Annotated in this window: 56 protein-coding genes and 6 tRNA genes (2 of these 62 only partly in view); 14 read left to right on the forward strand and 48 right to left on the reverse strand. The window is 59.8% G+C overall.

The annotated features are described in order from the left end of the window. The 15 genes from PspS49_RS21495 to PspS49_RS21565 form a co-directional block, all read right to left on the reverse strand. Positions 1-138, reverse strand: partial view of a radical SAM protein gene (locus PspS49_RS21495; RefSeq protein WP_034155348.1) — the 5' portion only. The gene continues 831 nt to the left of window position 1, outside the view; the window shows 138 of its 969 coding nt (coding positions 1-138); its start codon is at positions 136-138; the stop codon falls past the left edge of the window. A gap of 137 nt (positions 139-275) precedes the next feature. After that, positions 276-914 carry a TetR/AcrR family transcriptional regulator gene (locus tag PspS49_RS21500; protein WP_007908276.1) on the reverse strand — a complete coding sequence of 213 codons (639 nt, stop codon included), beginning with the start codon at positions 912-914 and terminating at the stop codon, positions 276-278. Positions 915-1,265: 351 nt separating this feature from the next. Beyond that, complete coding sequence (locus PspS49_RS21505) at positions 1,266-2,057, reverse strand: TatD family hydrolase (RefSeq protein ID WP_008086260.1); 792 nt, start codon at positions 2,055-2,057, stop codon at positions 1,266-1,268. Between the two features lie 14 nt (positions 2,058-2,071). Next, entirely contained in the window at positions 2,072-2,428 is a 357-nt protein-coding gene (locus PspS49_RS21510) for a PilZ domain-containing protein (protein WP_064120368.1), read from the reverse strand. Positions 2,429-2,470: 42 nt separating this feature from the next. Then, on the reverse strand, positions 2,471-3,454 hold the full coding sequence (locus PspS49_RS21515; protein WP_150775182.1) for a DNA polymerase III subunit delta': 984 nt from the start codon (positions 3,452-3,454) through the stop codon (positions 2,471-2,473). Further along, the gene (gene tmk / locus PspS49_RS21520; RefSeq protein WP_127929331.1) at positions 3,447-4,079 is read right to left on the reverse strand and encodes a dTMP kinase; all 633 of its coding nucleotides are present in this window, start codon (positions 4,077-4,079) and stop codon (positions 3,447-3,449) included. The genes PspS49_RS21515 and tmk overlap by 8 nt, the downstream gene beginning before the upstream one ends. Before the next feature lie 19 nt (positions 4,080-4,098). Beyond that, entirely contained in the window at positions 4,099-5,280 is a 1,182-nt protein-coding gene (gene mltG, locus PspS49_RS21525) for an endolytic transglycosylase MltG (protein ID WP_127929332.1), read from the reverse strand. 2 nt (positions 5,281-5,282) lie between these two features. After that, entirely contained in the window at positions 5,283-6,098 is an 816-nt protein-coding gene (gene pabC, locus PspS49_RS21530) for an aminodeoxychorismate lyase (RefSeq protein ID WP_127929333.1), read from the reverse strand. Beyond that, complete coding sequence (gene fabF / locus PspS49_RS21535) at positions 6,098-7,342, reverse strand: beta-ketoacyl-ACP synthase II (protein ID WP_064120373.1); 1,245 nt, start codon at positions 7,340-7,342, stop codon at positions 6,098-6,100. Before fabF ends, pabC begins: the two co-directional genes overlap by 1 nt. 108 nt (positions 7,343-7,450) lie before the next feature. Next, on the reverse strand, positions 7,451-7,687 hold the full coding sequence (gene acpP / locus PspS49_RS21540; protein WP_003175607.1) for an acyl carrier protein: 237 nt from the start codon (positions 7,685-7,687) through the stop codon (positions 7,451-7,453). A 196-nt stretch (positions 7,688-7,883) separates the two neighbouring features. Further along, entirely contained in the window at positions 7,884-8,627 is a 744-nt protein-coding gene (gene fabG / locus PspS49_RS21545; RefSeq protein WP_034155354.1) for a 3-oxoacyl-ACP reductase FabG, read from the reverse strand. A gap of 16 nt (positions 8,628-8,643) precedes the next feature. After that, positions 8,644-9,582 (reverse strand): ACP S-malonyltransferase, encoded by a 939-nt coding sequence (gene fabD, locus PspS49_RS21550; RefSeq protein WP_160041413.1) that lies wholly within the window; start codon positions 9,580-9,582, stop codon positions 8,644-8,646. Between the two features lie 123 nt (positions 9,583-9,705). After that, a complete protein-coding gene (gene plsX, locus PspS49_RS21555) occupies positions 9,706-10,716 on the reverse strand; it encodes a phosphate acyltransferase PlsX (RefSeq protein ID WP_150775179.1) in 1,011 nt (336 codons plus the stop codon). A 4-nt stretch (positions 10,717-10,720) separates the two neighbouring features. After that, positions 10,721-10,903 carry a 50S ribosomal protein L32 gene (gene rpmF, locus PspS49_RS21560; RefSeq protein ID WP_003179396.1) on the reverse strand — a complete coding sequence of 61 codons (183 nt, stop codon included), beginning with the start codon at positions 10,901-10,903 and terminating at the stop codon, positions 10,721-10,723. Between the two features lie 13 nt (positions 10,904-10,916). Beyond that, positions 10,917-11,444: a YceD family protein gene (locus PspS49_RS21565; RefSeq protein ID WP_038364482.1), complete on the reverse strand. Its 528-nt coding sequence runs from the start codon at positions 11,442-11,444 to the stop codon at positions 10,917-10,919. Between the two features lie 105 nt (positions 11,445-11,549). Between PspS49_RS21565 and PspS49_RS21570 the strand changes: the two genes are divergently transcribed. Next, on the forward strand, positions 11,550-12,128 hold the full coding sequence (locus PspS49_RS21570) for a nucleoside triphosphate pyrophosphatase (RefSeq protein WP_127929335.1): 579 nt from the start codon (positions 11,550-11,552) through the stop codon (positions 12,126-12,128). A gap of 86 nt (positions 12,129-12,214) precedes the next feature. On the opposite strand, the gene sppA is transcribed toward PspS49_RS21570, so the two are convergent. From sppA to rluC, 3 genes are read right to left on the reverse strand one after another with little or no spacing between them, the layout of a single operon-like run. Beyond that, positions 12,215-13,204: a signal peptide peptidase SppA gene (sppA, locus tag PspS49_RS21575; RefSeq protein ID WP_034155357.1), complete on the reverse strand. Its 990-nt coding sequence runs from the start codon at positions 13,202-13,204 to the stop codon at positions 12,215-12,217. A gap of 24 nt (positions 13,205-13,228) precedes the next feature. Continuing rightward, a complete protein-coding gene (locus PspS49_RS21580) occupies positions 13,229-13,891 on the reverse strand; it encodes an HAD-IA family hydrolase (protein WP_095120585.1) in 663 nt (220 codons plus the stop codon). Beyond that, on the reverse strand, positions 13,878-14,837 hold the full coding sequence (gene rluC, locus PspS49_RS21585; RefSeq protein WP_102900029.1) for a 23S rRNA pseudouridine(955/2504/2580) synthase RluC: 960 nt from the start codon (positions 14,835-14,837) through the stop codon (positions 13,878-13,880). Before rluC ends, PspS49_RS21580 begins: the two co-directional genes overlap by 14 nt. 699 nt (positions 14,838-15,536) lie before the next feature. Here rluC and rne point away from each other — a divergent pair. Next, positions 15,537-18,776 (forward strand): ribonuclease E, encoded by a 3,240-nt coding sequence (gene rne / locus PspS49_RS21590; RefSeq protein ID WP_160041415.1) that lies wholly within the window; start codon positions 15,537-15,539, stop codon positions 18,774-18,776. A 270-nt stretch (positions 18,777-19,046) separates the two neighbouring features. On the opposite strand, the gene PspS49_RS21595 is transcribed toward rne, so the two are convergent. The 12 genes from PspS49_RS21595 to PspS49_RS21650 form a co-directional block, all read right to left on the reverse strand. Further along, complete coding sequence (locus PspS49_RS21595; protein WP_127929338.1) at positions 19,047-19,643, reverse strand: nucleotidyltransferase family protein; 597 nt, start codon at positions 19,641-19,643, stop codon at positions 19,047-19,049. After that, complete coding sequence (locus PspS49_RS21600) at positions 19,640-20,620, reverse strand: XdhC family protein (RefSeq protein WP_127929339.1); 981 nt, start codon at positions 20,618-20,620, stop codon at positions 19,640-19,642. The genes PspS49_RS21595 and PspS49_RS21600 overlap by 4 nt, the downstream gene beginning before the upstream one ends. Beyond that, positions 20,620-22,941 (reverse strand): xanthine dehydrogenase family protein molybdopterin-binding subunit, encoded by a 2,322-nt coding sequence (locus PspS49_RS21605; RefSeq protein ID WP_160041418.1) that lies wholly within the window; start codon positions 22,939-22,941, stop codon positions 20,620-20,622. The genes PspS49_RS21600 and PspS49_RS21605 overlap by 1 nt, the downstream gene beginning before the upstream one ends. Further along, entirely contained in the window at positions 22,938-23,408 is a 471-nt protein-coding gene (locus PspS49_RS21610; protein WP_160041420.1) for a (2Fe-2S)-binding protein, read from the reverse strand. Before PspS49_RS21610 ends, PspS49_RS21605 begins: the two co-directional genes overlap by 4 nt. A gap of 312 nt (positions 23,409-23,720) precedes the next feature. Then, positions 23,721-24,740, reverse strand: a complete 1,020-nt coding sequence (gene murB, locus PspS49_RS21615) for a UDP-N-acetylmuramate dehydrogenase (protein WP_127929341.1) — start codon at positions 24,738-24,740, stop codon at positions 23,721-23,723. Continuing rightward, the gene (locus PspS49_RS21620; protein ID WP_127929342.1) at positions 24,737-25,201 is read right to left on the reverse strand and encodes a low molecular weight protein-tyrosine-phosphatase; all 465 of its coding nucleotides are present in this window, start codon (positions 25,199-25,201) and stop codon (positions 24,737-24,739) included. The genes murB and PspS49_RS21620 overlap by 4 nt, the downstream gene beginning before the upstream one ends. Then, positions 25,201-25,965: a 3-deoxy-manno-octulosonate cytidylyltransferase gene (gene kdsB / locus PspS49_RS21625; protein WP_127929343.1), complete on the reverse strand. Its 765-nt coding sequence runs from the start codon at positions 25,963-25,965 to the stop codon at positions 25,201-25,203. Before kdsB ends, PspS49_RS21620 begins: the two co-directional genes overlap by 1 nt. Next, a complete protein-coding gene (locus tag PspS49_RS21630; protein ID WP_003174668.1) occupies positions 25,962-26,147 on the reverse strand; it encodes a Trm112 family protein in 186 nt (61 codons plus the stop codon). The genes kdsB and PspS49_RS21630 overlap by 4 nt, the downstream gene beginning before the upstream one ends. 21 nt (positions 26,148-26,168) lie before the next feature. After that, positions 26,169-27,179: a tetraacyldisaccharide 4'-kinase gene (gene lpxK / locus PspS49_RS21635; protein ID WP_150750552.1), complete on the reverse strand. Its 1,011-nt coding sequence runs from the start codon at positions 27,177-27,179 to the stop codon at positions 26,169-26,171. Then, a complete protein-coding gene (locus PspS49_RS21640) occupies positions 27,179-27,607 on the reverse strand; it encodes a biopolymer transporter ExbD (protein WP_127929345.1) in 429 nt (142 codons plus the stop codon). Before PspS49_RS21640 ends, lpxK begins: the two co-directional genes overlap by 1 nt. Beyond that, positions 27,604-28,239, reverse strand: coding sequence for a MotA/TolQ/ExbB proton channel family protein (locus PspS49_RS21645; protein ID WP_007908216.1), 636 nt, complete (start codon positions 28,237-28,239; stop codon positions 27,604-27,606). The genes PspS49_RS21640 and PspS49_RS21645 overlap by 4 nt, the downstream gene beginning before the upstream one ends. Positions 28,240-28,339: 100 nt before the next feature. Next, entirely contained in the window at positions 28,340-30,574 is a 2,235-nt protein-coding gene (locus tag PspS49_RS21650) for a DNA internalization-related competence protein ComEC/Rec2 (RefSeq protein ID WP_160041422.1), read from the reverse strand. 136 nt (positions 30,575-30,710) lie between these two features. Here PspS49_RS21650 and PspS49_RS21655 point away from each other — a divergent pair, with 136 nt between their 5' ends. Beyond that, positions 30,711-31,229 (forward strand): DUF2062 domain-containing protein, encoded by a 519-nt coding sequence (locus tag PspS49_RS21655; RefSeq protein ID WP_007908202.1) that lies wholly within the window; start codon positions 30,711-30,713, stop codon positions 31,227-31,229. A 135-nt stretch (positions 31,230-31,364) separates the two neighbouring features. Here PspS49_RS21655 and PspS49_RS21660 read toward each other — a convergent pair whose 3' ends face one another. The 4 genes from PspS49_RS21660 to PspS49_RS21675 form a co-directional block, all read right to left on the reverse strand. Next, the gene (locus PspS49_RS21660; protein WP_008087860.1) at positions 31,365-32,144 is read right to left on the reverse strand and encodes an ABC transporter permease; all 780 of its coding nucleotides are present in this window, start codon (positions 32,142-32,144) and stop codon (positions 31,365-31,367) included. Further along, positions 32,141-33,073 carry an ABC transporter ATP-binding protein gene (locus tag PspS49_RS21665; RefSeq protein WP_127929347.1) on the reverse strand — a complete coding sequence of 311 codons (933 nt, stop codon included), beginning with the start codon at positions 33,071-33,073 and terminating at the stop codon, positions 32,141-32,143. The genes PspS49_RS21660 and PspS49_RS21665 overlap by 4 nt, the downstream gene beginning before the upstream one ends. Before the next feature lie 123 nt (positions 33,074-33,196). Further along, positions 33,197-33,820, reverse strand: a complete 624-nt coding sequence (locus tag PspS49_RS21670) for a glutathione S-transferase (protein WP_127929348.1) — start codon at positions 33,818-33,820, stop codon at positions 33,197-33,199. 43 nt (positions 33,821-33,863) lie between these two features. Next, positions 33,864-34,523 carry a transglutaminase family protein gene (locus tag PspS49_RS21675; RefSeq protein WP_127929349.1) on the reverse strand — a complete coding sequence of 220 codons (660 nt, stop codon included), beginning with the start codon at positions 34,521-34,523 and terminating at the stop codon, positions 33,864-33,866. A gap of 248 nt (positions 34,524-34,771) precedes the next feature. On the opposite strand from PspS49_RS21675, the gene PspS49_RS21680 reads away from it, so the two are divergent. Next, on the forward strand, positions 34,772-37,219 hold the full coding sequence (locus tag PspS49_RS21680; RefSeq protein ID WP_160041424.1) for an acyl-CoA dehydrogenase: 2,448 nt from the start codon (positions 34,772-34,774) through the stop codon (positions 37,217-37,219). A gap of 74 nt (positions 37,220-37,293) precedes the next feature. Next, positions 37,294-37,701 (forward strand): PA2817 family protein, encoded by a 408-nt coding sequence (locus tag PspS49_RS21685; protein WP_103307272.1) that lies wholly within the window; start codon positions 37,294-37,296, stop codon positions 37,699-37,701. Positions 37,702-37,764: 63 nt separating this feature from the next. Here PspS49_RS21685 and PspS49_RS21690 read toward each other — a convergent pair whose 3' ends face one another. Continuing rightward, a complete protein-coding gene (locus PspS49_RS21690) occupies positions 37,765-38,763 on the reverse strand; it encodes a LysR family transcriptional regulator (RefSeq protein ID WP_127929351.1) in 999 nt (332 codons plus the stop codon). A gap of 90 nt (positions 38,764-38,853) precedes the next feature. On the opposite strand from PspS49_RS21690, the gene PspS49_RS21695 reads away from it, so the two are divergent. The 3 genes from PspS49_RS21695 (at position 38,854) to PspS49_RS21705 (ending at position 40,979) form a co-directional block, all read left to right on the forward strand. Then, the gene (locus PspS49_RS21695) at positions 38,854-39,480 is read left to right on the forward strand and encodes an alanyl-tRNA editing protein (protein ID WP_127929352.1); all 627 of its coding nucleotides are present in this window, start codon (positions 38,854-38,856) and stop codon (positions 39,478-39,480) included. A gap of 88 nt (positions 39,481-39,568) precedes the next feature. Next, positions 39,569-40,339: a 2OG-Fe(II) oxygenase gene (locus tag PspS49_RS21700; protein ID WP_127929353.1), complete on the forward strand. Its 771-nt coding sequence runs from the start codon at positions 39,569-39,571 to the stop codon at positions 40,337-40,339. A 1-nt stretch (position 40,340) separates the two neighbouring features. Further along, positions 40,341-40,979 (forward strand): LysE family translocator, encoded by a 639-nt coding sequence (locus tag PspS49_RS21705; protein WP_150775169.1) that lies wholly within the window; start codon positions 40,341-40,343, stop codon positions 40,977-40,979. Positions 40,980-41,106: 127 nt separating this feature from the next. Here PspS49_RS21705 and PspS49_RS21710 read toward each other — a convergent pair. The 6 genes from PspS49_RS21710 to PspS49_RS21735 all read right to left on the reverse strand — a co-directional run bounded on the left by PspS49_RS21710 (position 41,107) and on the right by PspS49_RS21735 (position 41,730). Next, a tRNA-Gly gene (locus PspS49_RS21710) sits at positions 41,107-41,182 on the reverse strand. 2 nt (positions 41,183-41,184) lie between these two features. Next, positions 41,185-41,260: transfer RNA gene (locus tag PspS49_RS21715), tRNA-Glu, on the reverse strand. A 57-nt stretch (positions 41,261-41,317) separates the two neighbouring features. Then, a tRNA-Gly gene (locus PspS49_RS21720) sits at positions 41,318-41,393 on the reverse strand. A 3-nt stretch (positions 41,394-41,396) separates the two neighbouring features. Further along, a tRNA-Glu gene (locus PspS49_RS21725) sits at positions 41,397-41,472 on the reverse strand. 104 nt (positions 41,473-41,576) lie between these two features. Continuing rightward, positions 41,577-41,652 (reverse strand) — tRNA-Gly (locus PspS49_RS21730). A gap of 2 nt (positions 41,653-41,654) precedes the next feature. Further along, positions 41,655-41,730: transfer RNA gene (locus PspS49_RS21735), tRNA-Glu, on the reverse strand. Between the two features lie 383 nt (positions 41,731-42,113). On the opposite strand from PspS49_RS21735, the gene PspS49_RS21740 reads away from it, so the two are divergent. Further along, positions 42,114-42,872: a hypothetical protein gene (locus PspS49_RS21740; RefSeq protein WP_174245077.1), complete on the forward strand. Its 759-nt coding sequence runs from the start codon at positions 42,114-42,116 to the stop codon at positions 42,870-42,872. A 914-nt stretch (positions 42,873-43,786) separates the two neighbouring features. On the opposite strand, the gene PspS49_RS21745 is transcribed toward PspS49_RS21740, so the two are convergent. The 3 genes from PspS49_RS21745 to PspS49_RS21755 all read right to left on the reverse strand — a co-directional run bounded on the left by PspS49_RS21745 (position 43,787) and on the right by PspS49_RS21755 (position 48,216). Further along, positions 43,787-45,754, reverse strand: a complete 1,968-nt coding sequence (locus tag PspS49_RS21745) for a methyl-accepting chemotaxis protein (RefSeq protein ID WP_160041426.1) — start codon at positions 45,752-45,754, stop codon at positions 43,787-43,789. 109 nt (positions 45,755-45,863) lie between these two features. Further along, on the reverse strand, positions 45,864-47,264 hold the full coding sequence (locus PspS49_RS21750; protein ID WP_160041428.1) for a PLP-dependent aminotransferase family protein: 1,401 nt from the start codon (positions 47,262-47,264) through the stop codon (positions 45,864-45,866). A gap of 190 nt (positions 47,265-47,454) precedes the next feature. Then, positions 47,455-48,216, reverse strand: a complete 762-nt coding sequence (locus PspS49_RS21755) for an SDR family oxidoreductase (protein WP_016983635.1) — start codon at positions 48,214-48,216, stop codon at positions 47,455-47,457. Between the two features lie 85 nt (positions 48,217-48,301). Here PspS49_RS21755 and PspS49_RS21760 point away from each other — a divergent pair, with 85 nt between their 5' ends. Both PspS49_RS21760 and PspS49_RS21765 read left to right on the forward strand, forming a co-directional pair. Further along, complete coding sequence (locus PspS49_RS21760) at positions 48,302-48,457, forward strand: hypothetical protein (protein ID WP_160041430.1); 156 nt, start codon at positions 48,302-48,304, stop codon at positions 48,455-48,457. Further along, the gene (locus PspS49_RS21765; RefSeq protein ID WP_095120604.1) at positions 48,454-49,458 is read left to right on the forward strand and encodes an NADP-dependent oxidoreductase; all 1,005 of its coding nucleotides are present in this window, start codon (positions 48,454-48,456) and stop codon (positions 49,456-49,458) included. The genes PspS49_RS21760 and PspS49_RS21765 overlap by 4 nt, the downstream gene beginning before the upstream one ends. 127 nt (positions 49,459-49,585) lie before the next feature. Here PspS49_RS21765 and pyrF read toward each other — a convergent pair whose 3' ends face one another. Further along, on the reverse strand, positions 49,586-50,284 hold the full coding sequence (gene pyrF / locus PspS49_RS21770; protein ID WP_162483045.1) for an orotidine-5'-phosphate decarboxylase: 699 nt from the start codon (positions 50,282-50,284) through the stop codon (positions 49,586-49,588). A gap of 284 nt (positions 50,285-50,568) precedes the next feature. Here pyrF and PspS49_RS21775 point away from each other — a divergent pair, with 284 nt between their 5' ends. The 3 genes from PspS49_RS21775 (at position 50,569) to xopAW (ending at position 53,475) form a co-directional block, all read left to right on the forward strand. Next, positions 50,569-51,330, forward strand: coding sequence for a response regulator (locus PspS49_RS21775; protein ID WP_127929358.1), 762 nt, complete (start codon positions 50,569-50,571; stop codon positions 51,328-51,330). Beyond that, positions 51,330-52,388, forward strand: coding sequence for an ATP-binding protein (locus PspS49_RS21780; RefSeq protein WP_160041432.1), 1,059 nt, complete (start codon positions 51,330-51,332; stop codon positions 52,386-52,388). The genes PspS49_RS21775 and PspS49_RS21780 overlap by 1 nt, the downstream gene beginning before the upstream one ends. 235 nt (positions 52,389-52,623) lie before the next feature. Beyond that, entirely contained in the window at positions 52,624-53,475 is an 852-nt protein-coding gene (gene xopAW, locus PspS49_RS21785) for a XopAW family type III secretion system calcium-binding effector (protein ID WP_160041434.1), read from the forward strand. A 540-nt stretch (positions 53,476-54,015) separates the two neighbouring features. On the opposite strand, the gene PspS49_RS21790 is transcribed toward xopAW, so the two are convergent. The 3 genes from PspS49_RS21790 to PspS49_RS21800 form a co-directional block, all read right to left on the reverse strand. Further along, positions 54,016-55,068: an AI-2E family transporter gene (locus PspS49_RS21790; RefSeq protein WP_160041436.1), complete on the reverse strand. Its 1,053-nt coding sequence runs from the start codon at positions 55,066-55,068 to the stop codon at positions 54,016-54,018. Positions 55,069-55,137: 69 nt separating this feature from the next. After that, on the reverse strand, positions 55,138-55,944 hold the full coding sequence (locus PspS49_RS21795) for a DUF4892 domain-containing protein (protein WP_095120607.1): 807 nt from the start codon (positions 55,942-55,944) through the stop codon (positions 55,138-55,140). A 115-nt stretch (positions 55,945-56,059) separates the two neighbouring features. Then, on the reverse strand, positions 56,060-56,790 hold the 3' portion of the coding sequence (locus PspS49_RS21800) for an alpha/beta hydrolase (protein ID WP_160041438.1). The gene runs 124 nt beyond the window's last position; 731 of the gene's 855 nt are visible here — the last part of the coding sequence; the start codon falls outside the window, past its right edge; the stop codon is at positions 56,060-56,062.

Consider the following 56,790-nt stretch of genomic DNA (forward strand, 5'->3'; position numbering starts at 1 on the left):
GGCTTCGGCCGACAATTCATCCTGCGCAGCCACCAACCGCTTGCCGTTGGGCACGCAGTAGGTACACGCGTAATTGCAGGCTGAAGTCAGACTGATCCGCAAATTGCGAAAACGCCTGCCTTGACGGTCAACGATCATGATCACTCCGGCGAAAGAATTTCGAGCCGCTAAAACTTGACTCACAAATCAAGTTTTAGCAAGCCCTATGCCTGAGTATATTCCTGCGGTACTGCGTCATGTAGCGAAATCATGGCGCAATAAGGCAACTGAATGGTTCAGCTGCTTGGAGTTTCCGGATCGCGCTTGCGCTTGTTGCCCATACGCACACCGATGTCCATCAGAAACTGGAAGAAACCTTCCTGATCTTCCAGCACATTGCTCCAGAACGGCGAGTGATACAGCGCCACAGCGCCGTGCACCAGCGCCCAGGACGCGCAGTAGTGGAAGTACGGCGGCACGTCTTCGAGCTTGCCTTCGCTGATGCGGCCCTTGATCAGCAGGGTCAGGCGTTCGAAGTTCGAGGCACGGATCTTGTGCAGCTCCTCGACCATTTCCGGCACCTGATTGCCCTTGACCACCTTCTCTTCGAGGCGGTCGAACAGGCGATAACGCTGCGGGTCGCGCATGCGGAATTCGAAGTAGGCGCGGGACAACGCTTCCTTGTCCTTGTCGACATCGGCCGAATGCAGCAGCTCGTTCAAATCGCGCTCGTAATCGAGCATCAGGCGCAGATAGATCTCGGCCTTGGATTTGAAGTGCTTATAGATCGTGCCTTTGCCGATACCCACGGCATCAGCAATCATCTCGACGGTGACACTGTCTTCACCTTGGTCGAGGAACAGCTTGAGCGCGGTATCGAGAATTTCTTGCTCGCGGCGACGAAACTCACGGACCTTACGAGGTTCTTTGTGCATAAGAAAAGGTCTGAAGGGTCAAAATTCGAAGCCGCGTATTATGCCTAACTTGCGCAAAAATGCACGGATCATCCGACCATATCTGTGTTTCTTGTTCATTTTGAGAACGTTTTGGGCGCAATGAGAACTCAACTGAAGCGAACGTATTCCAAATTTGTTTAAAAACCCCGACCGGCTAACTGGACTGCACGCCAGACTGATCAATACTTGAACTGTCGGGCGACATCTCCCCCAAGTGTCGCGCCGATAAAGGTACCAAGGGACCGCGTGCCTTTGTTTTACTCCTAATGGTCTTAACCCGGATTCACCCCCCAGAACCCGGGTTTTTTTTGCCTGCGATTTGGCTAGCGCTTACAGGGCAGATTTAACACTCGCCAGCGGGAACAGCCGCTTGAAGTTCTCGGTGGTCTGTTCGGCAAAACGCTCGTAGTTCTCACCGCGCAGCATCGCCAGGAATTCCGCGACTTCGCGCACGTACTGCGGCAGGTTCGGCTTGCCGCGATAAGGAATCGGCGCCAGATACGGCGAGTCGGTTTCCACCAGCAGGCGATCCGCCGGGACTTTGCTCGCGACATCACGCAACGCATCGGCATTGCGGAAGGTGACGATACCCGACAGGGAAATGTAATAACCCATGTCCAGTGCCGCTTTGGCCATGTCCCAGTCTTCGGTGAAACAATGCAGTACACCGGCCTGAGGCAACGCCGCTTCGCGCAGCAGCTCAAGGGTGTCGGCACGGGCGCCACGGGTGTGGATGATCACCGGTTTGCCGGTCTGCTGCGCCGCTTGCAGGTGCAAGCGGAACGACTCCTGCTGCAATTCGGCGGCTTCGGGCTCGTAGTGATAGTCGAGGCCGGTTTCACCGATCGCCACCACTTTCGGGTGATTGAGTTCATGCAACAGCCAATCCAGCGCAGGCGCAGCGCCCGGCTGTACATCCAGCGGATGCACGCCAACCGAACAATCAACGTCGTCATAACGCTCAGCCAGGGCTTTGACGTCGGCGGCGTTGTCGGCGCTGACGCCGATGCACAGGAAGTGCCCTACTCCGCGCTGCCGGGCTGCATCAAGTGCGGCATCCAGCGAACCGTCATGGGCGGCGAGGTCGAGGCGATCAAGGTGACAATGGGAATCTACGAGCATAAAAAGACGGCTACTTACATCGTATGAGTGGGACGGTCGGACTTGAGGGCTCCGGCCAGATGGGTTTCGATGCGACTGCGCGCGGTGTTGTCACCATCGTTGAACTGCACGCCGACACCGGCGGCGCGGTTGCCTTGCGCACCTTTGGGAGTGATCCAGGTGACTTTGCCGGCAACCGGAATCTTCTCGGCCTCGTCCATCAGGTTGAGCAGCATGAACACCTCGTCTCCCAACTTGTAGCTCTTGTTGGTCGGGATGAACAAGCCACCGTTCTTGATGAACGGCATGTAAGCGGCGTAAAGCACCGACTTGTCTTTGATGGTCAGAGACAAAATACCGTTGCGCGGGCCCGGGCTGACAGATTCATTCATGCTCACCTCCACTGCTGATGCTCAGAGTCTAGGTACACATTCTTATCTTTGACCAGGCAATCCCGCCCATTGCACCAACAATGCTTCAAGCAACAGCGCCGGATTGAGGTTGGCCTTGCTCATGACTTTCTGGCGCTGGGCGAGGATCCAGTCCTGAATCTCGAGGACTTTGCCTTGCGCACTTTTCTGCGCCAGGTACTGCACGACTTTACGCATGTCGGTCAGACCAAGACCCGCTTCATCCTGCGTCAATTGATAACGCAGGATCAGGCTCGACCAATCGCAGAACCAGTCGAACAGGCGCAGCATCGGAATGCTTTTCCATTCTTCGGCCAGTTGCGTCGGCGATTGCTGCTGTTTGAGCAACTTCTTAACGCCTTCGACCACTTGCGCACGCTGCTCGCGCACGCCCTGAGACTGCAGACTGACCGCCATCAGCGGCGATCCGGCGGCCAGCGTCAGCAGTTCGACACGCTCGTCTTCGGAGCAATCCGGCAAAGCCTGAGCCAGCCATTGCAAGCTCATCGCCTCGCCCGGCAATGGACAGGCCTGCTGCACGCAGCGGCTCTTGATCGTCGGCAGCAAACGGCTGGTCTGATGGCTGACCAACAGCAAAACCGTATCGCCGGACGGCTCTTCAAGGCTTTTCAGCAAGGCGTTGGCAGCGTTGATATTCATCGCCTCGACCGGCTCGATCAGCACCACTTTGCGCCCGCCCAGTTGCGCGGTCTGCACCACGAAGCTGACCAGATCGCGCACCTGATCAACCTTGATGGCCTTGTCGGCTTCTTCAGGTTCGAGGACGTAATTATCCGGGTGACTACCGGCCTTGAGCAGCAGGCAGGATTTGCACTCGCCGCACGCGTCCGGCGTCGGCCGCTGACAAAGCAGGCTGGCCATCAACCGTTCGGCCAACGCGCGCTTGCCGATGCCTGCCGGGCCGTGCAGCAGATAGGCGTGCGCGTGCTGCTTACGCCCGGCCAGTTGCTGCCAGAGGCTGTCCTGCCACGGGTAGGCCTCAGCCACGGGCCAGCTCCAGTAAATTCGGAATCAGGGTATCCAGCGATTGTTGAACCTTGACCAATGGCTGACCGGCATCGATGCGCACATAACGCGCAGGATCCGCTTCAGCACGCTTGAGGAAGGCACTACGCACAGCCTCGAAAAACGCCCGACCTTCCAGCTCGAAACGGTCCAGACGTCCACGGGCACTGGCGCGGGCCAGGCCGATTTCCACCGGCAGATCGAAAATCAGCGTCAGGTCCGGGCGCAGGTCACCCTGTACAAAGGTTTCCAGCGTGGCGATACGCTCCAGCGACAAACCGCGACCACCGCCCTGATAGGCATAAGTCGAATCGGTGAAGCGATCGCACAGTACCACCGCACCACGGGCCAGCGCCGGGCGAATCACTTCGGCCAGGTGCTGGGCGCGTGCAGCGAACACCAGCAACAGCTCGGCATCCGGGTTCATGACTTCGTCGGCCGGGGCCAGCAGCACGTCACGGATTCGCTCGGCCAGCGGCGTACCACCGGGCTCACGAGTCAGCACCACTTCGATACCGGCGGCGCGCAGGCGCTCGGCGAGGTATTCGCGGTTGGTGCTTTTGCCGGCGCCTTCCGGGCCTTCCAGCGTAATAAACAAGCCAGTCACAGGCAGTCCTTAATCAAAGTCATTGCGTGTTTTGTGGGGCGGCGGCTTCCGGTGCCGGGGTCGGCGCAGGCTCCTGAGCTGGAACCTGCGGCAACGCTTCCGGCGCCGTATCCGGTGATGCACCTGGAATCGCTTCTTCCGTCGCCGGAGCCGCTTCAGGCGCTACCGCCGGCGCTGGGCTGGAACGGTAATCCGCGCGGCGCTTGAGCTGATACTCACGCACTGCATTGTTATGCGCATCGAGATCATCAGAGAAGACATGGCTGCCGTCGCCACGTGCTACGAAGTACAGGCTGGTACCTTCGACCGGATTCAGCGCTGCGTGAATCGCCTCCCGACCGACCATCGCAATCGGCGTCGGTGGCAAGCCGGGAATCACGTAGGTGTTATACGCCGTCGGCTCCTTCAGGTGTGCGCGGGTCAACTTGCCGGTGTAGCGATCGCCCAGGCCATAGATGACGGTCGGATCGGTCTGCAACTGCATCCCCAAGGCCATGCGACGCACGAAGACACCGGCGATCTGCCCGCGCTCCTGCGGCACACCGGTTTCCTTCTCGACCAGAGAAGCCATGATCAGCGCTTGATAAGGTTCGGTGTACGGCACATCGGAGGAACGACTTTCCCATTCTTTCGCCAGAACTTCATCGAGGCGGTCAAAGGCTTTCTTCAGCAACTCGGCATCAGACATGCCACGCACGAAACGGTAGGTATCGGGGAAGAAACGGCCTTCCGGGAACAACCCTTTATGACCAATCTTCGCCATGACGTCGCTGTCGCTCAAACCGTTCAGGGTCTGCTCGACCTTGTCATCCTTGGCCAACGCCGCGCGCACTTGATGGAAGTTCCAGCCTTCAACCAGGGTCAGGCTGTACTGAACCACATCGCCACGCTTCCACAAGTCGATCAGACCGTTAACGGTCATGCCTGGCTGCATGCGGTATTCACCGCTGTGGATCGGCGTGCCAGCGAGGTTGAAGCGCCAATACACCCGCAGCCAGAACGCGTCCTTGATGACGCCATCCGTTTCGAGTGAAAGGAAAGTCCGGGTTGGTGTAGAGCCTTTCGGCACATCCAGCAGTTCTTCCTGCGTGATGTTCAGAGGCTGTTCCAGTGCACTGTGAATCTTCCAGGCGCTGGCGCCCATCAACAGCCCTGCCAGAACCAGTCCGGTTTCCAGCAGCAGCAAAAGTTTACGTCTCAAAATCAGGCATCCAATAGGGCGCGGGCAATGGTTTGCAGTTTACGGGTGAGCGGGCCAACCGGCCAGCTCAGTGCAGCACAGGCGCGTACCGGCCAGACGCCATACACGCTGTTGCAGACAAACACTTCATCGGCCCATTGCAGCTGTTCGAGGCTGATGTCGGCGATCTGCGTGGGGATGGCCAGTGACTCGGCCTGAAACAATATTTCGGCGCGCATCACACCGGCGACACCGCAGCGTTTCAGATCAGGCGTAATCAACACGCCGTCGCGCACGACGAACAGGTTGCTGAATACCCCTTCAATGACGCGACCGGCCTGATCGAGCATCAAGCCCTCGGCGTGCTCGCTGTCCTGCCATTCGGCACGGGCGAGAACCTGTTCAAGGCGATTGAGGTGTTTGAGTCCAGCAAGTAATGGCTGTTTCGCCAGGCGGGTGCTGCACGGGAACAGGCGAACGCCTTGTTCAGCATGAGCAGCAGGATAAGCCGCAGGAGGATTGCCTTGCAGAATGCGTCGGCCCGGCGCCGCCGGATCGGCAGCATAACCACGCAAACCGTCGCCACGAGTGAGGATGAGTTTGAGCACGCCCTCGCCCATCGCTGCCGCGTAGTTCAGCAGCTCATGGCGGATCAGTTCGATATCCGTCGCGATGGCCAGACGCGAGCAGCCATCGGCCAGGCGCGTCAGGTGTCGATCCAGCAGGATCGGCTGGCCGCCACGCACGGCGATGGTCTCGAACAGACCATCGCCGTAAGCCAGGCCGCGATCTTTCAGCGACAGAGCGTCAGCCGGTTGACCGTCGACCCAGCAGTCCATCAGCCTGCGAACCGACGGAACGCCAGAGTGCCGTTGGTGCCGCCAAACCCGAAGGAGTTGGACAGCACGACATCGATGTCCATGTTGCGCGCAGTGTGCGGCACGAAATCGAGATCGCAGCCTTCGTCCGGCTCATCGAGGTTGATGGTCGGCGGTGCAACCTGACTGTTGATCGCCAGCACGCTGAAGATCGCTTCGACCGCGCCCGCAGCACCCAACAGGTGACCGGTCATCGACTTGGTCGAGCTGACTGCCAGCTTGTAGGCGTGCTCACCGAACACCGACTTGATCGCGTTGGCTTCGGCGAGGTCGCCGGCCGGGGTCGAAGTACCGTGGGCGTTGATGTACTGCACTTGATCGACGTTGATCTTCGCATCGCGCAACGCATTGGTGATGCAGCGTGCAGCACCGGCGCCGTCGGCAGGAGGCGAGGTCATGTGGAACGCATCGCCGCTGGTACCGAAGCCGATCAGCTCGGCGTAGATGGTCGCACCGCGTGCCTTGGCGTGTTCCAGCTCTTCGAGAACCAGTGCGCCGGCACCGTCGGACAAGACGAAACCGTCACGGCCCTTGTCCCACGGACGGCTGGCGCGAGTCGGCTCATCGTTGCGGGTCGACAGCGCACGGGACGCACCGAAGCCGCCCATGCCCAGACCGCACGCGGCCATTTCGGCACCGCCGGCAATCATCACGTCGGCTTCGTCGTACATGATGTTGCGCGCCGCCATGCCGATGCAGTGCGTACCGGTGGTACACGCGGTGGCGATGGCGTAGTTAGGTCCCTGTGCTCCCAGGTGGATGGACAGGAAACCGGAAATCATATTGATGATCGAGCCTGGCACGAAGAATGGCGAAATTCGACGCGGGCCCGTCTCATGCAGGGTACGGCTGGTTTCTTCGATGTTGGTCAGACCGCCGATCCCCGAACCCATGGCCACGCCAATGCGTTCACGGTTGGCGTCGGTGACTTCCAGACCGGCATTGCGCACGGCTTGAAAGCCGGCAGCGAGACCGTACTGAATGAACAGGTCGAGCTTGCGCGCTTCCTTGACCGACAGGTATTCCTCGACATTGAAGCCCTTTACCGAGCCGCCAAAGCGGGTGGAATAGGCAGAAAGGTCGGTGTGTTCGATCAGACCAATGCCACTGCGGCCAGCCAGAATGCCCTGCCAACTGCTCGGCACATCCGTGCCCAGTGGCGACAACATACCCATACCGGTGACTACGACGCGTCTACGCGACACAGCACTCTCCTTTTTCAAATGACGATTTTGCATCAGGCCTAAAGAAAAAACCGCACGCCATGATGGCAGTGCGGTTTTTCCATGACAGCAAACAACGATTACAAACTATTACGCCTGGTGGCTAGTAACGTAGTCGATTGCAGCTTGTACAGTAGTGATCTTCTCAGCTTCTTCGTCAGGGATTTCGGTCTCGAATTCCTCTTCCAGAGCCATCACCAGCTCAACGGTGTCAAGGGAGTCGGCACCCAGGTCTTCTACGAAGGAAGCGGTGTTGACCACTTCTTCTTCTTTAACACCCAGTTGCTCGGCAACGATTTTCTTGACGCGCTCTTCGATGGTGCTCATACCTTGTTTTCACTCCTAATGGACAAATTCAGGCAGCTGGCCAGTGGGTAAGTGTATAGAAAGACTTTTCAGTTTTTCAACTGAAAGCTTCACTCCTCAAACCCTGCAGCCCTCTGCCTATAAATAGATTGCAGCTTTATAACGGATTTTAGACAGCTCGTATGACATTTTTTTGAAGCAATCCGTCACATTTTACTTACATGTACATCCCACCGTTCACCGGGATTGTAGCCCCAGTGACGTATGCCGCACCGTCGGATGCAAGAAAAGCGACCACAGACGCGATCTCTTGAGCTTGTCCCAGACGACCCAGCGGAATCTGCGTCTGCAAGGCTTCACGCTGTGCTTCAGGCAGCTCGCGCGTCATATCGGTGTCGATAAACCCTGGGGTTACCGAGTTGACCGTAATCGAACGCGAACCGACTTCACGCGCCATTGCACGGCTGAAACCTTCCAGACCGGCCTTGGCGGCTGCATAGTTTACTTGGCCTGCGTTGCCCATGGCACCCACCACCGAGCCAATACTGATAATTCGGCCCCAACGCGCCTTGGTCATGCCGCGCAGAACGCCCTTGGACAGGCGATACAGACTGTTCAGGTTGGTATCGATCACGTCGTACCACTCGTCGTCTTTCATGCGCATCATCAGGTTATCGCGGGTGATGCCGGCATTATTGACCAGGATCGCCACTGGCGCACCGAACTGTTCCTGAATGCCCGCCAGCACGGCGCTGACCGATTCATCGCTGGTGACGTTGAGTTCGAAACCGGCGCCCTGAATACCATTCTCCTTCAGGGTCGCGGCAATGCGCTCAGCGCCCGAAGCGGAAGTCGCGGTGCCAATAACGATGGCGCCCTGACGACCCAGTTCCAGTGCGATGGCCTGGCCGATACCGCGGCTTGCACCGGTGACCAGTGCAACTTTACCTTGCAGACTCATGCAAGTTTCTCCTGATTCAGGCTTGCGCTGCACGGGCGGCAGCGAAAGCGTCTGGGGTATTGAGGTTGGAAGTCGCCACGCCTTCGGCGCAACGCTTGTTCAGACCGGCCAGGACTTTACCCGGGCCGCATTCGACCAGATTGGTCGCGCCCCTGGCAGCCAGAGTCTGTACCGACTCGACCCAGCGCACGGGCTTGTAGAGTTGTTCGAGCAGATCACGCTTGAGGGTTTCCAGATCAGCCGGCACTTGCGCGCTGACGTTCTGTACGACCGGGATCTGCGGCGCCTGCCATTCGATGGCAGCAATGGATTCGGCGAAGCGCTCAGCGGCCGGACGCATCAGCTCGCAATGCGACGGCACGCTCACCGGCAACGGCATGGCACGCTTGGCACCACGCGCCTTGCAGCCTTCGATGGCGCGCTCGACCGCAGCCTTGGCACCGGCAATCACCACCTGGCCAGGCGAGTTGAAGTTAACGGCGCTGACCACTTCACCTTGTGCAGCTTCAGCGCAAGCTGCCAGCACGTCGGCATCTTCCAGACCGAGAATGGCAGCCATGCCGCCCTGCCCGGCCGGAACCGCTTCCTGCATCAACTGACCGCGGCGCTCAACGAGCTTGACTGCGTCAGCCAGCGTCAGGCTGCCGGCAGCGACCAGCGCGCTGTATTCACCCAGGCTGTGACCGGCAACAAAGGCCGGACGCGCACCGCCTTCAGCCAGCCACAGACGCCACAGGGCGATCGAAGCGGTCAGAATGGCCGGTTGGGTTTTATCGGTTTGATTAAGCTGCTCTTCCGGGCCCTGCTGGGTCAGTGCCCACAGGTCATAACCCAGAGCCTCAGAGGCTTCTTTGAAAGTTTCGAGGATCAACGGATATTCCGCGCCCAGCTCGGCCAGCATGCCGAGGGACTGCGAACCTTGTCCTGGAAAGACGAATGCGAGGGAAGCAGACATGTAACAAGCCCCTAATGATCTTGTCGTCGGAAAATGACGCCCCACTGGGGGACGCAAGAAACTGACAGTTGGATGGCCCTTTGAACCGGGCGGTCACATTTAAGCATTGTCCGACGAAAACGCCTAAGACAACAAATCCTCCAGACGACCGTGGAGGCGCTCAGGAAGATTTTCCTGAATCTCGATCAGCGCACGCGAAATAGCACTCTGAAAGCCCTGAACCCCAGCCGAACCGTGACTTTTCACGACGATGCCCTGCAAACCGAGGAAGCTTGCGCCGTTATGTCGCGCCGGCGCCAGATCCGCCTGCAAACGCTTCATCAAAGGCAACGCCAAAGCCCCCACTGCACGGGAGGCCAGATTCTTTTTGAACAGCGCCTCAATGCGCGCAGCAATCATCGTCGCCAGGCCTTCGCTGGACTTGAGCAGGATGTTGCCGACGAAACCGTCACACACCACGACATCGGCCTCGCCACGATACAAACCGTCGCCTTCGATGAAGCCGATGTAGTTGATGCCACGCGCAGCCTGCAAAAGCGTCGCGGCCAGTTTGACCTGCTGATTACCCTTGATGTCTTCGGTGCCGATGTTCAACAGCGCCACGCGCGGGCGATGGATGCCCAGCGTCTGCGCCGCCACCGAACCCATCACCGCAAACTGCAGCAGATGCTCGGCGCTGCAATCGACATTGGCGCCCAGATCGAGCAACTGACAAAAACCCTTTTGCGTCGGAATCGCCGCCACCATCGCCGGGCGATCGATACCCGGCAACGTCTTCAGCACAAACCGCGACAGCGCCATCAACGCACCGGTATTGCCGGCACTGACGCACGCTTGCGCCTTGCCATCACGCACCAGCTCCAGGGCGACACGCATCGACGAGTCCGGCTTGCCGCGCAAGGCCTGGGTCGGCTTTTCGTCCATGGTGATGACTTCGCTGGCCGCAACAATCGTCAGGCGCGCGCGATCGGCAGCCGATTGGCCGTTGATCAATTCTTCAAGAAGGGAGGGTTGACCGACGAGGGTCAGATGCAGCGAGGGTGTAGCAGACAGGCAAGCAAGGCTGGCCTGAACAATGCTGCGGGGACCGAAGTCCCCGCCCATTGCGTCAATCGCGATGACTTGAGCGGACAAGTGATTACTCGTCAGCGCCCTTGTCGATCACTTTACGGCCACGGTATACGCCTTCTGGCGATACGTGGTGACGCAGGTGAACTTCACCAGTGGTTTTTTCTACAGACAGGGTGCTAGCCTCGAGAGCGTCGTGCGAACGGCGCATGTCACGGGCAGAGCGGGATTTTTTGTTCTGCTGAACAGCCATAATTGATTAACTCCTAAACGTTTGGGTCACGCTTTAACTGCGCCAATACACTGAACGGGTTGGACCGCGTTACCTCGTCCTCGCTCGGTTCGGGCTCATCTGCTCCCGCCGGCTGCTGGCATTCTTCCGGATGATGAGCAGGCACAATAGGCAAAGCGAGCAAAAGCTCTTCTTCGACCAGTGACTGCAGATCCAATGGATCTTCGCCCAGTTCCAGCACGTCATAACCTTTCGGTAACGACTGGGTATTCGCACCCTCCTTCACTACAGCGTAACTGCATTCGCTGTGGATCGGCAGGGTGACCAGCTCAAGACAACGCTGGCAAACCATTTTGACCTCGGTGTCGATAAAGCTGTGGATCACCACAGATTTACGTTCATCTCGTTCAAAAACGAATTTCGCCTGCACCGTACCGACATCGTCGGAAAGCGGGTCGCAGAGTCTCTTCAAATCGGCCAGCAGCAGTTCACCTTGAAGGGTGGTGCCACGGTCAGCCAATTTGCGCGGGTCAACGTGAGGTGGAATCGGGTCATTCAACATAGGCGCAGCATTATAGGGATGCACCCACCCATGTCAAAGGAAATTGTGCCCTGTCCGTCACTTGCGTGCCTCCGCTAGAATTCGCACCTGCCTCAGGAGACGCGAATGCTGCCTTTATTACTCGCTTCAAGCTCGACCTATCGTCGCGAATTGCTTGCCCGCCTGCACCTGCCGTTCGTCTGCAGCTCGCCGGATATCGATGAAAGTCATCGCCCGGGCGAGCCTGCCATCGAACTGGTGAAACGCCTTGCCGAGCAAAAAGCCCGGGCGCTGGCTGACAGCCATCCCGCTCATCTGATTATCGGCTCGGATCAGGTAGCCGTCCTCGGCGAACAGATCATCGGCAAGCCGCATACCTTCGAGAAGGCTCGCGAGCAACTGATGGCCGCCAGTGGCGCCAGCGTGACCTTCCTGACCGGCCTTGCGCTGCTTAACAGTCAGACCGGTCAGTGCCAGGTCGATTGCGTGCCGTTCACGGTCCACATGCGCACACTGGATCAGGCAAGCATCGAACGCTATTTGCGCATTGAACAGCCTTACGACTGCGCAGGCAGCTTCAAGGCGGAAGGCCTCGGTGTGAGCCTGTTTCAATCTACCGAAGGCCCTGATGCCACAAGCCTGATCGGCCTGCCGCTGATTCGCCTGATCGACATGCTACTGGTTGAAGGCGTGCAGATCCCTTAAAGCAAAAGATCGCGGCCTGCGGCAACTCCTACACCGATCTCTGTAGGCGCTGCCGCAGGCTGCGATCTTTTGATCTTTACAACGAACTAACGCAACGAAGGTCCGTGGAAACCCATCCACATCGCCAATTGCTCTGCCACGCTGGCACCGAGCTTCTTCGAGAAGCGATCGAACGGCGATTCTTGAACGGTAAAATCCACCAACTCTTTCTCGCCAATCACGTCCCGCGCCACCGAACTGGCATTACCCAGCCCGTCGATCAGACCCAGCGGCAGCGCCTGCTCGCCCGACCAGACCAACCCGGAGAACAGCTCTGGATGATCCTTGTCTTTCAGACGATCGCCACGACCCTGCTTGACGCTGTTGATGAACTGCTTGTGCGTGGTATCGAGCACACTCTGCCAGAACGCGGTTTCTTCAGGTTTCTGCGGCTGGAACGGATCCAGGAACGATTTGTGCTCGCCCGAGGTATATGTACGACGCTCGACACCCAGCTTTTCCATGGTACCGACAAAACCGTAACCGGCCGCCGTCACACCAATCGAACCAACCAGACTCGCCTTGTCGGCGTAGATCTGATCCGCCGCGCTGGCGATGTAATAGGCACCGGACGCACCGAGATCGGAAATGACCGCATACACCTTGATCTCCGGATGCAGGCCGCGCAGGCGCTTGATCTCGTCATACACGTAACCCGACTGCACCGGACTGCCGCCCGGGCTGTTGATCCGCAGGATCACACCCTTGACCTTCTTGTCCTCGAACGCCGCTCGCAGACTGCCGACAATATTGTCGGCGCTGGCCGGCTCCTTGTCGGCGATCATGCCGGTGACGTCGATCAACGCGGTGTAGTTCGGTCCGCGCGTGGCGCTTTTTTCCATGTCCATCAGCGGCGTGAACAAAATCAGCGCCACAAACAGATAAACAAATGTCAGCAGCTTGAAGAAAATCCCCCAACGCCGTGAACGACGCTGCTCCTGAACACCAGCCAGCAGCGTCTTTTCCAATAGCTTCCAGCTTTTCTGATCACCGTCGTCGGCACTTGCCTTGGCCGGTGCTTTCCATTCGTCGGTCATGCCATCCACCCCAGCAAAAACGTATTAAGCCTGCTTCTCCAGCCAGGCATGCAATTCGGAAAAACGGTCGATCGACAGCCGCGGCTCGAACTGCTGCAGCGATTCGATCGATTGCGCGCCATAACTGACCGCCACCGAATCCATCCCCGCGTTACGCGCCATCAGCAGATCAAAGGACGAATCGCCGACCATCAGCGCCTGCTCCGCACGCACACCGCAATGCGCGAGGATCTGCTCCAGCATCAGAGGGTGCGGCTTGCTGGCAGTTTCATCGGCCGCACGGGTGATATCGAAATAATCTTCCCAGCCATTGGCCTTGAGCACCCGATCCAGCCCGCGACGATTCTTGCCAGTGGCGACGGCCAGGTGATAACCCTGCTCGCGAAACGACGCCATCGACTCGACTACGCCTTCGAACAACGGCGAAGGCACGGCTTCTGCGGCGATGTAGTGATCGGCGTAATACTCGCGAAACAAGGTCATTTCGGCGTCGCTGATTTCGGGATACAGCGTACGGATCGCCTCAGGCAAACCCAGACCGATGATGCCTTTGACGGCGAAATCATCGCGCAACTCGAAACCGGAACGCCCGGATGCCGAGTGCATCGCCTCGACGATCCGATGGATGGAATCGGCCAGCGTGCCGTCCCAATCAAAAATCAAAAGCTTGTAATCAGATGGGCGCACTCAATCGCTCCACGGTCTTGGCCCACATTTCATCGACCGGCGCCTGAAGGGTCAGCTTGCCGCCATCGGGCAGCGGCACGGTCAGCATGTAAGCGTGCAGAAACAGCCGCTTGCCGCCCAGATCGCGGATTTCCTTGGTGAAATCCTCGTCGCCATACTTGCTGTCACCAGCAATGCAATGGCCAGCATGCAAGGTGTGCACGCGAATCTGGTGGGTGCGACCGGTAACCGGTTTAGCCTCGACCATGGTGGCAAAATCACCGAAGCGGCGCAGCACTTTGAACAGAGTCAGGGCTTCTTTGCCCTCGTCATTGACTTCGACCATGCGCTCGCCGGAACGCAGATTGCTCTTGAGCAATGGCGCACTGACTTTCTTGATTGAGGTCGCCCAGTTGCCGCGCACCAGCGCCATGTAGCGCTTGTCGACGCCATCACCACGCAATTGCTCGTGGAGGTGACGCAACATGCTGCGCTTTTTGGCGATCATCAGCAGGCCGGAGGTGTCACGGTCGAGACGGTGAACCAGTTCCAACTCTTTGGCATCGGGACGCAACTGACGAAAGGCTTCGATCACGCCAAAATTCAAGCCGCTGCCGCCGTGAACCGCAATGCCAGCGGGCTTGTTGATCACGATCAGGGCTTTGTCTTCGAAGACAATCGAGGCTTCCAGACGCTGCAGCAAACCCTGTGCAAGTGGCACCGGTTCGTCGCGCTCAGGCACGCGAACGGGCGGCACGCGCACGATATCACCGGCCTGCAGCTTGTATTCTGGCTTGATCCGACCTTTGTTCACGCGCACTTCGCCTTTACGCAAAATGCGGTAAATCAAGGTCTTGGGCACGCCTTTGAGCCGGGCGAGGAGGAAATTGTCGATTCGTTGGCCGGCATACTCCGGCGAGACTTCAAGCAATTGAACGCCTGGAGTCGAAGGGGCAGTAGTTGTCATGCCGCGGATGATAACAATTTTTATGGAATTGAAGCACTTAATCATTGCTGCTATAGTCGCGAACGCCGCCAAAAGCGGCCTGGACAGAGGAACCACGGTCAAAAACCGGCCCTGACCAACGCAATTCACCAGGACGCGAGGCCGTCCTACGGGGCTTTCGCTACGTAACGGTGGAGTTTTCAGTTGTAACGAGCGCAGGTGACATGAGGCCTGAATTACACCGCCGAGCAGAGTTTTAACTCGCCTGGCAGGCACACATTCAAGGCCAGTTCACAAAGTGCAGTCAGCTGCAGATGACCCCGAGCGAATGCTTCGGAAACAACGCCTGAATTAGCCATGATGCGTGACCTCCCCTTTCGGAGCTCACGGTAAATGCCAACCCGCTGCGGATTCTGCGCGCGGCAGCACCCGAATTATCAGGGATACGTGTAGGGTGGAGATGCACAACCGCTGGACTGTGTAGCAATAGGCTTTATCAAGACGCTTCATCTCGTCCACAGCCGCTGGTTGATTCCTCCTCCTGACTGAGTGCTTAAGTAGCCACAGCAAGCAGGACGCGTACGTCGCTGTATCGGCCCAATTGGCCGCATATCGCTGGACACGGGAATGGCCAACCACTCCCGACGCACCTGACACCGACCGTGAGAAGTCGTGTGTGCCGAACGCCGTTTCCGGCAGCCCGGAAACCGACGGTACTACATGAAAAGAATGCTGATTAACGCAACTCAACCCGAAGAGTTGCGTGTTGCACTGGTAGATGGCCAACGCCTCTACGACCTGGACATCGAATCCGGTGCACGCGAGCAGAAGAAGGCCAACATCTATAAAGGCCGCATCACTCGCATCGAACCAAGCCTTGAGGCTGCCTTTGTCGATTTCGGCTCCGAGCGCCACGGCTTCCTGCCCCTCAAAGAAATCTCCCGCGAATACTTCAAGAAAGCCCCTGAAGGCCGCGTCAACATCAAGGACGTCCTGAGCGAAGGCCAGGAAGTCATCGTTCAGGTCGAAAAAGAAGAACGTGGCAACAAGGGCGCAGCCCTGACCACCTTCATCAGCCTGGCCGGTCGTTACCTCGTGCTGATGCCGAACAACCCGCGTGCCGGCGGCATTTCCCGTCGCATCGAAGGCGAAGAGCGCAACGAACTGCGTGAAGCGCTGAACGGCCTGGTTGCACCGGCCGACATGGGTCTGATCGTGCGCACTGCCGGCCTTGGCCGCAGCAGCGAAGAAATGCAGTGGGACCTCGATTACCTGCTGCAACTGTGGACCGCCATCAAAGAAGCCTCGCTGGATCGCTCCGCGCCGTTCCTGATCTATCAGGAAAGCAACGTGATCATCCGCGCCATCCGCGATTACCTGCGCCAGGACATCGGCGAAGTGCTGATCGACAGCGTTGAAGCCCAGGACGAAGCCCTGACCTTCATCCGCCAGGTAATGCCGCAGTACGCCAGCAAGATCAAGCTGTACGAAGACAGCGTGCCGCTGTTCAACCGTTTCCAGATCGAAAGCCAGATCGAGACCGCTTTCCAGCGCGTCGTTGAACTGCCTTCCGGCGGCTCCATCGTCATCGATCCGACCGAAGCCCTGGTGTCCATCGACATCAACTCGGCGCGCGCCACCAAAGGCAGCGATATCGAAGAAACCGCTCTGCAGACCAACCTTGAAGCCGCCGAAGAAATCGCCCGTCAGTTGCGCCTGCGCGACATCGGCGGCCTGATCGTCATCGACTTCATCGACATGACCCCTGCCAAGAACCAGCGCGCCGTGGAAGAGAAAGTCCGCGAATGCCTGGAAGCCGACCGCGCCCGCGTGCAGATCGGCCGCATCTCGCGCTTCGGCCTGCTGGAAATGTCCCGTCAGCGCCTGCGTCCATCCCTGGGCGAAAGCAGCGGCATCGTCTGCCCGCGTTGCAACGGCACCGGCATCATCCGTGACGTTGAATCGCTGTCGCTGGCGATCCTGCGCCTGATCGAAGAAGAAGCCCTGAAAGACCGTACTGCCGAAGTGCGCGCTCAGGTGCCGATCCCGGTCGCCGCGTTCCTGCTCAACGAAAAACGCAACTCGATCACCAAGATCGAACTGCGCACCCGTGCCCGCATCATCATTCTGCCGAACGATCACCTCGAAACGCCGCACTTCGAAGTTCAGCGTCTGCGTGATGACAGCCCGGAAGCCGCGACCAACCAGTCCAGCTACGAAATCGCTGCTGCCGCTGCCGAAGTCGAAGAAGTCCAGCCAGCCGCCGCGACCCGCACCCTGGTTCGCCAGGAAGCCGCGGTCAAGACTGCTCCGGCCCGTGCCAACGCTCCGGTTCCGACCGAAGTCGCCGCACCTGCCGCTCCGGCACCGGCTCCAGTTGCCGCGCCAGAGCCAAGCCTGTTCAAAGGCCTGGTGAAATCGCTGGTCAGCCTGTTCGCCACCAAAGAAGAGCCAGCCGCTCCGGTTGTGGTTGAAAAACCAGCCAGCGAACGTCCGGCCCGTAACGAAGAGCGTCGCAACGGTCGTCAGCAGAGCCGCAACCGTAACGGTCGCCGCGATGAAGAACGCAAGCCACGCGAAGAACGTGCGCCACGTGAAGAACGCGCCCCGCGTGAGCCGCGCGAAGAGCGTGCTCCACGTGAAGCCCGTGAAGTCCGCGAGCCTCGTGAAGCCCGTACCGAAGCTGCACCGGCCGCTCGTGAAGAACGCGCGCCACGTGCACCGCGTGAAGAACGTGCACCGCGTGCTCCGCGTGAAGATCGCAAGCCACGTGGCGAGCGTGAAGAGCGTGTACGTGAACTGCGCGAGCCTCTGGACGCCGCTCCAGTTGCTCCAGTTGCTGCAGCCACCGCAGCCGTTGCCGCTGAAGAGCGTCCGGCCCGTCAGCCACGTGAAGAGCGCGCACCGCGTCCGCCGCGTGAAGAGCGTCAACCACGCGCCGAGCAGGCCGCTGCTGCCGTCGCTGAAGAAGAAGTGAACATCAACGAAGAGCAACTGCCGGAAGACGGTTCGGAGAACGCCGAGGGCGATCGCCCACGTCGTCGCTCGCGCGGTCAGCGTCGTCGCAGCAACCGTCGTGAGCGTCAGCGTGATGCCAACGGCAACGTGATCGAAGGTTCGGAAGAATCCGAAGCCGGCGAAAACGCTGAAGAGCCAAGCACTGCCGATCTGGCTGCCGGCCTGGCGGTGACTGCTGCTGTTGCCAGCAGCGTGATCAGCGCTCCGGCTGAAGCACAAGCTCACGAGCAAGCAGAGCGCGCCACTGCCGCCGTTCAGGAAACTGCTGCTGTGGAAGCGCCGGTTGTTGAAGCGACCACTCCGGTAGAAGTGGTTGCTGCTCCGGAAGTCGAAGTCGCACCGGTTCAGGAAACCCTGCCTCAGGTCGAGCCAGCGCCAGTTGTGTTCGCCGAACCGGTGGTTGAAACCGTCGCTGAAACCGTGACCGAAACCGTGCGTGAAGTTCGCGAAGAACAAACCGCTTTCAACTGGGTTGCCGAGCCAACCGTGACTGAAGTACCAGCACCTGCTGCTGAAGCTGAAGTCCCGCAAGCGATGGTTTCCGAGCCAGTGGTTGCGGCTGCCGAACCTGCTCCAGCGCCAGTCGTTGAAGCACCGGTTGTTGAAGCTCCGGTCGTCGAGGCGCCTGTAGTGGCCGAAGCACCAGCCCCGGCAGTTGAAGCACCGGCTCCGGTCAGCGCCCTGACGCCAAGCGGCCGCGCGCCGAACGACCCGCGTGAAGTGCGTCGTCGCAAGCGTGAAGAAGAGCGTCTGCAGAAGGAAGCCGAACTGGCTGCCGCTGCTGCTCCTGTTGCTGAAGTGGTCGAGGCAGCGCCTGCCCCGGTCGCTGAAGAAGCGGTTGTCGAAGCAGTGATCGCTGAAGCGCCACGCTCCGTTCAGGACGCGGTCGAGCAGCACCAAGAGGCCGAGGAAAAAGAACACGAGCCTAAACCACTCGTGTAATTTCCAAAGCCGTTAAAAAGCCCCGCCCGGTGAAAACCTGGCGGGGCTTTTTTATGCCTCGATTTTTTGTGGTGGACTCTAGATCCAACCCCCTCACCCCAGCCCTCTCCCCACGGGGCGAGGGGGAAAGGGAGCCGATCTCCGTGTGCTTCAAGGCCGGAGTTCGACTCGAAGTTTCAGGTCGGTGTAGCTCGAAAGAACACCTCGGTCAGTCCCCTCTCCCTCTGGGAGAGGGTTAGGGTGAGGGCTTCTAAGGAATTCACACAGATCTCAAGACGAGGCAAAAACCAAAGCCTCAGGCACATCGATATCCCACAGAACACCTGGGTCATCGACAGCAATCTCCACCACCCTGCCCTGCTTGAACAAAGGCCTGGCCCCGCGATCACCGCTCAACCCCTGCAACCCCAAACCAAACGACCGCCCAAACCCCACCGGATGGCCAAACTCGCCATCCTGCACCGGCACGCTCACCGCATCGTCAGCAATCGCCGCAACCACCCGCTCGATACTCGACGGCAAGATAAACGGCATATCACCCAGCACAATCAACCAGCCATCGGCATCCGGGCAAGCTGCAACCCCGGCGGCAATGCTGTCACCCATTCCGGTCGACTCGATCGAAACAACCTCACAGCCATAAGCCTGCGCCATGCGCATCGCCTGCGGCCGCGCCTCAGTCGTCACCAGGACGCGCTTATCAAGATCGGCCGGCAGATTCACCAACACCTGCTCGATCACCGAACGCACCGCACCATCACGACCAGTGCAATCCGCCAGCAACTTGTCTTTGTCGGCACCCGCCACCTGGCGAAAGCGACTGCCCTCGCCCGCTGCCAGCACAATCACTGCAATGGATCGACTCATGCGCCCTCCAGTGTTTTCTTCTGCTTCAACTCGACGCCGTTCTTGATCGCGACGATTTCCGCCAGCAAGGACAAAGCAATTTCCGCCGGCGAATGACTGCCAATGTGCAAACCGATCGGGCCATGCAGTCGATCGATCGCTTGTACCGACAAGCCTAGCTGAGCCAGATTCTCCCGGCGCTTCTGACTGTTGACCCGCGAGCCGAGCGCCCCCACATAGAAGGCTGGCGAATCCAGCGCCGTCAGTAACGCCATGTCGTCCAGACGCGGATCATGGGTCAACGCGACAATCGCTGTGCGCTCATCGGTCTGAATGCTCAACACCGCGTCATCCGGCATGCCCGGGACGAAGCGTCCGTGATGCTCTTCCCAGCCGTAGACAAACTCGGTGCGTGGATCGCAGATCAGCACTTCGAAATCCAGCAGTCGCGCCATGTCCGCGACGTAGCGCGACAACTGCCCGGCACCGATCAACAACAGACGCCAGCGCGGGCCGTAAATGGCGCGCAGGGTTTTGCCATCGAATTCCAGCGAATCGGATTTACTTGCCGGGGACAGAAACACTTCACCGGTGTCGATGTTCAACTCGCGAGCAACAATCTCGTGGGCCTCGCAACGGGCCAATAGTTCGGCAACCCACGCCGGATCGCCAACGCGCTCTTCGGTCAGGCGCAACGTGCCGCCGCAAGGCAAGCCAAAACGCGCCGCCTCCTCTCGCGTGACACCATAAGTGATCAACTGCACCGGCGGCCCGTCGGTAGCGATGCGGCCGTCGTGCAGACGGGCGATCAAGTCATCCTCGACACACCCGCCCGACACCGAACCAATCACCACGCCATCCTCGCGCAACGCCAACATGGCACCGGGTGCGCGGGGCGCCGTGCCCCAGGTTTGCACCACACTGAACAGCACCACCCGCTGTCCGGCGCGGCGCCATTCGAGGACGCTGCGCAGGACATTGAGGTCGACGCTGTCCATTACGCCTCTGCCTTCTGCCAGCCCTGCAACTGATAACGCACCGGCAGATTGCGAATGCGCTTGCCGGTGGCGGCGAAGATCGCGTTACACAAGGCCGGAGCAATCGGCGGTACGCCCGGTTCGCCGACACCGCCCAAGGGCACGTCGCCCGGCGGTGTCACCAGATGCACGGCAACTTCCTTCGGCGCCAGCGACATGCGCGCCACTTCATACATATGGAAGTTGTCCTGCTGGACCTTGCCGTCCTTGAAGCTGATTTCGCCCAGTACTGCGTTGCCCAGGCCCATAACGCAGGCGCCTTCGAACTGCGAACGGATACGTTCAGGGTTGATCTGCGGTCCGCAATCCACGGCGATGTCAGCCTTGTGCACGATCAGCGTACCGTCGTCTTTTACTTCAACCTCAATCACCGCCGCCACGTATGTGACGAAGCTGTAATGCACCGCCAGGCCAAGACCACGGCCCTTGGGCAGTTTGCGTCCCCAGCCAGCAGCTTTGGCTGCGGTTTCCAGCACGGTGCGCATGCGCCCGGTGTCGATCGGATAACGCTCGGGAGATTCGCCATAGTTCCACTCTTCGCTCAGCGTGCGCGGGTCGATCTGACGATCAGGGCCAAGCAGTTTGATCTGGTATTTGAGGGGATCCTCACCAGCCTTGTGCGCCAGTTCATCGACGAAGCTCTGGATGGCGAAACCATGGGGAATGTTCGATACCGAGCGATACCAGCCAACCCGCGTGTGCACCGTCGCTTCGGGGTTTTCCAGGCGCACATTGGGAATTGCGTAGGCCATGTTGGTGAAGCCCATGCCCAGTTCGAATGCCGCTTCATGGTTCATGCCCGGCGCGAACAACGCAGTGATGCTCGGTGCCACGGTGCGATGCAGCCAACCGGACGGCATACCGTCCTTGCCCACGCCCGCCTTGAGGTACTCAGCAGACACGGTATGAAAATACGAGTTGTGGATGTCATCTTCACGCGTCCACTGCACCCGCACAGCTTTGCCGGGGAACTCCTTGGCGAGGATCGCCGCTTCGACGACAAAGTCCGGTTTCGACTTGCGACCGAAACCACCGCCGAGCAGCGTGACATTAAAGGTGACGTTGTCGAACGGCAAACCAAGGCGCTCGCCGATTCGCTCACGGGTGACTTGCGGCGCCTGACTCGGTGCCCACGCTTCGCAAACGCCGTCCTTGTAACGGGCGATGGCGACCATCGGCTCCATGGGTGCCTGGGCCAGATGCGGTAGATAATAGGAAGCTTCGAGGGTGCTGGCAGCGCCGCTCAGGGCTTTATCGATATCTCCGGTATTACGCACCACTTTGCCAGGCTTCAGCGACGCAGCTTCCAGTTCCTTGCGATAGGCGATCGAGTCATAACTGGCGTTCGGGCCGTCATCCCATTCGATCTTCAGCGCCTCACGGCCCTTGATCGCTGCCCAGGTATTGCTGGCCACCACGGCCACACCGCCCAACGGTTGGAATTCCGAAGGCAACGGGCGGCTTTCGATCTGGATGACTTTGAGCACGCCGGGGACTTTCAGCGCAGCGCTGTCATCCACCGATTTGACCTTGCCGCCGTACACCGCCGGACGAGCGATGGTCGCGTACAACATGCCATCGAAATGCACGTCGGCGCCGTACACCGCACGACCGTTGACGATGTCGTCACCGTCGATGGCTTTGGTGCCTTCCTTGCCGATGTAGCGAAACTCCGACGGCTGCTTAAGACGCAAGCTGTCCCGTGCCGGTACCGCCAACGCACTGGCTGCGCCGGCCAGTTCGCCGTAGCCCAGCTCTCGGCCGGACGGTTTATGGATGACTTTGTGCAACTGCGCGTGGCATTCGCCCACAGGCACTTTCCACTGCGCAGCGGCAGCTTGCTCGAGCATGGTTCGCGCCGCCGCGCCGCAACGCCGCATCGGCTCATACCAGTGGCGCATGCTGCGCGAACCGTCGGTGTCCTGGTTGCCGAAACGTACTTCATCACCCGGCGCCTGCTGCACTTTGACGTGCGCCCAATCGGCCTCCAGCTCATCTGCGACAACCATGGTCAGACTGGTGCGCACGCCCTGGCCCATTTCCGAACGATTGCACACAACGGTGACGGTGCCGTCGGCGGCGATGCTGACGTAGACCTTCGGATCATCAATCCAGCCGTTGGGCATGCCATCGGCGCCGAACTGTTTCGGTTTGTCTTCGGCCAACGCATCCTGCCAGCCCCAACTCGCGGCCAGCACCAGCGCACCAGTGGCGCCGACGCCTTTGAGAAAACCGCGACGGCTGAGATTGCTCAGGGCGAAATCATTCGGAAGACGGCTCATGCCTTGGCCTCCTTCAAGTGAGTGGAAGCCTGACGGATAGCGGTTTTGATCCGGTTATAGGTGCCGCAGCGGCAAATGTTGCCGACCATGGCTTCCTCAATCTGCTCGTCGCTCGGATTCGGATTGGTCTTGAGCAATGCCGTGGCCGACATGATTTGCCCGCCCTGACAGAAACCGCACTGCGCGACGGCTGAGTCGAGCCAGGCTTGCTGGACCACCTGCCCGACCGGGTCAGCATGAAGATTGTCGATGGTGGTGACGCTCTGCCCGATCACCGAGCCGATCGGCGTGATGCAACTGCGCGCCGGCAAGCCATCGATATGAATGGTGCAGGCGCCGCACAGGCCCATGCCGCAACCGAATTTGGTGCCGTTGTAACCGGCGACATCACGAATCGCCCACAATAGCGGCATGTCTTCAGTGACATCGAGGGGATGGTCTTGACCGTTGAGTTTCAGGGTAATCATGGGCACGCCCGCATATTTTTAGTGGTTATGGGGTCGAGCAATCTGCCGCCATTGAATCGGCGGTGGTTCACGCAGATCGACTCAGGCTAATCAGGCTCTCTTGTACCGACGCGAACGTCTGCACCGGGCCTTTTGTGGAGCAAATGACGGTTATCGTTAGCTCGCTAAGTTAACCCAACATTAACGAAAAAGCCCTGCTGAGACAGGGCTTTTCAGTTACGAGCTTTTAGCTACAAGCTAAAAGTAAAAGCAGTAGCTGGCTCACGCTCAAGATTGTAGCTTGCCGCTAGAAGCTTGAAGCTCGACGCTGCTTCAATACCGATTGGGCTCCATTTCCAGCTCGACATTGAAACGTTCTGCAATGTCTTTCTGGATGCGTTGCGCCAGATCGAGCAATTGCAGACCGGTCGCGGCGCCGTAGTTGACCAACACCAGCGCCTGCAATTTATGCACGCCGGCATCGGCCTCACGGAAACCTTTCCAGCCAGCGCGCTCGATCAACCAGCCCGCGGCCAGTTTCATCTGCCCGTCGGGTTGCGCGTAGGCGACCACATCCGGGTGCTGCGCTTTGATCTGCGCGACGATGTCCGCCGACACCAGCGGGTTCTTGAAGAAGCTGCCGGCATTACCGAGCACTGCCGGATCCGGCAGTTTTTCACTGCGGATGCTGCAGATGGCGCGGCTGACGTCACTTGGCGTCGGCTGCTCGATGCCCTGCTCGGTCAGGCGCTGACGCACCGGGCCGTACTCCAGATGCAGATGCGCGACGCGATCGAGCGTAAAACGCACGCGCAAAATCAACCAACGCCCAGGCTGCTGTTTGAACAGGCTGTCGCGGTAGGCAAAGTTGCATTCTTCCAGGGTGAAATCACGTAGCTCGCCAGTCTGGCGATCCAGCGCCGTGAGCCCGGCAAACACATCCTTGATCTCGACGCCGTAAGCGCCAATGTTCTGCATTGGCGCAGCGCCGACAGTGCCGGGAATCAGGCTGAGGTTTTCCAGTCCGGAAAAGCCCAGCGCCAGCGTGTGCTGAACAAACGGATGCCAAGGCTCGCCAGCTTCAGCTTCGATTACCACACGGCTGCCGTCATCGCTGATCACGCGGATCCCGCGCGTCGCCATGCGCAGCACCAGCGCCGGGATATCCGCCGTCAGCAGCAAGTTGCTGCCACCGCCGATTACCAGTAACGGCACGTCGTGCGCGCTGGCATACGCCAGTGCTTCACGGACATCGGCATCGCTGTGGGCTTCGGCGAACAGTTGCGCGCGCACATCGACGCCAAAACTGTTGAACGGTTTCAGGGAAACCTGTGGTTGCACCTGCAAACTCATAACCGGCCCTTCACTTCGATCAACAATTGGTCACAAGCCGCTTCGATCAGATCCAGCACCTGCTCGAACCCCTGATTGCCGTCGTAATACGGATCCGGCACCTCATCGACCAACCCGGCATAACGGCGCAGGAACAGATCCAGTTCGGCCTTGCCAGTGGACGGTTGCAGCGCCTTGAGGTTGCGCAGGTTGCTGTTGTCCATCGCCAGAATCAGGTCATAACTGGCGAAGTCGGCGCGGCTGACCTGCTGCGCGCGTTGCGCCGACAGGTCATAGCCGCGCACTTTGGCCGCGGCCTGACTGCGTTTGTCCGGCGGGTTGCCGACGTGCCAGTCACCGGTGCCAGCCGAGGCCACTTCGACCTGATCCGCCAGCCCTGCGGCACGCAACTTGTGGCGCAACACGCCTTCAGCCGTGGGTGAACGGCAAATGTTGCCCAGGCACACAAACAGAACGCGCATCAGGCCCCCAGCAGGCGACGAACGCGCTCGAGGTCTTCGGCAGTGTCGACGCCAGTTGGCGGTGCGATCAGCGCATCGGCGACATGAATCCGCACGCCATGCCACAGGGCACGCAGTTGCTCGAGGGATTCAGTGTTTTCCAGCCAGCACGGGCCCCAGCTGACGAAGTCCTGGAGGAAACCGGCGCGGTAGGCATAGATACCGATGTGACGACGGTACGGCACGCCTTCAGGCAATTGCTCGCGGCTCTTGGCGAATGCATCGCGCGCCCAAGGCAAGGTCGAACGGCTGAAGGTCAGCGCCAGACCGTTGAGGTCGCTGACAACCTTGACCACGTTCGGATTGAACAGGGTTTCCACGTCCTCGATCGGCTCGGCCAGCGTGGCCATGCGCGCTTCGGTGTGGGCGGCGAGGTTGGCGGCGACCTGATCAATCACGCTCGGCGGGATCAGTGGCTCGTCACCCTGCACGTTGACCACGATCGCGTCAGGCTCAAGGCCCAGTTTCGCCGCGACTTCGGCCAGACGATCGGTGCCGGAATTATGGTCTTCACGGGTCAGCACCACTTCGGCACCAAAAGCCTTGCAGGCCTCGACGATGCGCGCGTCGTCAGTCGCGACCACGACGCGGGTCGCGCTGCTTTTGCTCGCCTGTTCCCAGACGTGCTGGATCATTGGCTTGCCGGCGATGTCCAGCAGCGGTTTGCCCGGCAGACGGGTCGAGGCGAAACGCGACGGGATGACAACGGTGAAGGCAGTGGTCATTTATCCAGACGCTCGTCGGTGGTCAGAGTGCGGGCTTCGCTTTCGAGCATCACCGGGATGCCGTCGCGGATCGGATAGGCCAGACCGGCACCCTTGCTGATCAGTTCGGTCTTGTCGGCGCTGAGCTTGAGCGGGCCTTTGCAGATCGGGCACGCGAGGATGTCGAGCAATTTGGTGTCCATGAACATTCCCTGAGTAAAGAGTTAAGGCAAAAGCCGATCGGGCAACAGACGCATCAGTTGCGTGTCGAACCAGGCCACGAAGGCCGGCGACGGCACGGCATCGACCGCCAGATACCACCAGTCGGCAGCAGCGAAGGCACGGCACTTCACCGCATCCTTTTCAGTCATCACCAACGGCAATGACGGTGTGAAATTCAACGCCTGCACGCTGTATTCGGCGTGATCGGCAAACGCATGGGGGATTGCCCGCCAGTCTAGCGCTTCGAGGGTATTGAAGAAACGTTGCGGATTGCCGATCCCGGCGACCGCATGCACGCTTTGACCGGACGGAAAATGCTCGAGAGATTTGCGCTCGCCGCTGCGCAGGTTGACCAGCGCCGTCGGCTGCAGGCGAAAGGCGAAACCGTCGTCACGGTCTTCAGTCGCACCATTGAACAGCACGCCGTCGACGCTTTGCAGACGTTCGATCGGTTCGCGCAACGGTCCGGCAGGCAAGCAGCGTTTGTTGCCCAGACCACGGGCGGCGTCGATCAGCACCAGCTCCAGATCCCGCGCCAGACGGTAATGCTGCATGCCGTCGTCGGAGAGGATCAGATCCAGCGGCTCACTGGCGAGCAAGGCTTTGACAGCGGCGCTGCGATTGGGGTCGATCATCAGCGGCACGCCGGTGCGCTGGACGATCAGCAGCGGTTCGTCGCCAGCGATATCGGCGGTTTGATCGGCCTCAACGCGCCACGGCAACTGCGCGGGTTTGGCACCGTAACCACGGCTGACCACGCCGACGCGCAAACCGCTGCGCCGGCAATGTTCGATCAGCCAGAGAATCATCGGCGTTTTGCCGGTGCCGCCGACGGTGATGTTGCCGACCACGATCAGCGGCACTGGCGGCTGGTAAATCTCGCCTTCACCGTCGAGAAAGCGCTGGCGTTTACCCACCACCACGCGGCGGTACAACATTTCCAGCGGCCGCAGCAACGTCAGGGCCGGGTGCCCCTGATACCACGCAGCGAGCAAACGATCGGACAGGCTCATCAGGATTTGGGCGCCGCCTCGACCGTGGTCATGCGCAGATGGCTGAAACCGAGCTTGCCGGCCGCGTCCATGGCGGTGATCACGGATTGATGCTGAGTCTTGCCGTCAGCACTGATCGACAACGGCATGTTGGTGTCACCGTTGGATTCTTTCTGCATGGCTTCCATCAATGTCGCCAGATCGTTCTTCGGCAGAATCCTGTTGTTCACCGAAAACACGCCTTCGGCGCTGATAGCCACGTCGATCTGCTTGAGCTGCTGATCTTCGGCCGGAGAGCCGCTGACCGCTTCCGGCAGGTCGACGCGCAACTGGGTTTCACGGGTAAACGTGGTGGTCACGACGAAAAACAGCAGCAGAATGAACACCACGTCGATCAGCGACGCGAGGTTGATATCGATGGTTTCCCGAGGCTTGCGACGGAATTTCACGCGCGGCCCTCGGCCAGGTCGACGTCACGGTCACCCTGCACCACTTCAACCAGTTTGATCGCTTCCTGCTCCATGCCCACCACCAGTTCATCAATGCGGCGTTGCAGGAAGCGGTGGAAGAACACCGCCGGAATACCGACCATCAGGCCTGCTGCTGTGGTGATCAGCGCCTTGGAGATACCACCCGCCAGCACCGAAGCATTGGTGGTCATACCGGAACCGGTGAATGCGCTGAAGATATCGATCATGCCCAGCACCGTACCCAGCAGACCGAGCAGCGGCGACATCGCGGCGATGGTGCCCAGCGCATTGACGTAGCGTTCGAGCTCGTGGATGACGCGGGCGGCGGCTTCTTCAATGCACTCTTTCATGATCTCGCGACCATGCTTGGAGTTGGCCAGACCGGCGGCGAGGATTTCCCCCAGCGGCGAATTGGCGCGCAATTCCTTGAGTTTTTCTTTATTGAGCTGCTTGTCCTTGATCCAGACCCAGACCTGGCCCAGCAGATGCTCGGGGGTGACGCGACTGGCGCGCAGTGTCCACAGGCGTTCGGCGACGATCGCCATGGCCGCGATGGAGCTCAGAATGATCGGCAACATCATCCAGCCGCCGGATTTGACCAATTCCCACACAGTGACAGTCCCCTCGAAAAAGTGCGCCACTTTACCATACCGATCGACGATTAAGACCCGCCGCCCCGACGACCGTGATACCCATTGACTCATGCCCCGATCAGCGGGCCAGCGCGGGCGGATCACGCCAGAAACGCCGCTGATGACGCATTGTGCGAGGCGGCGCGAAGGTGCCCAGTTGCACCTGAATGGCACCCTGCTCGGCGCTGTCGTAAATGCGCAGTCCCTGTTTGCGATAACGCGCCAGCACGGTCGGGTGCGGATGGCCGAAGGAATTGCCCTGCCCACGGGAAATCAGCACGGCTGCGGGTTGCAACACCTTGAGCAGCGCCATTGACGACGAACTGCGGCTGCCGTGATGGGGCGATTGCAGCCATGGTGTCGGCACGGCCAATGGACTGTCGAGCAGCGCACGTTCGGCGTGGGTGTCGATATCGCCGGTCAGCAACAGACGCTCGCCATTGGCCTCGATCTGCAAGACGCAGGAGCGCTGATTGCTGTCGCGGGCGTCCGCCCATTGCCAGAGTTGAAAAGCGACCCCGTCCCACTGCCATTGCCGGCCGCTTTCGCAGGCTTCGGCGCTCAACGCCTCAGGCAGTCCCGGCGGGTCACCGCTGATCACGCGATCGACGGTCAAACCACGGGTGATCGCCAGAGCGCCACCCGCGTGATCGGCATCCGCATGGCTGAGCAGCATCAGATCGAGTTTTTCCACTCTCAGTTTGCGCAACGCGGGCAGCACCACCCGCTCGCCGAGATCGAAATCACCAAAGCGCGGCCCAGCGTCATAGAGCAACGTGTGATGGCGGGTGCGGATCAGGATGGCCAGGCCTTGGCCGACATCCAGTTGCCAGATGTCGGCCAATCCCTCATCCAGCCGTTCGCGTGGCGGCACCACCAGCAGCAACAGCAATGGCCAGCCCAGCGGGCGCATTGGCACGCCGCGCGGCAACAGCAACAACACCGCGCCGAGACCGCCAGCAGCCAAGAACCAGGCGGGTATCGAGGGTGCGATCCATGCAGGCCAATGCCCGGCCATTATCGCCAGCGCGCGAAACAACCCGTCGATCAAACCACCGGCCAGCCACAGCAGCCCTTCGCCGACACAGGGTATGGGCAACAACATCGTCCCGAGCAACGCCGGCGGCAGCACGACAAGACTGACCCAAGGCACTGCAAGCAGATTGGCCAGCGGCCCGCTGAGACTGATCGGCAGGTTCAGTGCCAGCAACACCGGACACAAACCGATCGCAATCAACCATTGCGCTCGCGTCCAGGTCTGCCACCAGCGCCACGCGCCCAGGCGGCCGCCAAAGGTGAAAATCAACACCGCCACCGCCGCAAACGACAACCACAAACCCGGACGCAAACTCGCGAGCGGATCCAGCAACAGCACACCATTGAACGCCAGCAGCAGCGGCCACCATGCCCCCAGATGGCGAAAGCGCAAACGCCACAACAGTACCAGGCCGACCATCACGCAGGCGCGCTGCACCGGCACGTCAAATCCGGCAAGCAAGGCGTAACCCAGCGCCGCCGTAAACGCCAGCCCACAGGCCCATGGCAGCCACGGCCAACGCAGCGGCCACAGGCCAAATCGCGCCAACCCTGCGACCAGCCAATACATCACCGCCGCCAGCAAGCCGATATGCTGACCGGAAATCACCAACAAGTGCACGGTGCCGGTGTCCTGCAGGATCTGCCAATCCTCGCGACTGAGCCCGGACCCATCACCCAACACCAACGCGGCCAGAGCACCGGCCCGACCGTGCGCATCCACTGCAAGCAGGCGCTGACGAATGCTGTCGCGCCAGGCCCAACGCGCTTCGCTCAGGCGTTGACCATCCTTGATCGTGCCCGTCGCACCGATGCGTTGCGCCAGCAGCCATGCCTCGTAATCGAAAGCGTCCGGGTTGAGCAAACCACCGGGACGCTTGAGCTTGACCGCCAAGCGCCAGCGCTCGCCACTGTTGACCGGCGGCCCGGCGTACCAGGCGAGGCGCATCAGCGATGGCAGTTTTTCGTGACGTGAGCGTGCATCAGCCAACTCGAAACGCACCACACCGTCGCCGTTCTGCGGCAACCCGACCACCCGCCCTTCGAGCCAGCGGGTTTCGCCATCCAGTTCGGCCGGCAAGCGATCATTCAACGCCCATTGCGCACCGACGCTGGCCCAGGTGAAACCCAGCAGAAAAATCGCCAATGGATAGCTGCGAAACGGCAGCAACATCAAAGCCGTCACCGGCAACAACAGCATCAACCAGACCGGCGGTAAGGCCGGCATAAAAACCGGGGCCAGCAGACCGACTGCCAGCGCCATCATCCCTGTGCGCATAAGCCCGTCCTTGAGAGTCCCGCACTTAGGCATAGCGGGTGTCGGGCACGTGCGTCGTCAACAATTGTCACAAAGTCTGAATGGGCGCTTCGTAGAATCCAGACATACTTGCCGCCTTAACCGACCGAGAAGCCTTATGCCCCGGCGCTTATTCAAACGTTACATGCCCGATCCGACGAGCATCAGGGAACACAAATCCTTACGCTTTCTCGGCAAGTTGCTGCATGACCCGAACCTCTGGCACCTCAATCGTCACTCGGTCGCGCGGGCGATGGCGGTCGGCCTGTTCGCCGCATTCCTGCCGATTCCGGCGCAAATGCTGGTGGCCGCCGCCCTTGCCGTCATGGTGCGGGGGAACATGCCGATTGCGGTCAGTCTGGTGTGGCTGACCAATCCGATCACCATGCCGGCGGTGTTCTTCTGCACGTATCAGGCCGGGGCGTTTTTGATGGATGTGCCTGCCCGGCATCTGCCGGATGAGCTGACCTGGGAATGGATCAGCGGCGAGTTGTCGACGTTGTGGCAGCCGTTTCTGCTTGGTTCGGTAGTGGTCGGCTTGGTGCTCGGCGCCCTCGCCTATTGCCTGGTAATGATGTACTGGCGCTGGTGGGTCGCGCGGCAATGGGCGCGGCGCAAGAAAAGTCGCATGCGCTGAATGCAAAACGGCCTCCGCAGTGGGAGGCCGTTTTGATTTGTGGCGTCTGTATTGGCCCTATCGCGAGCAGGCTCACTGGAATGCGTTCCCCTGTGGGAGCGAGCCTGCTCGCGAAGAAGTCGACGCGGTTCTGGATCAGGTACGCATACCACGCCCACTCACCAGCAACCGCGCACAACCGAGATACAACACCACCGTCGCCACCAGCATGAAGGTGATCGCGATACCAATCTTGATATCCGACACACCCAGAATCCCGTAACGGAACGCATTGACCATGTGCAGCACCGGGTTGGCCAGCGACACGGTTTGCCAGAATGGCGGCAGCAGCGTGATCGAATAGAACACCCCACCCAGGTACGTCAGCGGCGTCAGCACAAAAGTCGGGATGATCGAAATATCATCGAAATTGCGCGCAAATACCGCGTTGATGAAGCCCAGCAGCGAGAAAATCGTCGCCGTCAGCACCACCACAAGGATGGTCACCCCGAGGTGATGCACCTGCAAATGGGTGAAGAACAGCGACAGAATGGTCACGATCACGCCGACCATCAGGCCACGCAACACGCCGCCAATGGTGAAGCCAATCAGAATCGTGTGCGGCGACACCGGCGAGACCATCAGCTCTTCGATGGAACGCTGGAACTTGCTGCCGAAGAAACTCGACACCACGTTGCCGTAAGAGTTGGTGATCACCGACATCATGATCAGCCCCGGCACGATGTACTCCATGTAAGTGAAGCCACCCATGTCGCCGATTTGCCGACCGATCAGATTACCGAAGATCACGAAGTACAGAACCATGGTGATCGCCGGTGGCAGCAACGTCTGCGGCCAGATCCGCGTGAAGCGTTTGACCTCGCGGTAAACGATGGTCTGCAGGGCGACGAGGTTGGGACGGAATTCGGAACTCATACCGCCACCTTCGACAGATTTTTCTCCACCAGGGACACGAACAACTCCTCGAGGCGATTGGTTTTGTTGCGCAGGCTCAGCACTTCAATGTTCTGCTGCGCCAACTGGGTGAACAACGCCGTAATGCCCATGGATTTGTCGACCTGAACTTCCAGGGTGTGGCTGTCGATCAACCGGGCCGGATAACCGAGCAGTTGCGGCGCGGCGCTCAAGTCGTTTTTCAGGTCCAGCAAAAAGGTTTCCACGTGCAACTGGCCCAGCAATTGTTTCATGCTGGTGTTCTCGACGATGGTGCCGTGGTCGATGATGCCGATGTTGCGGCACAACTGCTCCGCCTCTTCCAGATAGTGCGTGGTGAGGATGATGGTGATGCCTTTCTGGTTCAGTTCGGTGAGGAACGTCCACATCGAACGACGCAACTCGATATCGACGCCTGCAGTCGGCTCATCGAGGATCAGCAGACGCGGTTCATGCACCAGCGCACGGGCAATCATCAGACGGCGCTTCATGCCGCCGGACAACGAACGCGACGGCACATCGCGCTTGTCCCACAGGCCCAATTGCGTCAGGTACTGCTCGGCGCGTTCCTTGGCGATCTTCGCCGGAATGCCGTAGTAGCCGGCCTGAGTCACGACGATGTCGAAGGTCTTTTCGAACTGGTTGAAGTTGAATTCCTGAGGCACCACGCCGATCGAGCGCTTGAGCTGCGCAGGATTTTTGTCCAGGTCATGACCGAAGATATTCACCGTGCCGCTGGTTTTGTTCACCAGGGTCGAGAGAATGCCGATGGTCGTGGATTTGCCAGCACCGTTGGGGCCGAGCAAGGCGAAAAAATCACCTTCGGCGACGTCCAGATCGATACCACTCAAGGCCTGGAACCCGTTGCCGTAGGTTTTGGTTAGCTGCCGGATGGACAGAGCGGAACTCATATCTGATTTACGCACCATTGAAGGGAAAAAGGAGACGGCGGCGAAGGATCGAACCGCAGCGCAAGTGCGCAATGGTGCTTGCCGCCGCCGTACAAGTACAGTCAAGTGTGTCGATAGTAGGTATTAAGTCAACGCGGTCATGACGGCTTTCTGGTAAGCCGGACGCTGCTTCAGGCGCTCGTACCAGGCTTGCAGATGCGGTTGCGGGGCGCGTTCGATGGGCATCTCGAACCAGGCATAAATGAAACTGCCGAGCGGGATGTCACCCATGCCGATGTCTTTTCCGGAAAGGTAAGGCTGACTGGCCAAGGCACTGTCTGCCATGCTCAGCAACTCGCTGCATTCCTTGATCGCGGCATTGATCGCCGCCCAGTCCTGCTTGTCCGCAGGCGTGCGCAACACGCCCCAGAACACCGTGCGGAAAGGCCCGGCGAAACTCGAGGTGGTCCAGTCCATCCACTTGTCAGCGATAGCGCGGGCTTGCGGATCCGCCGGATACCAAGCGCTGTCGGGCGCATGCCTGGCCAGCAGATAGCGCACGATGGCGTTGGATTCCCACAACACGAAACCGTCGTCTTCAATCACCGGCACCCGACCGTTCGGGTTCATCGCCCGGTACTCGGGCGTGTCGACTACGCCAAACGCGCCACCGGCATCAATCGCCTCGTAAGCCAGACCGAGTTCCTCGGCGGCCCACAATGGCTTCCTGACATTCGATGAGTTTTTCCGTCCCCAGATCTTCAGCATGACCGCCTCTTTTCAAATGCGTGGGCAGGCAGCATACGCCGGATCAGACCCGGCTCAAATCACTCTGCATATCGCCCAGCAATGGCGGCTGCTGATCGGTGAACAGGTGCGGATAGCACTTTTGCAGATGCTCGAAGAAGAAGGTTTCCGGGACATCGGCGAATTGGCCGTGATCGACCAGATACTCCATCAACTGTGCCCCATCGCGGTTGAACGGGTGGAAAACGCTGTCGTTGATACCGTCGAACTCCAGCGGCGCGACATTGAACAACTCGCAGAGCTTCTGGTTGAACGCCGGCGTGGCCTTGACCCAGCGACCCTCTAGAAAAAACTCGGTATAGCCGTGCATGGCGAACATATCGCTTTTCAATAACTCGAGCAGACGCGGGGTCGACAGGTGATTTTTCACATCGGCCAGACCGATCCGCGCCGCGATTCCGCAATGCCGCGCGCACCCCGCCAGCAGCGTGGCTTTCGGTACGCAATAACTCTCCCCCGTCGCCAGCGCATAACTGCCGCGCAAGGTCTGCGGATCACGGCTGAAGGTATAGGGGTTGTAGCGCACGGCCTCACGCACCGCGTAATAAAGACTGATCGCCTGCGCGAGCGGATCGCGGCTGGCACCACGGTGCTGTTCGGCGAACTCCACCACCGCCGGGTGGTCACTATCGATGAAGCGGCCGGGGCTCAGATATTCGTGCATGACGACAATCTCCTGGGTGAGCCCCGAGTCTAGCGATAGCGTCAGCACAGAGATAACGACGTTTCGGCCAAACTTGGACGCAAAGGCGCGGATTGATCGAACGATTTCCCACACGTGTTGCCCACCGAACCTACGAAAACCATCCGGGGTTTCCCACGATTTCAATCACCTTGGTCTGACCACCCGGTTTTACAGATGCGGTCTAAGCTCTGGAGGGTCGATTTGCCTTGGTTCACGGAGGACTGAATATGCTGTTGTTGTGGATACTGGTTTTGATCGTTGGCGTGGCGTATCTCGCCCACCGGCGTATCGCCCCGCTGCCCGCGTTGGGCATCGTTGCCGTCTACCTCTTGGCGATGGGGATATTCAGTCACGCACCGGGCTGGCTGTTGCTGGTGTTCTGGGTACTGCTGGCGGTGGTCGCTGCACCGTTGCTGCTGCCCGACCTGCGCCGCAAGCATTTCACGGCGCCGCTGTTCAGCTGGTTCCAGAAAACCCTGCCACCGATGTCGCAGACCGAACGCGACGCGATCGACGCCGGCACCGTGTGGTGGGATGGCGAGCTGTTCAGCGGTCGTCCGGACTGGGACAAACTGCTGGCCTATCCGAAGGTGCAACTGAGCGAAGAAGAGCAAGCGTTCATTGACGGCCCGACCGAGGAACTCTGCGCCATGGTCACCGACTGGCAGATCGGCCAGTCGATGGACCTGCCGCCCGAAGCCTGGACGCACATCAAGGAACACGGCTTTTTTGCCCTGATCATTCCGAAAGAATTTGGCGGTAAAGGCTTCTCGGCCTACGCCCACTCGCAAGTGGCAATGAAACTCGCCACCCGCAGCGGTGACCTCGCCTCCACCGTCATGGTGCCGAACTCACTCGGCCCGGCCGAACTGCTGCTGCACTACGGCACCGACGAGCAACGCAATCACTACCTGCCACGCCTGGCCCGTGGCGATGACATTCCGTGCTTCGCCCTCACCGGCCCGCTCGCTGGCTCCGATGCCGGGGCGATGCCCGACACCGGGATCATCTGCAAAGGTCAGTGGGAAGGTCAGGAAGTCATTGGCCTGCGCCTGAACTGGGAAAAGCGTTACATCACCCTCGGCCCGGTTGCCACACTCCTCGGCCTGGCGTTCAAGGCGTATGACCCGGAGCATCTGCTGGGTGACAAAGAGGACCTTGGCATCAGCCTGGCGCTGATTCCGACCGATACCGCCGGCGTGGAGATCGGTCGTCGCCACCTGCCATTGGGTGCGGCGTTCATGAATGGTCCGAACTCGGGCAAGGACGTGTTCATCCCGCTGGACTTCCTCATCGGCGGTCAGGAAATGCTCGGCAAGGGCTGGATGATGCTGATGAACTGCCTGTCGGTGGGCCGTTCGATCTCGTTGCCGGCAGTCGGTACAGGTGCGGCCAAGTTCACCAGTCTGGTCACCGGCCAATACGCGCAGATTCGTGAACAGTTCAACGTGCCGTTGTCGGCGTTCGAAGGTATTCAGGAAGCCATGGCGCGCATCGGCGGCAACGCGTGGATGATGGACGCCGCGCGGATGCTCACCGCCAACGCGGTGGATTTGGGCGAGAAACCGTCGGTGCTGTCGGCGATCCTCAAGTATCACCTCACTGAGCGCGGCCGCGAATGCATCAGCCACGCCATGGACGTCCACGGCGGGAAAGCGATCATCATGGGGCCGAACAATTACCTCGGTCGCAGCTGGAACGGTGCACCGATCTTCATCACCGTGGAAGGCGCAAACATACTCTCGCGCAACCTGATGATCTTCGGTCAGGGCGCGATTCGCTGCCATCCGTTCGTACTGAAGGAAATGGCTCTGGCCGGTCGTGAGGACAAGGATCAGGCACTGAAAGAGTTCGACGGCCTGATGCTCAAACACATAGGTTTCGCCGTGAGCAACGCCGCCAGCACGCTCGTGCTGAACCTCGGCTTCGGCCACTTCGAACATGCGCCGGGCGACAAGATCAGTCAGGGTTATTTCCGCGCACTCAATCGTCAGGCAGCGGCATTCGCCATGCTCGCCGACTTCAGCATGATGTTGCTCGGCGGCGAATTGAAACGTCGTGAACGTCTGTCGGCACGCTTGGGTGATGTGCTGAGTAATCTGTATCTGGCCTCTGCCGCACTCAAGCGTTACCACGATCTGGATTCGCCGGCCTACATGGAACCGCTCTTCCGTTGGGCGATGGAAGAAAGCCTCGGCCAATCAGAACGGGCACTGGATGAGTTGCTGCGCAACTTCCCGAACAAGGTATTCGGCTGCCTGCTGCGAGGCATTGTGTTTCCGTTCGGCCGTCGTCACAAAGGCCCGTCGGACAAACTCGGGGCCGAAGTGGCTGGCGTCATTGGTCGCGCCAAGGGCGATCCGGCGCTGGAAGAACTGCTTGCCGGTTGCTATCGCCCACAGTCTGCAGACGATGCAGTCGGCGCGTTGCAACACGCCAGCGATCTGCTGAATGCCGCACAGCCGCTGCACAAAAAACTGCACACCTCGCTGAAAAGCGGTCAGGTGAAACCGGTCGCGGGCGAACACGCCATCGATGCGGCGCTGGAGGCCGGGGTGTTGCAACCGGTAGAAGCGCAGAGCTTGCGTGATGCCGAAGCGGCGCGACGCAAGGTGATCGATGTCGATGATTTCGACAAAGAAGAACTGAAACAGGCAGAGGGCAAAGTCCGCTGATCCTGACAAGCATGTCCAAGAGGGCGCAGGGGCTTTATACTCCCGCGCCCGTTTTGCTCTTGAGGACTTATCTCGTGTCCAACGTCGTTGCCGACCATCTTGTTTTGCTCGACCACCTGCGCAGTATCCTGGTCGCCGTAGGTGAGGCCGAACAGGTTCCTGAAGAAAGCCATGCCTTGTTCCTGGAGCGCTTCGACGAACTGCTGGCATCGCTGCCGATCGATCCGATCGAAAGCCAATACCTGGGCCAGGACATCCTGACTCAAGTGATTACCCGTTACCCGCAAATCGCCCATCTGATACCGCGCGACTTGCTGTGGTTCTTCGCCGGCGACTGCCTGCACTACCTGTCCGATGAAGAGATCGACATGTATCAGGCCCTCGAAGAGCGTCGCTACGAAGCCGAACAGAACGACGAACCGTTCGACTGGAATCAGGAAAAGCAGCTGATGGCGATGTCCGCTCAGGACAGCAAGCACTGATTTTCGCTCTGCTACGAACAGGCCCGCACGGTGATCCATGCGGGCCTTTTCTTTGCGCGGGCGTTAAAGCAAGCCTTCGCTTTCGGGCAATTCGTACTCCATCGATACTTTGCTCCCTTCGCCCGACTTGCCCGGCTTGCTCAGGGTCGGCTCCTTTTGCAGACACTCCACCAGGAAATCGATAAACACCCGCAACTTCGGTGGCAGATACCGCGTCGGCGAATGCAGCAACCACAGCCCGCCGTGATAGGACGCAAGGAACGTCCAGTCCGGCAACACCTGCACAATCAACTTCTGCTCAAGTGCATAGCGGGCGGTGAAGTACGGCAGGCTGCCGATGCCGATGTGCTGCAACACCGCGCCCAATCGCACGCCGGTGTGATTGGCGGCATAGCGACCGCGCACACCCACCGTCACAGCCTTGCTGCCTTTCTTGAATTTCCAGCGCGCGTCGCTCGGGGTTTCGCCCAGATAGATACAGCTGTGATTGAGCAAGTCATGAGGGTGAGTCGGCGTACCGTGTTCGGCCAGATACTGCGGAGTCGCGCAGAGCAAATGGTCGATCGTCAGTAGTTGTCGACCGACCAGCCCGGCCGGTGGCCGATCCGTGATGCGAATGGCCAGATCAACATGATCGTCGATCAGATCGACCTGACGATCTTCCAGCAGCAACTCGACATCGACCTTGGGATAACGCCGCAGAAATTCCGGCATATGCGGATGAATCACAAAGCGCCCCACCGCTTTCGGCACGCTGACCCGCACCAGGCCTTCGGCTTCATGGGTGAACTGACCGCTGATTTCCATGACGGACTTGGCTGCGCTGACCATTTCCTGACAGCGCTTGAACACCTCCTCGCCGCCGTCACTCAGGCGCAGTTTGCGCGTGGTGCGCTGCAGCAATCGTGTGGCCAGGGCTTTTTCCAGGCGCGAAATACTGCGACTCACCGCTGACGGCGATGAACCCAGTTGCCGAGCCGCTTCAGAAAAGCTGCCGGTCTCCACGACCTTGACGAAAATCGCCATTTCACCGAGCAGCGGTAGCGGCAGATTGATGCTCACAGCGCACAAGTCCTTTGATGTTTGAACGGATTATCACGTTATTACACGATTCATATAATAAAAACAGAAACTTTAATAAGGGCATGGAATATGACGCTTCGCCTCTTTTTCCATAGTGATGACCTCAAGGCCAATGTGGAAGTCCTCGACTGCACGCCCCAAGAGAACGAATTTGCCGTGGTGCTGCGCGCCACATTGTTCCATCCGCAAGGTGGCGGTCAGCCGTGTGATACCGGCTGGATCGGCGAGAGCCAGGTACTGCGTGTAGTGCAGGAGCCGGACCGGATCATTCATTTTGTCGATCGACCGGTGGCGCTCGGCATGACCTGCATCCGCATCGACGAGGAGCGCCGTCGCTTCAACACACGCATGCATTCGGCCGGACATCTGATCGGGCATTTCGTGCAAGCCCTGGGCTGGACGCCGATCAAGGCACACCACTGGCCGGACGAAGGTCGAGTGCAATTCAAGCCCGGCGATGCCGCGCAGGAAGTCGACGCAGAGTCCGTTCAATACGGCATTGGTCAGTGGATCGAGCATGATCTACCGCGCCTGACGTCGCTGCGCGAAGGCGCGCGGGAAATCGGTTTTGGTGAACTGCCCGCCTACGGCTGCGGCGGCACCCATGTACGTAGCCTGAAGGATCTGGGCACAGTCACGATCGCGTCCCTTTCGCAGAAGAAAGGCACGTTGTCCGTCCACTACAGCGTGGATTGAGCATTTCGGACGCTGCCTCACACAGCGTCCGTCGCCGGGGAACTGCACTCGCAGCTTCCGTAGACTATCGATAGATGGACCTAAAAAAATGATGCTAGACGTCGAGCGTCTCGATGAGACGTGCATAAAAAAACTGGCCAACGAAGAAGTCCTCGCCATTCGCGTCAAAGGCTTTTTGCCGGAGCCGCTGGCCATTCAGATTGGCGACAAGATTCTCGCTCCAGGCTTTGAGGGTTACATCAACGCGCCGAGTATCGGCCGCATCGGCATGGCTTTTTATGAGGCGGAAAACCAGCCGCTGCTGATCGAGGATTACTTCGAACGCGCTACCAGCAACATCGCTGAACTGCGCAATCGCTGCGCGCCCTACTCCTCACCCATCGATACCTTGCGCTGCATGCTCGACGAATCCTGGCCGGCCGGCGCGCATCTGGAAAATCTTTATGGCCGGAAAATGTATGTCGGCCTCTCACGAGTAGTGAAACCGGGGGTGTGCTTCCTAGCCCATCACGACATTTTCGCCAAGGATGCCCCGGACAGCTTCCAGGCACGCAGCCTGGAGGCGCAGTTTGCCTGCAACGTCTATCTGAACATGCCGACCGAAGGCGGCGCGCTGCAGGTGTGGGACGACGACATCACCCCGGACCAATTCGACGAGATGCGTGGCGACAGTTACGGCATCGAACCGGCGCTGCTCGGCCCTCCCGCCCTCGAAGTGAGACCGCAACCCGGCGATTTCATCATGTTCAATTCGCGGCGCATGCACTCGGTGACCCCAGGCGTGGCCGATCCGCGCTTGAGCCTTTCCTTTTTTGTCGGCTATCGCGGCAATGCTTCACCCCTGACCTACTGGAGCTGAGATGTATTCGAATTATCTGGGCGAGTTTCTGGCGCTGGCAACCATTCACTTTCTGGCCGTGGTTGCTCCCGGCCCGGACTTCGCAGTCACGATTCGCCAAAGCGTACGCTTCGGCCGATTGGTGGGGATCTGCACGGCGCTGGGTATCGGCGCAGGGATTTCCGTGCACGTGCTCTACACGCTGTTGGGTGTCGGGGCGCTGATGCACACCACGCCGTGGTTGCTGACCGTAGCCAAAGTGATTGGCGGTGCTTATATCCTGTATCTGGGTGTCAGCCTGCTGCGCAGCAAGCCAAAGTCAGCCCTTGAAGGTGAAAAAACCAGCGATGAACCAGTTGTTGAGCAGACGCTGTTCAAAGCCTTCAGCACCGGGTTTCTGACCAATGCGACCAACCCCAAGGCCACGCTGTTTTTCCTGGCAATCTTCACCACGATCATCAGCGCCAGCACGCCACTGCAAATCCAGGCCTTTTACGGGCTGTGGATGTGCTTTGTGAATGCGCTGTGGTTTGTCGTGGTTGCGCTGTTTTTCTCGAGCAGTCGGGTTCGAGTGCTGTTCATGCGCATGGGGCATTGGTTCGAACGCACCATGGGAGTGGTGCTGATCCTGTTTGCCGGTCGCTTGATGCTGTCCTGGTAGCAGACGCAAAAACGCAAAAAGGCCCACCGAATCACTTCGGCGGGCCTTTTTCTTTAGCGCTGACAGCACAGCCACAAATCCCGCGCATACAAAAACGCCGCTCTATTGAGCGGCGTTTTTGTGAATATGGAGCGGGAAACGAGACTCGAACTCGCGACCCCGACCTTGGCAAGGTCGTGCTCTACCAACTGAGCTATTCCCGCAATGGCGTCCCCTAGGGGACTCGAACCCCTGTTACCGCCGTGAAAGGGCGGTGTCCTAGGCCACTAGACGAAGGGGACACAGGCTACAACTTTCACTAATAAAAACGCCGCTCACTGAGCGGCGCTTTTAGAATTTGGAGCGGGAAACGAGACTCGAACTCGCGACCCCGACCTTGGCAAGGTCGTGCTCTACCAACTGAGCTATTCCCGCAAATGGCGTCCCCTAGGGGACTCGAACCCCTGTTACCGCCGTGAAAGGGCGGTGTCCTAGGCCACTAGACGAAGGGGACACGCTACCCGGAACACATGGTGTGTGTTTCGGTGTCCAGATCCTTGCCCGAAGACTTGGTTCTGGTTTCACTCAGCACCGCCCGAAAGCACTGCTGTTTAAAATTGGAGCGGGAAACGAGACTCGAACTCGCGACCCCGACCTTGGCAAGGTCGTGCTCTACCAACTGAGCTATTCCCGCATTGGCGTCCCCTAGGGGACTCGAACCCCTGTTACCGCCGTGAAAGGGCGGTGTCCTAGGCCACTAGACGAAGGGGACACACTACAACATTCACTCCCTGCCGCGCTTCGCTGTGTGCTTTACGCTGCAAGTGGCGCGCATTCTATGGATGGATTGAGAGGTCGTCAACCCCTTGATATAAATTTATTTAAATCAATGACTTCGACCTGCTTTACGGCGGCAATCAGGCTTTTCCGTCGCCCGACGATTGACGCCTATATTCCGCCACTCGCCAAGACGCTATAGTCCACCCACAGTGATGGCAATCTGAACCCGCAGCGCCAGCATTCATATAAGCAGCGTGCGGCCGATACAGATTGAACCTGCCGAACCAACCAGTCGAGCGGCGCTAGGCGGTTAAATGCCCAGCCACTACACTCGCATGCGAACCCTATAAAGAGGTCTTACCGGTGACACCACTCATGATCACCCTGCTAGTCATAGCCGGGATCGCAATTCTGATCGCCATTGGCTACATGAACCATGTGGTGGAAAACAACAAACTGGAGAAGGCCCGCACCAAGGTCGAACTCAACGACCGCCTGCGCCGTTGCGGCGAACTGACCGAAACCTTCCCGGGCCAGTTCATGACCCCGGCACTCAAGCTGCTGCTGACCCGTCTGGAACTGAACGTCTGCCAGCGCCTGCTGAACCTGGAAAAAACCAGCGCCACCACCAAAGCGCGCATCACCGAACTGAGCGCCCTGGTCGCCCAAGGCGAATCGATCCCGGTCAACAACCCGCCGTCGCCGATTCTGACCGAAGCCAAAGCCAAAGATGTGCGCTTCCTGCTCGAAGCCCTCCACGGCCAAATCACCCGTGCCGCTCACGACGGCTTCCTGCCACCGAACGAAGCCAAACACTGGATTCGCGAAGTCCGCCATATTCTGGTGCTGCTGCACATCGAGTTCTTCAATAACCTCGGCCAACAGTCCCTGCAACAAAACCAGCCCGGCCAGGCCCGCCTCGCCTTCGAACGCGGCGTGCAATACCTGCGCAAACAGCAGGATCCACAGATGTATGCAGAGCAACTGCAATACCTGGAAAAACTGCTGGCCCGCGCCAACGCCCAAGTCATGGACAAAATCGCACCGGTTGAAGGTGAAGAGAACCAACTGACTGCCGGCCTCAAAGATGTCGAGGCCGATGCGGACTGGAAAAAGAAAGTGATATACGACTGATTGCAGAAGTTGAAAGAGAAGCCACCGAGAGGTGGCTTTTTTGTGGGCTCGCGGGAGTGAACACGATAGACGCCCGGTGAATGTGAGAACGCTTTCGCGAGCAAGCTCGCTCCCACATGGTTTGAGCACATCTGACAGAGATTGGTCGGCTGTCAGGCCGCTTTCGCGAGCAAGCTCGCTCCCACAGGGTTTGAGTACATCCGGCAGAGATGGGTTGGCCGCCAGGCCGAGATCGCGAGCAGGCTCACTCCTACAATGGGATTGAGCACATCTGACAGAGCTTGGTCGGCTGTCAGGCCGCCTTCGCGAGCAGGCTCGCTCCCACAGGGTTTGAGTACATCCGGCAGAGATGGGTTGGCCGCCAAGCCGCTATCGCGAGCAGGCTCACTCCTACAATGGGGTTGAGCAAATCTGACAGAGCTTGGTCGGCTGTCAGGCCGCCTTCGCCGGAACACCGCCCGGAGCAAGCTTGTTCCCACAAAAGAGCAAGAGCAGACCGCGCATCGCTTCTGCTTCCCACCACTCAACAGGATGAGCGTTAGCTCGGCTGCTGCTCTTGATCTTGATCTGAAAGCCCGTCGGCAGGCTGAGTGGAGGGATTGATCCGGGGGTGGGAGCGCAGCGACCGTTCGACGAAGTCGAACACATCGAGAGGAGGTGCAGCGAAGCAAAACCGTAGGCGATGCCCCCCGGATCGATCCCGGAGCGAAGGAACCCCGAGCCCCAGCGAGCGGGCCGAACGTCAGGGCAAAGACCTTTGGTTACTTTGGGGCGTTTGCCAAAGTGACCCGCCGTAAGGGCGGAACCCTAATCAGCAACACCCACAGCAACGGATATACACCCAAAACCCCAAGAGCCTGGTCGGCCCAAAGGCCGCCAAGCCCAAAGCGTCAAAGCGTCAAAGCGTCAAAGCGTCAAAGCCGAAAATGCCCAACCATCCCCCGCAACTCACTCCCCAACTGCGCCAGCTCAACACTCGAAGCCGCATTGCCGCGCATCGCGATCGACGACTGATCCGCACTTGCGCGAATACTCGTCACACTGCGATTGATCTCCTCCGCCACCGAACTCTGCTCCTCGGCCGCCGCCGCAATCTGCTGATTCATCTGCTGAATCAACGACACCGCCGCCGCAATACTCCCCAGTGCACTCTCGGTCTGCAACGCATCACTGACCGCCAGCTTCACCAACTCCCCACTGCTCTGGATCTGCTGCACTGAAGCATGCGCCGCCGAGCGCAGCGCACTGACCAGCCGTTCAATTTCCTCAGTCGATTGCTGCGTGCGCCGAGCCAATGCACGTACCTCATCGGCCACCACCGCAAAGCCCCTGCCCTGCTCACCTGCCCGTGCTGCCTCAATCGCAGCATTCAACGCCAACAGATTGGTCTGTTCGGCGACACTCTTGATCACTCCCAGCACCGTGCCGATATTCTGGATTTCCGCACTGAGGCTTTCGATGCTGGAACTGGCCGATGTCGCCGAGTCGGCCAATTGTTCGATCCGTGCCATGCTCTGGCGCACCACCTGCTGACCACTCTCGACCTTGTCATCCGCCGTCTGCGCGGCCAGCGCCGCTTCTTCGGCGTTGCGCGCAACGTCATGCACGGTGGCGGTCATCTGGTTCATCGCCGTGGCGACCTGCTCGGTTTCCTCCTTTTGGCTGCTGACCTCGAGGTTGGTCTGCTCAGTGACCGTCGACAACGATTGCGCCGAACTGGCCAGTTGCTCGATCCCCGCCTGCAAACCACTGACGATGGTGCTCAGACCCGCGCCCATCTGTTGCATCGCCAGCATCAACTGACCGATCTCGTCGCGCCGGGTCACTTCCACCGTTGCACTCAAGTCACCAGCGGCAATCTGCTGGGCGACCCGAATCACGCTGCGCAATGGCGCGACGATCAGTCGGGTAATAAGCCACGCCGCGAGCAAGCCGACCAACAACGCCAGCGCCGATGAACCAATGATCAACAGCGAGTTTTTCTTCAGTTCCGCCTGCATCGCGCCGTCTTCAGCGACATACGCCTGATTCACCCGCTCGACCACTTGGTCGGCACGCTGGTGCAATTGCTCGTAGACGGTCTTTTCCTGCGCGAGCAATCCGGTGTACTCGGCCAGTTTGTCGTTGAAACCGGCGATATGCCCGGACACTTCATTGAGCACGGTCAGGTAACCCTCGTCCTTGACCGTGGTTTTCAGTTCTTCGGCCTGCGTCTGGGCCTGTGCGGCCTGTTCGATATTGCCTTTGCCGGCACCGTCGGCATCGCCCTTGCGGCTTTGATCCAGACGAATCCGCGCTTCGTTCATCGCTTGCAGCATCAACCGGGAGACCTGACTGACCTGACTGGCCTGTTCGATGAACTGCGCCCCGTCCTTGCCCTCGGTGTCCTTCAAGGTATATGCACCGTCGTCGGCAAGCCCGGCCTGCAAGACATCAAGATTATTGGCCACACTGGACACCGACCAACTGGCCATTTCCAGCGCGAGGTCCTTGGCCTGAGTCAACGACACAAACTCGTCGAACGCTTTTCGATAAGCGCCGAGCGACTGCTGCACATCATTCATGACCGGCACATTGGCCGCCGACTGCGCTTTGAGCTGATCAGCCAGAACAACCAGTTCGTCGACGCCCTTACGCAGGGCATCGGCCGTCTTCGGATCGCCCCGCAAGGCATATTCCTGCTCGAGCAGGCGCACTTTGAGCAGGCCACTGTTAAGCGAGGACATCTGTTTCAGACCATCGAAACGATGACTGATGGTTTGCAGGGACCAGACGCCAATGGCCGCCACCAGCGCGGTCAGAAGCAAAACCAATACAAACCCGATACCCAGTTTTTTTGCCATACCGAGGTTGGCAAAACGTCCTTGCATGGCCGAAATCATTGCGCGTAGTCCCCTGCCATTGTCAGTAAAGCGAAGAGTCGCAACGGCCACTCACCCGCACAAGTCTCTGGCGTCGGAATAATGGCAAAAAGCTACGCCCGCGTCGTTTTCAGAACACTTGAAGTCGATCCGCACTGGTGTTGCGGAAAAACTGCCGAGCGCGCGGGTCGCAGGCGTACGCGACGTTGATCCGCAGCCAGTCGCCCGCCTCGCCACTGGGGCTGAAGGCATCCGGCGCTGACAGCAACACGCCACAGCGTTGCGCCTGCCGGCGTATTCGAGAATGATCGGTCATGCGCGAACGCGCCCAGATGAACAGCCCGCCTGCAGGTTTGCCGAAAACCTCCCAATCGGCATCCTCCAGGGCCTGCAAAGCGGCAGCCCGGTCGGCATTCAGGCGTTGACGCTGGCGCTGCACCAGTTTGCGGTAAGCGCCACAACCCATCAGGCTGGCCAGTACCGCCTCGGAAAACCTTGATGCGCCCAAGCCGCTGATCATCTTGACCTGCGCCAGCCGCCTGACAATTTCGCTGTCGGCGAAGACGAACCCGACCCGTAACGAACTGCTCAGGGTCTTGGAAAAACTGCCCACGTAGATGACCCGTCCCTCATCGTCCAGCGCTGCCAGTCGTGTACCGTTACCGGTGTGCAAGTCCGCGTAGACATCGTCTTCGATCAAGCGCACATCGTAGGCTTTGCTCAGTTGCAGGATGCGTTGCGCCACGCTTGGCGACAGGCAACTGCCGGTGGGGTTGTGATGATGACTGTTGATGAACACCGCACCTGGCCGAAACTGTTGCAGCAAAGCCTCCAGTGCGTCGATGTCCGGCCCGGTCGGGGTGCGGCGCACCTCAAGCATGCGCACGCCATGCAGGCGCAGCAGGTCGAACAGCGGCGCATACCCGGGGGTTTCGACCACCACGCAGTCACCGGCCTTGAACAAGGTGCGCACGATAAGATCCAGCGCATGGCTGGCGCCACAGGTACTCAGCAACTGCGAACTGCGGGCCTCGATACTGAACAGCTTGAGGCGTTTGACGATCTGCTCGCGCAACGCTGGAAGTCCTAATGGCGTGCTGTAGTTGAACAGGCTGGCCATGTCGGTGCGAGCCACCTCGCGCAGCGCATAGCTGAGGTCGTCAGGCTCGCGCCAGCTTTGCGGCAGACCTCCGGCCCCCAGTTTCAAGCCGCCTGCGGCCTCGCAGACTGCATCGCACCAGGCAAACCGGCCTTCGAATGGCGCCAGTTCATCCTCTGCACCCAGCATCGCTGGCGCGGCAGCGACGATGAACCCGGTGCCTTGGCATGAGCTCAAAACACCCTGCGATACCAGCCGTTCACACGCCTCGACAACACACGACTGGCTGAGCAGATTGCCTCGAGCAATTTGCCGAACCGAAGGCAAACGGGTAGCCGGCGGCACACCACTTTGCAGGATCCACTCCGTCAGTCCGTCAACAATCTGCTGCACGACCGGCACCATTGCCTGTCGATCAATTCTCAATTCCATGAGCAAGCAAACTCCTGTCCGTTTTGCTGGCGGCAGTAAATCACAGCCGCGCCGGACAGGCTGTGCGACAACGCCGCCAAAAGCGACCGTTCTAACGGTTTGATACACATTGTTTAAGGGGCTTCACGGAACTGACCGTGATTCAAAAAAAAGCCCGCAAGGAATGCGGGCTGTTTTTCCTGAGTTCAGTTCAGAATGCGGTGACTCCGCCGTCCACGGCCAGCGAGTGACCGGTGGTGAATGCTGCACCGTCGCTGCACAGATACAACACGGCACTGGCGATTTCCTCGACTTTGCCGATACGACCGACCGGGTGCATGGCGTTGGCGAACTCGCCCTTCTTCGGATCGGCCTCATAGGCACGGCGGAACATGTCGGTGTCGATCACCGCCGGACACACCGCGTTGACGCGGATTTTCTTCTTCGCGTATTCGATGGCCGCCGATTTGGTCAAACCGATCACCGCGTGCTTCGACGCCGCATAGATGCTCATCTTCGGTGCCGCGCCCAGTCCCGCTACCGAGGCGGTGTTGACGATCGCCCCGCCGCCCTGCGCCAGCAACAGTGGCAGTTGATACTTCATGCACAGCCAGACGCCTTTGACGTTGACCCCCATGATCGCGTCGAACTCATCCATCGAGCCGTCGGCCAGTTTGCCTTTTTCGATTTCGATGCCGGCATTGTTGAAGGCATAGTCGAGACGGCCGTAGGTATTGATGACCTCGTCCATCAGATTTTTCACTTCGCTTTCGACGGTCACGTTGCAACGCACGAACGTCGCTTCGCCACCGGCGGTACGAATCAACGCGACTGTGCCTTCACCCCCTGCCGCATCCAGGTCGGCGACCACCACTTTCAGGCCCTCGGCGGCGAACGCCTGCGCGGTCGCACGGCCGATGCCGTTGGCCGCGCCTGTGACTACGGCAACCTGACCGGAAAACGTCATGCTCATTGTTATGTCCTCGAAGGGCTAGATGCAGGGGATTTGTAGATTCGCAGCATAGTCATTGAGGTCTGCCGCACGTCAGCACTATCCAATGGCTGTTTATGTACACATGCACCGCAGTGATAAAACCATGCCAGTGATTATCACTGCACTGGATCGGCGTGCATTCGCCGCATCAGCCAACCTTGCGCCAATGCCGCTGAGGGTCTATCAACAAGGCTTCATTCCGTTCGAGTGCCTGCCATGACCAACCAGACCAATCGCCAGTTCCTGCTCGCCAAACGCCCGGTGGGTGCGGCCAACCGCGAGACCTTCACCTATCAGGAAGTACCAGTGGGCGAACCGGCAGCGAACCAGATTCTGGTCAAGAACGAATACCTGTCCCTCGACCCGGCCATGCGTGGCTGGATGAACGAAGGCAAGTCCTACATCCCCCCGGTCGGTATCGGCGAAGTCATGCGTGCACTGGGCGTGGGAAAAGTCATCGCCTCGAACAATCCCGGATTTGCCGTCGGCGACTACGTCAACGGTGCCATTGGCGTGCAGGATTACTTCCTCGGCGAGCCAAGAGGTTTCTACAAAGTCGATCCGAAACTGGCACCGCTGCCAGTTTATCTGTCGGCACTGGGCATGACCGGCATGACCGCTTACTTTGCTCTGCTGGATGTCGGCGCACCGAAGGCTGGCGACACCGTTGTGCTGTCCGGTGCGGCGGGCGCAGTGGGCAGCATTGCCGGGCAGATCGCCAAGATCAAAGGTTGCCGTGTGGTTGGCATTGCCGGCGGTGCCGACAAGTGCAAATTCCTCATCGATGAACTGGGCTTTGACGGTGCCATCGATTACAAGTCCGAAGATGTCGTGGCGGGACTTAAACGCGAATGCCCGAAAGGTGTGGACGTGTACTTCGACAACGTCGGTGGCGACATCCTCGATGCGGTATTGAGCCGCTTGAACATGAAGGCGCGCGTAGTGATCTGCGGTGCGATCAGCCAGTACAACAACAAGGAAGCGGTCAAAGGCCCGGCCAACTATCTGTCGCTGCTGGTCAATCGCGCGCGGATGGAGGGTTTTGTGGTGATGGACTATGCCGCGCAATACGCCAGCGCGGCGCAGGAAATGGCCGGGTGGATGGCCAAGGGGCAGCTCAAGAGCAAGGAAGATATCGTCGAAGGACTGGAGACTTTCCCGGAGACGCTGATGAAATTGTTCAGCGGTGAGAACTTCGGCAAGTTGGTGTTGAAGGTTTAAGGCCAGCACAAAAACCAATGTGGGAGCGAGCCTGCTCGCGAAAGCGGTGGTTCAGTCGATACTGACTTCGACTGATACACCCTCTTCGCGAGCAGGCTCGCTCCCACATTTGGATCTTCAGTGTGGCTTAGGCGATTTCGGCGACAACCGACGCCAGCGCCTGTGCCGGATCAGCCGCCTGGCTGATCGGACGGCCGATCACCAGATAGTCGGAACCGGCATCCAGTGCCTGACGCGGGGTCAGAATGCGGCGTTGATCGTCCTGCGCGCTGCCCGCCGGACGAATCCCCGGGGTCACCAGTTGCAGCGACGGATGCGCGGTTTTCAGTGCCGTGGCTTCCAGCGCCGAGCACACCAGACCGTCCATGCCAGCCTTTTCGGCCAGTGCAGCCAGTCGCAGCACTTGTTCCTGCGGTTCGATATCCAGGCCGATACCGGCGAGGTCTTCACGCTCCATGCTGGTCAGCACGGTCACGCCGATCAGCAGCGGTTGCGGGCCGCTACGCTTGTCCAGCTCTTCACGGCAGGCGGCCATCATGCGCATGCCACCGGAGCAATGCACGTTGACCATCCACACGCCCATCTCGGCGGCGGCTTTCACGGCCATCGCGGTGGTGTTGGGAATATCATGGAATTTCAGGTCGAGGAATACTTCAAAACCCTTGTCACGCAGGGTGCCGACAATTTCTGCGGCGCAACTGGTGAACAGTTCCTTGCCCACTTTGACCCGGCACAGTTTCGGGTCCAACTGGTCGGCCAGCTTCAGTGCGGCGTCACGGGTGGGGAAATCCAGGGCGACGATGATAGGAGTCTGGCAGGCGGACATGAATGGGCTCTCAGGCAGGTCGAAATCGGCGCGCATTGTAGCGGAACCGGCGGCAGCGCGGCACCCGATGATCGGTAAATCGTCGCGCCGGCCGTGATCAGCATAGCGCTCGCTGCTATTGTGTCGACTTCGGTACACAACCGACACGCCAGCAACAAGCGCCCGCGCTAGCCTCGCCAGCCGCAACACGTCCTTACATCAGCACTTCCCGCCTCACAGCTGGACGCCTATGCTGAAACCACCACCTCGCAGCCCATCTTTTGTGGTTGGCGGCCTACTGGCAGATGAACAGCCTCATGCACAACAACCAAATGACCGCGACGGATGAGCCTAAAGACGACAAGCGCTGGAGCATTCGTGCGCTGATCGTCGATGACGACGTGCCGATCCGCGAGCTGATGATCGATTACCTCGCGCGCTTCAACATTCACGCCAGCGGCGTCACCGACGGTGCAGCCATGCGCCAGGCGATGCTGGCCGAGCATTTCGACGTCGTCGTGCTGGATCTGATGCTGCCCGGCGAAGACGGCTTGTCGCTGTGCCGCTGGCTGCGCGCCGAATCGGACATCCCGATCCTGATGCTCACCGCCCGCTGTGAACCGACCGACCGTATCATCGGCCTGGAACTGGGCGCCGATGACTACATGGCCAAGCCGTTCGAACCGCGTGAACTGGTCGCCCGCATTCAAACGATTCTGCGTCGGGTGCGCGATGACCGAACCGAACAGCGGGCCAACATCCGTTTCGACAACTGGCGCTTGAACAGCGTTCTGCGTCAGTTGATCGCCGACGATGGTCTCGTAGTGCCGCTGTCCAACGCCGAATTCCGCCTGCTCTGGGTGTTTATCGAAAAACCGCGTCGGGTGCTCAGCCGCGAACAATTGCTCGACGCCGCGCGCGGTCGCTCAATCGAAGCCTTCGACCGCAGCATCGATCTGCTGGTGTCGCGTCTGCGGCAAAAACTCGGCGACGATCCGAAAGCCCCACAGCTGATCAAAACCGTGCGCGGTGAAGGTTACCTGTTCGACGCGCGAGACATCGGCTGATGCGGGCGCGCTTCGACACGCTGTTCGGCCGCCTGTTTGGCGTGCTGTTCGTGGCGATCGTCCTCGCGCACCTGCTGGCTTTTACCTGGTTCCGCCTCTACGGCCCGCCCCCGCCTCCGCCACCTCCGCCACCTCCGGAGTTCTCCCAGGGCGCCGACGGCCAACCGATGGCGCAGGACCCGCGCTACCCGCCACGGCCCCCGCGCCCATGGTTCGGTGGGCCGGTGGTGCCGCTGACCTTCCAGTTCATCACGCTGATGATCGCGGCGTGGTACGGCGCCAAACTGCTCAGTCGCCCGATCCAGCGCCTGAGCGACGCCGCCGAACGCCTCAGCGAAGACCTCGACAGCCCGCCACTTGATGAGTCTGGCCCGCGAGAAGCACGGCAAGCGGCGCACACCTTCAACCTGATGCAGCGGCGCATTCGCGAACAGGTGCAGCAACGCGCACGCATGCTCGGTGCCGTATCCCACGACCTGCGCACGCCGCTGTCTCGGCTGAAACTGCGCCTGGAAAATATCAGCGACGAAAAGCTGCAAGGCCAGATGCGTCAAGACCTGGACGACATGATCGGCATGCTCGACGCCACCCTCACCTACCTGCACGAACAACGCACCAGCGAAGCCTTGCAGTTGATGGATGTGCAGGCGCTGGTCGAATCGCTGTGCGAAAACGCTCAGGACCAGGGCGCCGACGTGCAGGTCAGCGGCCATTGCGCACCGCTGCCGGTACAACCGATGGCGTTGCGTTCGTGCATCAATAACCTGATGGACAACGCCCTGCGTTACGCCGGGCAGGCGCGGATTGAACTGCAGGATCAGCGCGAACAACTGCTGATTCGCGTGATCGACCACGGCCCGGGAATTGCCGAAGACAAGCGTGAGGCGGTGTTTGAACCGTTTTATCGGCTGGAAGGCTCGCGTAATCGCAATTCCGGCGGTGTGGGGCTAGGGATGACCATTGCTCGCGAGGCGGCGCTACGTTTGGGTGGTCAGCTCAATCTTGAAGAAACCCCGGGCGGCGGCCTTACCGCCATCATTCGCCTGCCACGCCCCTGAGAACGCCACCGACTCACTGTGGGAGCGAGCCTGCTCGCGAAGGCGTCAGCTGATCCAACATCTTTTTTGGATGTACCGGCCTCTTCGCGAGCAGGCTCGCTCCCACAGGGTTCAGCGATGTTCATTCTGCCGTGTGTACCGTCCGGTACAAACCCCACATACCCCGGACAACTGGCGCCCTGACCCTGCATAAGCCGGTACACCCACCGGTTTGCCATTTCAGGGAGTGAGTCCGATGATCGGTAGCGTCAGCAACTACACGAGCTATACCAGCAGCAGCACCTCCACGCAAAACGCGCGCAGCCAGCAACTGCAAAAAGAACTGTTCGCCAAACTCGACAGCAACAGCGACGGCGCGGTGGATCAGGACGAACTGAAAAGCGCCCTGTCACAGAAATCCGACGACGGCCTGCTGGTCAACCTGAGCAAACAATTCGGCGATCTGGACAGCGACGACAGCGGCAGCCTCAGCGCCGAAGAAATGACCGCCATGGCGCCCCCGCCGCCGCCCGGTGATCAAGCCCCCGACACCGACCTGGCGGACGCCCTGATCAGCGCCCTCGACACCGATGGCGACGGCGCCATCAGCAGCGACGAACTGAGCAGCGGCCTGACCAGCGCCGGCAGCACCGCCGACAGCAACGAACTCTTCTCCGCACTCGACAAGAACAAGGACGGCACCGTCAGCCAGGACGAACTCACCGCCAGCCTGACCCCACCACCGCCTCCGCCACCTCAAATCAACAGCGACGAACTGTTCAGCCAGCTCGACGCCGATGGCGACGGCAGCGTGAGCGCGACCGAACTGAGCAGCGCACTGCAAGCCAGCGACAGCGCGACTTCAACCACCAGCACTGACACCAGCGCAGCGCTGCTCAAGGTTCTCGATAGCGACAGCAGCGGTGGCGTGAGCAGCGATGAGCTGAAAGCGGCGCTACAGGCTGGGAGAGAACGACCAGAGGAAGAGCAGACCGCTTCGACCCAGAGTACGACAGAAGCTCTGAATCGCATGATTGCCAATTTGAGCAAGCAGTACTCGCTGGAAAAAACGGCGTCGGTTGGCAAGTATTTGAATGTAGCGACTTGAGTCGACGCCCCTCACCCTAACCCTCTCCCAGAGGGAGAGGGGACTGATCGAGGTGTTTGGGAGAGCTACGCCGGCGTGCGATACCGTGTTGAACTCAGATCATGAAAAGCCCGAAAATCGGCTCCCTCTCCCTCGGGAGAGGGCTGGGGTGAGGGGCGAATCCAACACCGAACAAAAGCCGACCTCTTCACCACTCAACAGGATGAGCGTTAGCTCGGCTGCAGCTCTTGATCTGTAAGGCGACGTCGGAAGGCTGAGTGGAGGGATTGATCCGGGCGTGGGAGCGCAGCGACCGTTTGGCGAAGCCAAACACAGCGGGAGTAGGTGCAGCGAAGCAAACCGGAGACGCTGCGCCCGGATCGATCCCGCAGCGAAGGAATCCCGAGCCCCAGCGAGCGGGCCGCACGCAGGAGCAAGCCTTTTTGGTTACTTTTTTCTGGGCCGGCATTCCGGGCGTCTGGAAAAAGTGACCCGCCGTAAGGGCGGAACCCTAAGCAGCCGTTACCGCAGCAACGGATATTCACCCAAAACCCAAAACCGCTAGCGCCGCTCTTCAACCCGAGACTGACTCTTGCTCCAATCCGTCAACAAACTATAAGCCACCGCCAACAACGTAGGCCCGATAAACAACCCGATAAACCCAAACGCAATCAACCCGCCAAACACCCCAAGCAACACAATCACCAACGGCAAATTCCCGCCGCGACTGATCAGATACGGCTTGAGCACGTTATCCACGCCACTGATGATGAATGTCCCCCAGATCCCGAGAAACACCGCCATCCCATACTCACCCTTCCACGCCAGCCAGGCCGTCGCCGGCACCCACACCAACGGCGGCCCCATCGGAATCAGACTCAACAGGAAGGTAACGATCCCGAGCACCAATGCCCCCGGCACCCCGGCAATCAAAAACCCGATCAACGCCAAAACCGCCTGCGCCGCCGCGGTGCCGATCACCCCGTTGACCACGCGCTGCACCGTACCGGCCACCAACTCGATGTAATACCCGGCACGATCACCGATCAAGCGCTCCAGCAGACTGTGCACAAACGCCGCCAGTCGCGGCCCGTCACGGTAGAAAAAGAACACAAAAACAATACTCAGAGTCAGCTCAAGGATCCCGCCGCCGATCTGCGCACTGCGCGCCAGCAGCCAGTTACCGACCTGCCCCAGATAAGGTTTGATCGACACCATCAGCGCGGCGCCCTGCTGATCGATGCTGTTCCACAGCCCCACCAGCCGTTCACCAACAAACGGCACAGTCCCCAGCCACGCTGGCGCCTCAGGCAGACCGTCGACCTGCACATCCTTGATGAACGCCGTGGCATCACGCACATGATCGGCCAGATTGAACCCCAGCCACACCAGCGGCGCCGCCACCAGCAGCATCCAGCCCAACGTCAGAATCGCCGCAGCCAAGGACTCGCGACCATTGAGCCAACGGGTCAGCAGGCGCATCAGCGGCCAACTGGCAAACGCCAGCACCGCGCCCCAGAACAGCGCCGACCAGAACGGCGCCATCACCCACAGGCTGGCACCAAACAACACCAGCAGCAGGATCTGCACCAGCAGGCGATCGTTATTGAGCATGTAAGGTCTCGAAAAAGTCAGTCAGGCAAAGAGTAGGCGAACACGCGGTTCGTGCTCGCCCGCAACAGCTTAACGCAACAGATCGATGCGCAGGCCAGAGCCTTCGACACTGCCGGTTTCCATGCGTGCCGCCCGAACACCCTGATTGATCAGCGCCTCACGCCAGGCTTCGGCCTTGGGCCCGGATACCGTGACGCGCAACGTCGTGTCAAGGTTAAGACCTCGGGAAATCAGGCGTAGCCAGGTGTCATCCGGCTCATTCACGCGATCAGGGAAGTCCAGCTCACCGGTGCTTTTGAGCTGACGTAACAGGGTCGCCGAGGTCGGCAGCAACTCACCCAGCGGTGCCACTGCCTCGAATTGTTCGACATGCAGATAGGCTTTGCGATTGCCGCGGGTGATGCTGTAAAGCGCCACCAGCGTGTTGTCCCGCGGTGCCGCCAGCCTCAACAGCAGATAGGCCTGTTGCTCGTCGGCGCCATACAGTTTGGCGTTACCGAACACCTCGTTGGCCCACAGGCTGCTTTCGCCGCAATCACGCGCCTGACACCAGAACAGCAATTCGGCGTCCTGTTTTTGCAGGGCTTCGCGAGCAGCGGTAAAGGCTTCGGTGGCGGAGTGTTCGGGCGGCAATTCGTAGGTCACCGAAGTGGTCTGGCCACGGGCGGTGACCTGACCGTCGAAACGCAGCTGGCCACTGATCTTGCGGATCGAGCCCAGCGGATAGATGCGCTCCAGTTCAACCGGAGGGCGATAGTCGACGATCTGTGCATCGGCCAGACGCGGCACGATCTGCAGATCCTGACTGCCCGGCACATCGGCGGCGAACGAAACGGTACTGAAACAGCACAGTGCCAACAGACTGAGTGACCGCATAGTCAGGCTCATCGGATCGGCATGACTGGGTAATTCGAGGTCGCAGCGGTATAGAAATCCATCGTGGTTGTCTCCCATTTCAACCCGACCAGCCTCGACAGTTGCCCGCAGCAAGTCAAGGAATGGCGAAGAACCGATTGAAACAGTCTGCGACAAGGTCGGCCCCGGCCTCATCGTTCAGGTGCAAATGGTGCCCGCCCGCCAACTGTTCCCGGCTAAAGGGTAGACGTTCCAGCAACTCGGGATGTTTGGCCAGCATGCCCTCAGCCGCGACCACCAAGTGCGCCGGGCAACTGACTCGCAGCGCGAAAGCCATCGCCTGTTCCTCGGTCAGGCGCAGCGGCGATGGCAGGGTCAGGCGATTGTCGGTGCGCCAGGTGTAGCCACCGGGCACCGGCATCAGTCCGCGCTGAGCCAGCAATTCGGCGGCCTCACGGCTGACTGCGACCAGACCTTTCATGCGCGCTTCGATAGCGCGGTCGAGGGTGTTGTAGACCGGTTTGCGTTTCTCGTGCAGATCCAGTTGCGCTTGCAGGGCCATGCCCATACGTTCGGCGGCGTTTTCGCCTTTGTCTGTAGGCGGAACCACGCCGTCAATCAGCGCCAGATGGCTGATGCGTTCCGGCAACGACCCCGCCAGCACCAGCGAAACAATCGCGCCCATCGAATGCCCAAGCAGGCCGAACCGCTTCCAGCCCAGTTGCTCGGCGACTTGCAGCACGTCATGGGCATAGTCCCACAGTGCATACCCGGCACCGTTCGGCCGATGCCCGGAATGCCCGTGCCCGGCCATGTCCAGCGCGATGATGCGCAAGCCTTTGAGCTTCGGCGCCAAACGGGCAAAGC

This window comes from Pseudomonas sp. S49 (assembly GCF_009866785.1).
Classification (GTDB): domain Bacteria; phylum Pseudomonadota; class Gammaproteobacteria; order Pseudomonadales; family Pseudomonadaceae; genus Aquipseudomonas.

Excerpts from the sequence above, each read along its gene's own strand:
- PspS49_RS21500 (WP_007908276.1), bottom strand. The coding sequence starts at position 914 with ATGCACAAAGAACCTCGTAAGGTCCGTGAGTTTCGTCGCCGCGAGCAA.
- PspS49_RS21505 (WP_008086260.1), bottom strand. The coding sequence starts at position 2,057 with ATGCTCGTAGATTCCCATTGTCACCTTGATCGCCTCGACCTCGCCGCC.
- PspS49_RS21510 (WP_064120368.1), bottom strand. The coding sequence starts at position 2,428 with ATGAATGAATCTGTCAGCCCGGGCCCGCGCAACGGTATTTTGTCTCTG.
- pabC (WP_127929333.1), bottom strand. The coding sequence starts at position 6,098 with ATGGACTGCTGGGTCGACGGTCAACCGGCTGACGCTCTGTCGCTGAAA.
- acpP (WP_003175607.1), bottom strand. The coding sequence starts at position 7,687 with ATGAGCACCATCGAAGAGCGCGTCAAGAAAATCGTTGCCGAGCAACTG.
- fabG (WP_034155354.1), bottom strand. The coding sequence starts at position 8,627 with ATGAGTCTGCAAGGTAAAGTTGCACTGGTCACCGGTGCAAGCCGCGGT.
- fabD (WP_160041413.1), bottom strand. The coding sequence starts at position 9,582 with ATGTCTGCTTCCCTCGCATTCGTCTTTCCAGGACAAGGTTCGCAGTCC.
- rpmF (WP_003179396.1), bottom strand. The coding sequence starts at position 10,903 with ATGGCTGTTCAGCAGAACAAAAAATCCCGCTCTGCCCGTGACATGCGC.
- PspS49_RS21565 (WP_038364482.1), bottom strand. The coding sequence starts at position 11,444 with ATGTTGAATGACCCGATTCCACCTCACGTTGACCCGCGCAAATTGGCT.
- PspS49_RS21570 (WP_127929335.1), top strand. The coding sequence starts at position 11,550 with ATGCTGCCTTTATTACTCGCTTCAAGCTCGACCTATCGTCGCGAATTG.
- sppA (WP_034155357.1), bottom strand. The coding sequence starts at position 13,204 with ATGACCGACGAATGGAAAGCACCGGCCAAGGCAAGTGCCGACGACGGT.
- rluC (WP_102900029.1), bottom strand. The coding sequence starts at position 14,837 with ATGACAACTACTGCCCCTTCGACTCCAGGCGTTCAATTGCTTGAAGTC.
- rne (WP_160041415.1), top strand. The coding sequence starts at position 15,537 with ATGAAAAGAATGCTGATTAACGCAACTCAACCCGAAGAGTTGCGTGTT.
- PspS49_RS21595 (WP_127929338.1), bottom strand. The coding sequence starts at position 19,643 with ATGAGTCGATCCATTGCAGTGATTGTGCTGGCAGCGGGCGAGGGCAGT.
- PspS49_RS21600 (WP_127929339.1), bottom strand. The coding sequence starts at position 20,620 with ATGGACAGCGTCGACCTCAATGTCCTGCGCAGCGTCCTCGAATGGCGC.
- PspS49_RS21605 (WP_160041418.1), bottom strand. The coding sequence starts at position 22,941 with ATGAGCCGTCTTCCGAATGATTTCGCCCTGAGCAATCTCAGCCGTCGC.
- PspS49_RS21610 (WP_160041420.1), bottom strand. The coding sequence starts at position 23,408 with ATGATTACCCTGAAACTCAACGGTCAAGACCATCCCCTCGATGTCACT.
- murB (WP_127929341.1), bottom strand. The coding sequence starts at position 24,740 with ATGAGTTTGCAGGTGCAACCACAGGTTTCCCTGAAACCGTTCAACAGT.
- PspS49_RS21620 (WP_127929342.1), bottom strand. The coding sequence starts at position 25,201 with ATGCGCGTTCTGTTTGTGTGCCTGGGCAACATTTGCCGTTCACCCACG.
- kdsB (WP_127929343.1), bottom strand. The coding sequence starts at position 25,965 with ATGACCACTGCCTTCACCGTTGTCATCCCGTCGCGTTTCGCCTCGACC.
- PspS49_RS21630 (WP_003174668.1), bottom strand. The coding sequence starts at position 26,147 with ATGGACACCAAATTGCTCGACATCCTCGCGTGCCCGATCTGCAAAGGC.
- lpxK (WP_150750552.1), bottom strand. The coding sequence starts at position 27,179 with ATGAGCCTGTCCGATCGTTTGCTCGCTGCGTGGTATCAGGGGCACCCG.
- PspS49_RS21650 (WP_160041422.1), bottom strand. The coding sequence starts at position 30,574 with ATGCGCACAGGGATGATGGCGCTGGCAGTCGGTCTGCTGGCCCCGGTT.
- PspS49_RS21655 (WP_007908202.1), top strand. The coding sequence starts at position 30,711 with ATGCCCCGGCGCTTATTCAAACGTTACATGCCCGATCCGACGAGCATC.
- PspS49_RS21660 (WP_008087860.1), bottom strand. The coding sequence starts at position 32,144 with ATGAGTTCCGAATTCCGTCCCAACCTCGTCGCCCTGCAGACCATCGTT.
- PspS49_RS21665 (WP_127929347.1), bottom strand. The coding sequence starts at position 33,073 with ATGAGTTCCGCTCTGTCCATCCGGCAGCTAACCAAAACCTACGGCAAC.
- PspS49_RS21670 (WP_127929348.1), bottom strand. The coding sequence starts at position 33,820 with ATGCTGAAGATCTGGGGACGGAAAAACTCATCGAATGTCAGGAAGCCA.
- PspS49_RS21675 (WP_127929349.1), bottom strand. The coding sequence starts at position 34,523 with ATGCACGAATATCTGAGCCCCGGCCGCTTCATCGATAGTGACCACCCG.
- PspS49_RS21680 (WP_160041424.1), top strand. The coding sequence starts at position 34,772 with ATGCTGTTGTTGTGGATACTGGTTTTGATCGTTGGCGTGGCGTATCTC.
- PspS49_RS21695 (WP_127929352.1), top strand. The coding sequence starts at position 38,854 with ATGACGCTTCGCCTCTTTTTCCATAGTGATGACCTCAAGGCCAATGTG.
- PspS49_RS21700 (WP_127929353.1), top strand. The coding sequence starts at position 39,569 with ATGATGCTAGACGTCGAGCGTCTCGATGAGACGTGCATAAAAAAACTG.
- PspS49_RS21705 (WP_150775169.1), top strand. The coding sequence starts at position 40,341 with ATGTATTCGAATTATCTGGGCGAGTTTCTGGCGCTGGCAACCATTCAC.
- PspS49_RS21740 (WP_174245077.1), top strand. The coding sequence starts at position 42,114 with ATGATCACCCTGCTAGTCATAGCCGGGATCGCAATTCTGATCGCCATT.
- PspS49_RS21745 (WP_160041426.1), bottom strand. The coding sequence starts at position 45,754 with ATGATTTCGGCCATGCAAGGACGTTTTGCCAACCTCGGTATGGCAAAA.
- PspS49_RS21750 (WP_160041428.1), bottom strand. The coding sequence starts at position 47,264 with ATGGAATTGAGAATTGATCGACAGGCAATGGTGCCGGTCGTGCAGCAG.
- PspS49_RS21755 (WP_016983635.1), bottom strand. The coding sequence starts at position 48,216 with ATGAGCATGACGTTTTCCGGTCAGGTTGCCGTAGTCACAGGCGCGGCC.
- PspS49_RS21760 (WP_160041430.1), top strand. The coding sequence starts at position 48,302 with ATGGCTGTTTATGTACACATGCACCGCAGTGATAAAACCATGCCAGTG.
- PspS49_RS21765 (WP_095120604.1), top strand. The coding sequence starts at position 48,454 with ATGACCAACCAGACCAATCGCCAGTTCCTGCTCGCCAAACGCCCGGTG.
- pyrF (WP_162483045.1), bottom strand. The coding sequence starts at position 50,284 with ATGTCCGCCTGCCAGACTCCTATCATCGTCGCCCTGGATTTCCCCACC.
- PspS49_RS21775 (WP_127929358.1), top strand. The coding sequence starts at position 50,569 with ATGAACAGCCTCATGCACAACAACCAAATGACCGCGACGGATGAGCCT.
- PspS49_RS21780 (WP_160041432.1), top strand. The coding sequence starts at position 51,330 with ATGCGGGCGCGCTTCGACACGCTGTTCGGCCGCCTGTTTGGCGTGCTG.
- xopAW (WP_160041434.1), top strand. The coding sequence starts at position 52,624 with ATGATCGGTAGCGTCAGCAACTACACGAGCTATACCAGCAGCAGCACC.
- PspS49_RS21790 (WP_160041436.1), bottom strand. The coding sequence starts at position 55,068 with ATGCTCAATAACGATCGCCTGCTGGTGCAGATCCTGCTGCTGGTGTTG.
- PspS49_RS21795 (WP_095120607.1), bottom strand. The coding sequence starts at position 55,944 with ATGCGGTCACTCAGTCTGTTGGCACTGTGCTGTTTCAGTACCGTTTCG.